This is a genomic window from Bacteroides sp. 1_1_14 (assembly GCF_000162515.1).
GTDB lineage: Bacteria > Bacteroidota > Bacteroidia > Bacteroidales > Bacteroidaceae > Bacteroides > Bacteroides thetaiotaomicron.
In genome coordinates, this window is record NZ_GG774703.1 from 255,372 (window position 1) to 311,714 (window position 56,343).

The 56,343-nt window shown below is 42.8% G+C and carries 36 protein-coding genes and 3 pseudogenes; 13 read left to right on the top strand and 26 right to left on the bottom strand.

The features are described 5' to 3' along the window. Window positions 1–209: 209 nt before the first annotated feature. The 4 genes and pseudogenes from recA to HMPREF9007_RS19835 form a co-directional block, all read right to left on the bottom strand. On the bottom strand, window positions 210–1,244 hold the full coding sequence (gene recA / locus HMPREF9007_RS19850; RefSeq protein WP_008760348.1) for a recombinase RecA: 1,035 nt from the start codon (window positions 1,242–1,244) through the stop codon (window positions 210–212). Window positions 1,245–1,268: 24 nt separating this feature from the next. Next, window positions 1,269–1,724 carry a thioredoxin-dependent thiol peroxidase gene (gene bcp / locus HMPREF9007_RS19845; RefSeq protein WP_008760349.1) on the bottom strand — a complete coding sequence of 152 codons (456 nt, stop codon included), beginning with the start codon at window positions 1,722–1,724 and terminating at the stop codon, window positions 1,269–1,271. A 14-nt stretch (window positions 1,725–1,738) separates the two neighbouring features. Further along, window positions 1,739–2,933: pseudogene (locus HMPREF9007_RS19840) on the bottom strand (saccharopine dehydrogenase family protein). 76 nt (window positions 2,934–3,009) lie between these two features. Further along, window positions 3,010–4,319, bottom strand: a pseudogene (locus tag HMPREF9007_RS19835) (hypothetical protein). A 145-nt stretch (window positions 4,320–4,464) separates the two neighbouring features. Between HMPREF9007_RS19835 and HMPREF9007_RS19830 the strand changes: the two are divergent. Together HMPREF9007_RS19830 and dnaK are read left to right on the top strand one after the other, a co-directional pair. Then, window positions 4,465–5,253, top strand: coding sequence for an META domain-containing protein (locus HMPREF9007_RS19830; protein ID WP_008760351.1), 789 nt, complete (start codon window positions 4,465–4,467; stop codon window positions 5,251–5,253). A gap of 336 nt (window positions 5,254–5,589) precedes the next feature. Beyond that, window positions 5,590–7,506 (top strand): molecular chaperone DnaK, encoded by a 1,917-nt coding sequence (gene dnaK, locus HMPREF9007_RS19825; protein ID WP_008760352.1) that lies wholly within the window; start codon window positions 5,590–5,592, stop codon window positions 7,504–7,506. A gap of 75 nt (window positions 7,507–7,581) precedes the next feature. On the opposite strand, the gene HMPREF9007_RS19820 is transcribed toward dnaK, so the two are convergent. The 5 genes from HMPREF9007_RS19820 to HMPREF9007_RS19800 all read right to left on the bottom strand — a co-directional run bounded on the left by HMPREF9007_RS19820 (window position 7,582) and on the right by HMPREF9007_RS19800 (window position 11,126). Beyond that, window positions 7,582–8,601 (bottom strand): inorganic phosphate transporter, encoded by a 1,020-nt coding sequence (locus tag HMPREF9007_RS19820; protein ID WP_008760353.1) that lies wholly within the window; start codon window positions 8,599–8,601, stop codon window positions 7,582–7,584. Window positions 8,602–8,617: 16 nt separating this feature from the next. Continuing rightward, window positions 8,618–9,265, bottom strand: coding sequence for a DUF47 family protein (locus tag HMPREF9007_RS19815; protein WP_008760354.1), 648 nt, complete (start codon window positions 9,263–9,265; stop codon window positions 8,618–8,620). A 79-nt stretch (window positions 9,266–9,344) separates the two neighbouring features. Then, a complete protein-coding gene (locus HMPREF9007_RS19810; RefSeq protein WP_008760355.1) occupies window positions 9,345–9,986 on the bottom strand; it encodes a DedA family protein in 642 nt (213 codons plus the stop codon). Between the two features lie 150 nt (window positions 9,987–10,136). Further along, window positions 10,137–10,577 carry a hypothetical protein gene (locus HMPREF9007_RS28045; RefSeq protein ID WP_008760356.1) on the bottom strand — a complete coding sequence of 147 codons (441 nt, stop codon included), beginning with the start codon at window positions 10,575–10,577 and terminating at the stop codon, window positions 10,137–10,139. 111 nt (window positions 10,578–10,688) lie between these two features. Next, window positions 10,689–11,126, bottom strand: coding sequence for a GNAT family N-acetyltransferase (locus HMPREF9007_RS19800; protein ID WP_008760357.1), 438 nt, complete (start codon window positions 11,124–11,126; stop codon window positions 10,689–10,691). 139 nt (window positions 11,127–11,265) lie between these two features. Between HMPREF9007_RS19800 and HMPREF9007_RS19795 the strand changes: the two genes are divergently transcribed. The 9 genes from HMPREF9007_RS19795 to HMPREF9007_RS19755 all read left to right on the top strand — a co-directional run bounded on the left by HMPREF9007_RS19795 (window position 11,266) and on the right by HMPREF9007_RS19755 (window position 19,365). Next, window positions 11,266–12,522 (top strand): carboxypeptidase-like regulatory domain-containing protein, encoded by a 1,257-nt coding sequence (locus HMPREF9007_RS19795; RefSeq protein WP_008760358.1) that lies wholly within the window; start codon window positions 11,266–11,268, stop codon window positions 12,520–12,522. 50 nt (window positions 12,523–12,572) lie between these two features. Beyond that, window positions 12,573–13,124: an RNA polymerase sigma-70 factor gene (locus tag HMPREF9007_RS19790; protein WP_008760359.1), complete on the top strand. Its 552-nt coding sequence runs from the start codon at window positions 12,573–12,575 to the stop codon at window positions 13,122–13,124. Then, complete coding sequence (locus tag HMPREF9007_RS19785; RefSeq protein WP_008760360.1) at window positions 13,121–13,963, top strand: FecR domain-containing protein; 843 nt, start codon at window positions 13,121–13,123, stop codon at window positions 13,961–13,963. Before HMPREF9007_RS19790 ends, HMPREF9007_RS19785 begins: the two co-directional genes overlap by 4 nt. 15 nt (window positions 13,964–13,978) lie before the next feature. After that, window positions 13,979–15,520: a carboxypeptidase-like regulatory domain-containing protein gene (locus HMPREF9007_RS19780; RefSeq protein WP_008760361.1), complete on the top strand. Its 1,542-nt coding sequence runs from the start codon at window positions 13,979–13,981 to the stop codon at window positions 15,518–15,520. Window positions 15,521–15,581: 61 nt separating this feature from the next. Then, window positions 15,582–15,758, top strand: a complete 177-nt coding sequence (locus HMPREF9007_RS19775) for a DUF4250 domain-containing protein (protein WP_008760362.1) — start codon at window positions 15,582–15,584, stop codon at window positions 15,756–15,758. A 198-nt stretch (window positions 15,759–15,956) separates the two neighbouring features. Continuing rightward, complete coding sequence (locus HMPREF9007_RS19770) at window positions 15,957–16,493, top strand: RNA polymerase sigma factor (RefSeq protein WP_008760363.1); 537 nt, start codon at window positions 15,957–15,959, stop codon at window positions 16,491–16,493. Window positions 16,494–16,497: 4 nt separating this feature from the next. After that, on the top strand, window positions 16,498–16,857 hold the full coding sequence (locus HMPREF9007_RS19765) for a hypothetical protein (protein WP_008760364.1): 360 nt from the start codon (window positions 16,498–16,500) through the stop codon (window positions 16,855–16,857). A gap of 32 nt (window positions 16,858–16,889) precedes the next feature. Then, window positions 16,890–17,474, top strand: coding sequence for a hypothetical protein (locus HMPREF9007_RS19760; protein WP_008760365.1), 585 nt, complete (start codon window positions 16,890–16,892; stop codon window positions 17,472–17,474). 316 nt (window positions 17,475–17,790) lie between these two features. Continuing rightward, window positions 17,791–19,365, top strand: coding sequence for a ClC family H(+)/Cl(-) exchange transporter (locus tag HMPREF9007_RS19755; RefSeq protein ID WP_008760366.1), 1,575 nt, complete (start codon window positions 17,791–17,793; stop codon window positions 19,363–19,365). A 16-nt stretch (window positions 19,366–19,381) separates the two neighbouring features. Here the strand turns inward: HMPREF9007_RS19755 and nfo are convergent, their stop codons facing one another. The 14 genes and pseudogenes from nfo to HMPREF9007_RS19685 all read right to left on the bottom strand — a co-directional run bounded on the left by nfo (window position 19,382) and on the right by HMPREF9007_RS19685 (window position 47,750). Continuing rightward, on the bottom strand, window positions 19,382–20,215 hold the full coding sequence (gene nfo, locus HMPREF9007_RS19750) for a deoxyribonuclease IV (RefSeq protein ID WP_008760367.1): 834 nt from the start codon (window positions 20,213–20,215) through the stop codon (window positions 19,382–19,384). Window positions 20,216–20,596: 381 nt separating this feature from the next. Next, entirely contained in the window at window positions 20,597–23,218 is a 2,622-nt protein-coding gene (locus HMPREF9007_RS19745; RefSeq protein ID WP_008760368.1) for a DUF4962 domain-containing protein, read from the bottom strand. A gap of 1 nt (window position 23,219) precedes the next feature. Beyond that, complete coding sequence (locus HMPREF9007_RS19740; protein WP_008760369.1) at window positions 23,220–24,485, bottom strand: sugar MFS transporter; 1,266 nt, start codon at window positions 24,483–24,485, stop codon at window positions 23,220–23,222. 37 nt (window positions 24,486–24,522) lie between these two features. Continuing rightward, the gene (locus HMPREF9007_RS19735; protein WP_008760370.1) at window positions 24,523–25,476 is read right to left on the bottom strand and encodes an ROK family protein; all 954 of its coding nucleotides are present in this window, start codon (window positions 25,474–25,476) and stop codon (window positions 24,523–24,525) included. A 160-nt stretch (window positions 25,477–25,636) separates the two neighbouring features. Next, on the bottom strand, window positions 25,637–27,265 hold the full coding sequence (locus HMPREF9007_RS19730) for a Tat pathway signal sequence (protein WP_008760371.1): 1,629 nt from the start codon (window positions 27,263–27,265) through the stop codon (window positions 25,637–25,639). Between the two features lie 21 nt (window positions 27,266–27,286). Further along, window positions 27,287–28,897, bottom strand: a complete 1,611-nt coding sequence (locus HMPREF9007_RS19725) for a sulfatase (RefSeq protein WP_008760372.1) — start codon at window positions 28,895–28,897, stop codon at window positions 27,287–27,289. 112 nt (window positions 28,898–29,009) lie between these two features. Then, window positions 29,010–31,011 (bottom strand): annotated as a pseudogene (gene hepC / locus HMPREF9007_RS19720) (heparin-sulfate lyase HepC). A 55-nt stretch (window positions 31,012–31,066) separates the two neighbouring features. After that, window positions 31,067–32,371 (bottom strand): DUF4995 domain-containing protein, encoded by a 1,305-nt coding sequence (locus HMPREF9007_RS19715; RefSeq protein ID WP_008760373.1) that lies wholly within the window; start codon window positions 32,369–32,371, stop codon window positions 31,067–31,069. A 184-nt stretch (window positions 32,372–32,555) separates the two neighbouring features. After that, window positions 32,556–34,229 (bottom strand): RagB/SusD family nutrient uptake outer membrane protein, encoded by a 1,674-nt coding sequence (locus HMPREF9007_RS19710; RefSeq protein WP_008760374.1) that lies wholly within the window; start codon window positions 34,227–34,229, stop codon window positions 32,556–32,558. A gap of 17 nt (window positions 34,230–34,246) precedes the next feature. Further along, window positions 34,247–37,390: a TonB-dependent receptor gene (locus HMPREF9007_RS19705; RefSeq protein ID WP_008760375.1), complete on the bottom strand. Its 3,144-nt coding sequence runs from the start codon at window positions 37,388–37,390 to the stop codon at window positions 34,247–34,249. 24 nt (window positions 37,391–37,414) lie between these two features. Further along, the gene (locus tag HMPREF9007_RS19700) at window positions 37,415–39,595 is read right to left on the bottom strand and encodes a surface glycan-binding family protein (protein WP_008760376.1); all 2,181 of its coding nucleotides are present in this window, start codon (window positions 39,593–39,595) and stop codon (window positions 37,415–37,417) included. Between the two features lie 18 nt (window positions 39,596–39,613). Beyond that, window positions 39,614–41,722 carry a heparin-sulfate lyase HepC gene (gene hepC / locus HMPREF9007_RS19695; RefSeq protein WP_008760377.1) on the bottom strand — a complete coding sequence of 703 codons (2,109 nt, stop codon included), beginning with the start codon at window positions 41,720–41,722 and terminating at the stop codon, window positions 39,614–39,616. Between the two features lie 425 nt (window positions 41,723–42,147). After that, window positions 42,148–46,209 (bottom strand): two-component regulator propeller domain-containing protein, encoded by a 4,062-nt coding sequence (locus tag HMPREF9007_RS19690; protein ID WP_008760378.1) that lies wholly within the window; start codon window positions 46,207–46,209, stop codon window positions 42,148–42,150. A gap of 170 nt (window positions 46,210–46,379) precedes the next feature. After that, window positions 46,380–47,750, bottom strand: coding sequence for a TrpB-like pyridoxal phosphate-dependent enzyme (locus tag HMPREF9007_RS19685; RefSeq protein ID WP_008760379.1), 1,371 nt, complete (start codon window positions 47,748–47,750; stop codon window positions 46,380–46,382). 146 nt (window positions 47,751–47,896) lie between these two features. Between HMPREF9007_RS19685 and HMPREF9007_RS19680 the strand changes: the two genes are divergently transcribed. After that, window positions 47,897–49,726 (top strand): potassium transporter TrkG, encoded by a 1,830-nt coding sequence (locus HMPREF9007_RS19680; RefSeq protein ID WP_008760380.1) that lies wholly within the window; start codon window positions 47,897–47,899, stop codon window positions 49,724–49,726. 4 nt (window positions 49,727–49,730) lie between these two features. Further along, on the top strand, window positions 49,731–50,417 hold the full coding sequence (locus HMPREF9007_RS19675) for a TrkA family potassium uptake protein (RefSeq protein WP_008760381.1): 687 nt from the start codon (window positions 49,731–49,733) through the stop codon (window positions 50,415–50,417). A 559-nt stretch (window positions 50,418–50,976) separates the two neighbouring features. On the opposite strand, the gene galB is transcribed toward HMPREF9007_RS19675, so the two are convergent. Genes galB through HMPREF9007_RS19660 form a run of 3 tightly spaced genes read right to left on the bottom strand, consistent with a single transcriptional unit; the run spans window position 50,977 to window position 56,219 of the window. After that, complete coding sequence (gene galB / locus HMPREF9007_RS19670; RefSeq protein WP_008760382.1) at window positions 50,977–53,424, bottom strand: beta-galactosidase GalB; 2,448 nt, start codon at window positions 53,422–53,424, stop codon at window positions 50,977–50,979. A 10-nt stretch (window positions 53,425–53,434) separates the two neighbouring features. Further along, complete coding sequence (locus HMPREF9007_RS19665; RefSeq protein ID WP_032850138.1) at window positions 53,435–54,496, bottom strand: glycosyl hydrolase 53 family protein; 1,062 nt, start codon at window positions 54,494–54,496, stop codon at window positions 53,435–53,437. A 10-nt stretch (window positions 54,497–54,506) separates the two neighbouring features. Then, a complete protein-coding gene (locus HMPREF9007_RS19660; RefSeq protein ID WP_008760384.1) occupies window positions 54,507–56,219 on the bottom strand; it encodes a DUF5114 domain-containing protein in 1,713 nt (570 codons plus the stop codon). Between the last annotated feature and the right edge of the window lie 124 nt (window positions 56,220–56,343).

The following is a 56,343-nucleotide window of genomic DNA, read 5'->3' on the forward strand; positions in this document are numbered from 1 at the left end:
AGGCGTTTTGTTATGGGTAGTTATTAGTTTAAGTACATTAGCCTATATCTATTTCATATAAAAAGTGAAAGAAATGTCCCCTATCTGAATTCTCACAGTACAAATTCAGATAGGGGACATTTTTATGTTTAAGCTAAAAATAAGCTGTCTCATCCGATGTTTTGAGACAGCTTATATTATTTATTCTTAGTTGAATCGGTTGAAACAACTTATTTTTTATTCAAGGCTTCGAAGATCAATCCTTCCAGTTCTTCAGCAAGTTCGGGATTATCTTTGATACATACCTTGGCTGCATCACGTCCTTGACCAAGTTTAGTGTCATTGTAGCTATACCATGAACCGCTCTTTTTGATGATTCCCAGTTCTGCGCCCAAATCGATGATTTCTCCGGAGTGAGAAATACCTTCACCAAACATGATATCAAATTCTGCTTTGCGGAAAGGAGGTGCTACTTTGTTCTTCACCACTTTCACCTTAGTCAGTTTACCAAGAACTTCTTCACCGTCTTTGATTGGCTGGCTACCACGGATATCTATACGTACAGAAGCATAGAACTTCAATGCGTTACCACCCGTCGTTGTTTCCGGATTACCGAACATGACGCCAATCTTTTCACGGAGCTGGTTGATAAAGATACAAGTCGTACGTGTTTTGCTGACTGTACCGGTCAATTTACGCAAAGCCTGTGACATCAGACGTGCCTGCAAACCTACCTTATTGTCACCCATGTCGCCTTCAATTTCTGCTTTCGGAGTTAATGCTGCTACGGAGTCAATAACAATAATATCAATAGCGGAAGAACGGATTAACTGTTCGGCTATTTCCAAGGCCTGCTCTCCATTGTCCGGTTGAGAAATCCAGAGATTGTCTACATCCACGCCTAATTTCGCTGCATAAAAACGGTCGAAGGCATGTTCGGCATCAATAAAAGCGGCGATACCACCGGCTTTTTGTGCTTCGGCAATGGCGTGAATAGCCAGAGTCGTTTTACCGGAAGATTCCGGACCATAGATTTCGATGATTCTTCCCCTAGGATATCCTCCTACGCCAAGTGCCACGTTTAAAGCAATGGAGCCGGTAGGAATCACTTCCACTTGTTCAACACTATCATCACCCATTTTCATGATAGAACCTTTACCGAAGTTCTTTTCTATCTTTTCCATGGTAGCCTGTAAGGCTTTCAGTTTTTCGCTTGATGCCATTTTATTATCTGTTTCAAAATTAAGTTCGTCTTTCTTTGCCATACCTTATTCTTGTAATTAATGGATTTATTGATTTAAAATCTGTGAGGCATGCTCTTTGGTTTTCACTTCTTTGGGAGTGATAATCCGTTCTATGATTCCTTCTTCATTGATCAGGAAAGTAGTGCGGAAGGTTCCCATATAGGCACGTCCATACAGCTTTTTCTCTCCCCATACACCAAATTCTTCTACCAACTTTTTGTCCGTATCGGCTATCAGCGTAAAAGGAAGATTATTCTTATCGATGAATTTTTGGTGCGACTTCTCGCTGTCTACGCTGACACCGATTACTTCGTAACCGGCTTTACGCAGTTCGGAATAGTTGTCGCGCAGACTGCATGCCTGTGCCGTGCACCCCGATGTACTGTCTTTCGGATAGAAATACAGTACTATCTTTTTTCCTTTATAAGCACTTAGGCGGATCTCTTCACCTTTTTCATTGATACCTAATACTTCCGGTGCTTTATCTCCTATATTCTTCATTCTGACTCGTTCTATTATAGTTCCAGATCTTTATCAAACACTTCATGCCAAGGCAGTCCCTGCTTATTGAGCTGTTCCATGAACGGATCCGGATTAAATTCTTCTACATTGTTTACACCCGGACGTTGCCATTCGCCTTTGAAGAACATCATGGCACCGATCATAGCCGGAACACCGGTGGTGTAGCTGACTCCCTGCATACCTGTTTCCTTGTAAGCTTCCTGATGGCTGCAGTTGTTGTAGACATAGTAAGTACGTTCTTTTCCGTCTTTGATGCCACGGATACGGCAACCAATAGAGGTTTCACCTTCATAGTTCTCACCTAAATCCTGTGGGTTAGGCAATACTGCTTTCAAGAATTGTAATGGTACGATTTTAGTTCCGTTATAATCAACTTCATCGATACGGGCCATGCCGATATTCTGAATCACGCGTAAGTGAGTCAGATATTCTTGTCCGAAAGTCATCCAGAAACGGGCACGCTTGATAGTCGGGAAATGCTTGACCAACGATTCCAGTTCTTCATGATAAAGAAGATAGGAATCACGTGGACCAATATTAGGATAAGTCAGATCTTTGTGGATTTCCAGCGGACCGGTTGTCACCCATTGACCATTCTCGTAATAACGTCCGTTCTGAGTAATTTCGCGGATATTGATTTCCGGATTAAAATTGGTGGCAAATGCTTTATGATGATTTCCTGCATTACAGTCTACGATATCCAGATATTGGATTTCGTCGAAATAAATGTTTGGCTGCATAGGCTGTGTAGATTCCACTGACTCCCGGATCGAAACCGCAACCAAGAATGGCAGTCAGACCTGCTTCCTTGAAACGGTCGTGGTAAGCCCATTGCCAGCTGTATTCAAAATGAGCTTCATCTTTCGGCTCATAGTTGGCTGTATCCAGGTAGTTGACACCCGCCTTCAGACAGGCTTCCATAATGGTAAGATCCTGATAAGGAAGAGCAACGTTGATTACCATTTCCGGCTTAAAGTCATTGAATAAAGCTACCAGTTCATCTACATTATCCGCATCCACTTTGGCGGTTTTTATATTGGGATTGCCTATAGCTTTGACGATATTATCGCATTTCTCCTTTGTACGGCTGGCAATCATGATGTCTGTGAATACATCGGCATTTTGTGCCACTTTGTGTGCTACGACAGTACCAACACCGCCTGCACCGATAATAAGAACTCTACCCATTTCTTTTAATTAATAAATTATAAATCAAAAATTAAGATTTTAGAATTGTTAGCTTGGCAAATATACGTGATTATTTTCAGATAATCACCGCGTCGCTACTCCTTTTATTGAAACGTTGCAAGATGCCACTCTCAAATTCCAGCGTTTTTCCGTTGTAGAACCAAGTTTCGAAACGACTGTCTTTTTTAACTGTATTTCTACAGGATCACCTATTGACAGATGACATTCGTCGGTGTTCATACCTTCTTCCAAATCACCCCGTGCGATGATTGCCCAACGTTTATCTGTGATAGCCGGATACTTCTGATGGATGTCTCCAAATCCGAAAAGGTCTTCAATATAATTCTCGTTTTTGACGATAACGTCATATTTTAGGTCAACCTCTGTTTCATAAAGTGATCCATGCCGATCCTCCAGTGAGAGGATAACCAGACTTCCCGGACCGGAGATTTTTACTTCTTTTATTTTCAAAACAGTGTAGCGAGGCAAATGTATGCGGTTTTCCATTTGCTTGTTTTCAAGGTTGAAGACTCTTTTTACAGCCAATGTCCGTTTCGGATAGACGGTCAGATCAATATATTTGTCTTTCAAGGTTTCCAGATTTCCGGACTTTTTGCTACTGAAACTGATGGCGTTGGAAAAATATCTCATTTTCTTTTCAGCTTGGAAATCGCTCACGTCCATACCGGAATTAGTGCGGGAAAGAGCTACTTCCAGATAATAGGTATGTCCCTGCGAATCCTGAAATATGATTTTCACGGGATATGCCTGACTGCCAACTCCTATGGCGGTAATGGTTGCTTCGGTGTTGACCGGAATAGACACTTCCCTATATCCGGAGTAACTATTGGCATCGTCCACCTGTGCCATATCGGACTGAACATATATCTTTCTACCTGTCAGTAAATCTTTTGCCGTGTCTACATCTTTCAGATTAACTAATCCGTTGATATAGGCACGGGGATTCTTTTCGCAAATTTCATCCGGACGTGTATTTTTAATCTCATAATAATATTTTTCTCCGTCACATTCGAAGATGAGTCGAGTGGAATAGCTCATGTCATTTGATAGTTTTTGAGATTTTTCTTCATATCCGGCGAAAGTAAGAATCTTGTGTTTCAAAACGCTGTTATCTGCCCCTTTTTCTGTCTCATACACCGAAAGGGTGGGGAGGAACATGTCACGTCCGGATGGAATAAACATGAATTTCATTCCGGGTGTCCATTTACATAAAAGTTGCAGTGGGAAGTTCTCTTTTATGAACTGTTCTTCTTCACTTAGAGGATCCTCCTGATTGGGAATAGTAGTGACAAGATAATCATTTTGCGCTGTGATATGAGAGGTACCACAACCAAGCAGGATTAGAAATAGGACGATTGTTCTCATATTTATTTACTTTAGATGAACTATGTAATCTTATTGTTTGTTTTATAGATAATGGCAAATGTATGTATTTTATATCGCATTAGATGGTATTTCCCAATCTTTTTGATATCTTTGCCCCCGATTTTAACTTAAACGTTATAACAAAATGAAGAAAGTATTCGTTTCAATTTGCATTGCCAGCACAGTACTTGCAATGTTTTCATGCCGTTCGGTTGAGAAGGCAGTCCCATTGGCTTCAATCAATGGTGAGTGGAATATTATAGAAGTTAACGGCTCGAAAGTAACTCCGGGCGAAAGCAGAACCCTTCCCTTTATTACTTTTGATACAGCGACCGGAAGAGTATCCGGTAACAGTGGATGCAACCGTATGATGGGTAGCTTTGACGTGAATGCCAAGCCGGGCAGCATGGAGCTTAAGGGAATGGCTAGCACCAGAATGATGTGTCCGGACATGACTACCGAGAGAAATGTGTTAGGTGCGCTTGCACAGGTGAAAGGGTATAAGAAAGCCGGTAAGGATAAAATGTTTCTTTGCAATGAGTCCAATCGTCCGGTTGTAGTTCTTGAAAAAAAGGAGGCTGACGTGAAACTATCAGTATTGAACGGAGAATGGAAAATAAAGGAAGTGAATGGTGAAGCAATTCCTTCGGGAATGGAAAAGCAACCTTTCATTGCTTTTGATGTGAAAAAGAAAACACTTCATGGCAATGCCGGATGTAACTTGATTAATGGTGGTTTTGAAACTAGCACTACTAATGCTAAATCAATCTCTTTCCCTGGTGTGGCTAGCACAATGATGGCTTGCCCTGATATGGAAGTGGAAGGTAAGATTCTGAAAGCAATGAATGAAGTGAAGTCGTTCGATAAACTTTCCGGTGGCGGAATCGGTTTGTATGACGCAAATAATGCATTGGTGATTGTACTTGAAAAGTAAGATATACGTATTATATTAAATAGGTATGCCTGTGTCGCACATAACGATACAGGCATATTTTTTATTCCTTTATGATCTATTCTTTAGCTTTATTGAACCAGAGCCGTTTCCATTTGTTTAATGAGTCGATAGCTGTCTAGCTTCTATGTGACTTGACAGCAGTCATTTCGATTTAAAACTGTCGTTTTGGCAGAAAATATGTCACGTATTCGTCCGATTTCTTTTTGGCACATGGTTTGTTTTTTAATCAGCGTCCGTTTGAAAGCCCTTACAAAGAGAAAGAAAACAACCGGACAAAAAGAAATTGAATAATAATAAATAAAAAGAATAACGATCATGGGAAAAATTATTGGTATTGACTTAGGAACAACAAACTCTTGTGTTGCCGTATTTGAGGGCAACGAACCTGTAGTAATTGCAAACAGTGAAGGTAAGCGTACAACTCCTTCTGTGGTTGCATTTGTAGATGGCGGCGAGCGTAAAGTAGGTGATCCTGCTAAACGTCAGGCTATTACTAACCCGACACGTACGATCTTCTCTATCAAACGTTTTATGGGTGAAAACTGGGACCAGGTGCAGAAAGAGGTTACACGTGTTCCTTATAAAGTAGTGAAAGGTGACAATAACACTCCGCGTGTAGATATTGACGGTCGTCTGTACACTCCGCAAGAAATCTCTGCAATGATTCTTCAGAAGATGAAGAAGACTGCTGAAGATTATCTGGGACAAGAAGTTACAGAAGCTGTTATCACCGTTCCTGCATATTTCTCCGACTCTCAACGTCAGGCTACTAAAGAAGCCGGACAGATTGCAGGTCTGGAAGTAAAACGTATTGTTAACGAACCGACAGCTGCAGCTCTTGCATACGGTCTGGACAAGGCTCACAAAGATATGAAGATTGCTGTATTCGACCTTGGTGGTGGTACTTTTGATATCTCTATCCTCGAATTTGGTGGTGGTGTATTCGAAGTCCTTTCTACTAACGGTGATACTCACTTGGGTGGTGATGACTTCGACCAGGTAATCATCAACTGGCTGGTACAGGAATTCAAAAATGACGAAGGTGCTGACTTGACTCAGGACCCGATGGCTTTGCAGCGTCTGAAAGAAGCTGCTGAAAAGGCTAAGATTGAACTTTCTTCTTCAACAAGCACAGAAATCAACTTGCCGTACATTATGCCGGTAAACGGTGTGCCCAAGCACTTGGTGAAGACTTTGACTCGTGCAAAATTCGAATCATTGGCTCACGGATTGATTCAGGCTTGTCTGGAACCATGTAAGAAAGCAATGAGCGATGCTGGTTTGAGCAACTCTGATATTGATGAAGTAATCCTTGTAGGTGGTTCTTCCCGTATTCCTGCCGTACAGAAACTGGTAGAAGATTTCTTCGGAAAGACTCCTTCTAAAGGTGTGAACCCGGATGAAGTAGTAGCTGTTGGTGCTGCTGTACAGGGTGCTGTTTTGACAGACGAAATCAAAGGTGTGGTGTTGTTGGATGTTACTCCGTTGTCAATGGGTATTGAAACACTGGGTGGTGTGATGACGAAATTGATTGATGCTAATACAACAATTCCGGCTCGTAAGAGTGAGACCTTCTCTACTGCTGCCGACAATCAGAGTGAAGTAACTATTCATGTATTGCAGGGAGAACGTCCGATGGCTGCTCAGAATAAGTCAATTGGTCAGTTCAACTTGTCAGGTATCGCTCCGGCTCGTCGTGGTGTTCCTCAGATTGAGGTTACATTCGATATCGATGCTAACGGTATCTTGAAAGTATCTGCTAAGGATAAGGCTACAGGTAAAGAACAGGCAATCCGTATCGAAGCTTCCAGCGGTTTGAGCAAGGAAGAAATCGAAAAGATGAAGGCTGAAGCTGAAGCTAATGCAGAAGCAGACAAGAAAGAACGTGAAAAGATTGATAAGCTGAACCAGGCCGACAGCGTAATTTTCCAGACAGAAAATCAGTTGAAGGAATTGGGTGATAAGTTGCCTGCTGATAAGAAAGCTCCAATTGAAGCTGCTTTGCAGAAACTGAAAGATGCTCATAAGTCTCAGGATTTAGCTGCTATTGATACGGCTATGGCAGAAATCAATACTGTTTTCCAGGCTGCAAGTGCTGAAATGTACGCTCAAGGCGGAGCTCAGGGTGGTGCACAGGCTGGTCCTGATATGAATGCAGGTCAGAATGCTGGTCAGGATAGTAGCAAGCATGGTGACAATGTTCAGGATGCAGACTTCGAGGAAGTGAAGTAAGATTAGCTGAATTAGTATATATAAAAAGGTGTGTCAGAAAAAGTTCTGATACACCTTTTTTATTTGAAACTGAATTTATTTCAGGAACAGAGAAACTACACAATAAATACATGCAGCTAGGAGTCCACTGACAGGAATAGTAAGTACCCATGCAGTCATGAGGCTTTTAGTTACTCCCCAGCGAACAGCAGATAAACGTTTGGTTGCTCCGACCCCGATAATTGCTCCGGTGATCGTATGAGTCGTACTTACAGGAATTTTCAGCATTTCGGTGATATAAAGTGTAAAAGCACCTGCGGTTTCGGCAACCATACCTTCCAATGGTGTGACTTTAGTGATTCTGGTTCCCATCGTTTTTACGATTTTCCATCCTCCGGACATCGTTCCCAGTGAGATAGCAGTAAAACAGGAGAACGCTACCCAGTCCGGTAGATCAGAAATACTGTTTATTCCCATTCCCAGACCCATAGAGTGGGCAGCTATCATTGCAGCGGCAATGATACCCATTACCTTCTGCGAGTCATTCAGACCATGTCCTACACTGAACATGGCGGAAGAAACCAACTGTAATCTCTTGAACCACATTTCAGCGGTATGCGGATTTGCACGTCGGCAGATGTAAAGCACAAGTAGAGTAAATCCGAAAGCGATAACCATACCGATAAATGGAGCCAGGAAGATAAAAGCGGCAATCTTAAGAATGATATTGAGCTGAATAGCTTCAAAGCCGTTTGCCATGATAGCAGCTCCTGCAAAACCACCTATAAGCGTATGGGAGGAAGAAGACGGAATACCCTTCCACCAGGTAATCAGATTCCATGAAATAGCAGCAATAATGCCCGCCAGGATAATAGGTAGCGTGATGTATTGTTCAACGACTGTCTTTGACACAGTGTTTGCTATGCCAAAGCCACCTATAATGTATTTGGCTATGAAGAACGCAACGAAGTTAAAGAATGCTGCCCACAATACCGCCTGAAAAGGAGTCAGTACTTTAGTCGATACGATGGTAGCGATCGAGTTTGCTGCGTCATGAAAGCCGTTGATATAATCGAATATCAGAGCTAGTATAATGATAGTCACTAATAATTCCATGTGTCTTGCTCTGCTTTTATGAATACTTTACGATCAGGTTTTTTAATATTTTCCCTACATGTTCTGCTGCATCGGTTGTCTTTTCCAGCTCATGCATGATCTCTTTAATTTTAATCAGTTCGATACAGTCTTTTTCTTCTTCAAAGAGTTTGGTGATAAAAAGCTCGTATACGTCATCTGCCTGATTTTCTATATCGTGTAATTGGGTACAATAGTTGCGCAATGGCTTTGGATTTTTGCGGAAAGTCTCCAGTTCATCCATGGCTTTACCTATATTGATAGCCTCCTCGTGAATCAGACGGCTCAATTCTTTTCCACTATCGGAAATAGGGCGGGGATTATAGATAACAATGCGCTTGGCGCTACTGTTGATTCCGTCGATAACATCATCCATGCAGGAAGCCAGATCGTGAATATCTTCACGGTCGAAGGGAGTGATGAATGTCGTACTTAACTCGTCAAAGATTAAATGAGTCAATCTGTCACCTTCACGTTCCATGTCTTTAATTTGTTTGTAGTAATCTGCTCTTTCTGTGGGCAGATCATGTTCCAGACTTTCAACAAGTAGAACGGATGAGGCAGATAAAACATCTGATAACTGCTTCAGTAGAGGAAAGAACTTTGGTTCTTTGGGCGTGAATTTACTAAAAAAAGAATTTTTCATAAATATGAGTACATTAAATTGTTTTTGAGATGTTTAATTTGATGGCTGTTGTTATTAATAAACAAATGAATAAAGTTTTTTATTGCTTCGATCCTAACTTCGCTCGTAATATTTCTATTATTGCAGGCAATATTGAAATAAATATAATAGCGATAATCAAGAGTTTAAGATTTTCCTGTACGAACGGCAGATCGCCAAAGAAGTAGCCTGCATAGCAAAATAAAACTACCCATATGGCTCCACCTATCAAATTGTAGATCATAAAATAATAGTAATGCATTTTTCCCATTCCGGCTACAAATGGAGCAAAAGTGCGGACGATAGGCACAAAGCGGGCGAGAATAATCGTTTTCCCACCATATTTTTTATAAAATTCATGCGTTTTATCAAGATAACTTTGTTTGAATATCCTGGAGTTGGGATTATGAAAAAGTTTGCGTCCGAAAAAATGTCCGATCATGTAGTTGCAGGAGTCACCTAATATGGCTGCTGCAAATAAGATTAAAACAAGAATATGGATATCGATCGGCATACCGGGTAATGCGGAAATGGCTCCTGCAACGAAAAGTAAAGAATCACCAGGAAGAAAGGGAGTGACTACAAGCCCAGTTTCGCAAAATATAATGATGAATAGGATAACATATGCCCAAGTATGGTAATCCTGCACTATACTAATCATGTATTGATCAATGTGGAGAATAAAGACTAATATAAATTCCATTATATATCAAGTTATTAATATGTAAAAGTGAAATCGTATGCATATTCCCGGCAATGGAAAAGACTCTTCTTGCTTTCTTGCCTTGAATATAAAGAGATAAAATGGGCATGAAGATACACTCATCTCATCCCATAGAAGGAAAAGAGATATTTAAATAAGTATTCGTCCTAGTGTATAGACGTAATATCTATATGAGAATTTGGTGAGATTTGTGTAGTAGGGGAGACCAGTCCATTTTTCTTTCGGAAATTGATATTTTAAGGAACTTAGTATCCGAATTGTAACGGAAGAAACGTTGAATCTTAGAATTTTGGAAAGAGAAGTGGTACGGGATAAAAGTGAGTTTCCTAAAATACCATCGGCAATGTTGCAATCATATTTTCCATCATATTTCCCTTCTTGGAAGGAGTTGTTTTCTTTACCGGATTGTTTGACTACAGCTTTGGATCGGTAACTCTGTGACTTATTATGGGATTGTATAGTGGTAGTACCGGCCTCTGTCCGGAACTCCTGTAATTCTTTATCGGGCACTAAATTGCATCCCCATATCAGAAATATACCAAATAATATACAGAAAATGTATTTCGCCATAACAGTCGCAAATGTAGAAACTATTTTTATAAGAAATACATATTCGAAAGTATAATTAACAATTAGATTTGGGCTCCGAGGAACTGGAATCTAATGGTAATATCTTCTTCTTTATTTGTTCGATATGAGTTTCATCGGAGTATAACTGATTCCGTTTGTTTGTTGCCTGTCGTTTGTTTTTTCAAATCCCAGAGATTCGTAAAACCTGATAGCGTATGTAGATGAGTTTACAGTTATTTCATTTGCCGGACAATCACATTGGGAATAGTCAAACAGTTGCTTGCCTATCCCTTTTCTATGGAATTCCTTTTTGATGAAAAACAAAGAAATGTGTTTGCCCTCATTCTTGGTTCCCATAATACCTATTAGTTTATTCTCTTCGAAAGCTCCATAAATGCAGAGTTCATTCACCAATTTATCGTTGAATATAAAACTTTTGAAACTCTCAAGACCTTCGTCTTCGAAATCATCCTGACCACATTGCAAGTATACTTCTAATGCTAAAGTTGTCGCCTGCTGAAATTCTGCTTTATCTAATTTGCGTATCATAATTAATCATTTGTTGAGAATATAATTTTTGTCTGTCGGGCAAGATACTGATTTTTTTTATTTCAGACAATAGGGTATTTGCAGATTGAACGATCTTATTTATAGAAGCAGGAATTATTTACTTTAAAACTTTATTAAGATGAAAAAGTCAGTTATACTTTTGGTTGGATGGTTATTAGCTTTTCTATGGATAGGGAGTGCTGATATATGGGCGCAGGATGCAGGAGATTATTTCACGATTGTCGGAATGGTGAAGGATAAGCAAAATAAGAGAACACTTGAAAACGTGAATGTATCTGTGCAAGGAAGTAATATCGGTACGGTGACAAATGCAGAGGGAGAGTTTGCTCTGAAAGTCAGGAAAGAAGAAGTGCCGCGAGAGTTGGAAATCTCTCACATAGGCTATATCAATAGTCATGTATCTTTAGATAAGAATAATTCTTCTAAATTGACGGTCTGGATGATACCTCATACTAACCAGTTGAATGAAGTGGTCGTTTATGCCAATAATCCGCGTACAATTATAGAAAAGGCGATTGAGAAGATTCCGGTAAATTATAGTGCCAACCGGAATATGCTTACCAGCTTCTATCGGGAGACTGTGCAGAAAGGGCGCCGTTATATCAGTGTATCGGAAGCTGTACTTGATGTGTCGAAAACAGCATACACCAATCGCACTACGGATTATGATAAACTACAGGTTCTGAAAGGACGCCGTCTGCTAAGTCAGAAAGTTAGTGATACATTGGCAGTAAAGGTTATGGGTGGTCCTAATATATCTGTAGTTTTGGATATCGTAAAGAATAAAGAAGCGCTGCTGGAACCAGAAGAATTGAACAACTATGAGTTCTGGATGGCTGAATCGGCATTGATCGATAACCGGATACAATATGTTATTAATTTCCGTCCGAGAGTTCTTTTACCATATGCGCTGTTTCATGGGAAATTGTATGTAGATTGTGATAAGCTGTCGTTTACACGTATCGAGATGAATCTGGATATGCAGAATAAATCGAAAGCAATTGCTGCTATTCTTCATCAGAAACCATTTGGACTGAGATTCAAACCGCAAGAGTTATCTTTTCTGATAACCTATAAAACGATAGATGGAAGGACTTATCTGAATTATATCCGCAATGATATTCGTTTTAAATGCGACTGGAAACGGAGGCTTTTCTCTACGAGCTATGCAGTAACCTCAGAAATGGTGGTGACAGACCGGAGGGAGAGCCCGTCCGAGATAATTCCGCGGAATAAAGTATTCACCTCCAATCAGATTTTCTATGATAAAGTCGGAAATTACTGGAGTGAAGACTTCTGGGGAAATTATAATATCATAGCACCTACGGAGTCTCTGGAACATGCTGTCGATAAATTGAAAAAGCAATCTAATTAAAATCAGAATTGTTTTCTTATATTTGGGAACAATCGTAAAATGATAGAAGTATGCTGAATGAACTGCTCATACTGACAAAAATAAAGGCAGGTGACATAAAAGCGTTTGAGGAACTATTTCGCTGTTACTATTCTCCCTTGTGTTGGTATGCGGCAAGCATTACCGGACGGATGGAGGTGGCTGAGGAAATTGTTGAGGAACTGTTTTATGTGCTTTGGAAGGATAGGGAACAGTTACAGATTTTCCAGTCTGTAAAAAACTACCTCTACAGGGCGACACGTAATCAGTCAATTCAATACTGTGAGCATGAAGAGGTCAAAGAGCGGTATAGAGAGTCTGTGCTGACTACATCCTCTTCGGAACAGGCGACAGATCCTCATCAGCAGATGGAATATGAAGAACTTCAGAAGCTGATAAATAATACCCTTGAGAAATTGCCGGAACGCAGAATGCAGATATTTAAAATGCACCGGACGGAGGGAAAGAAATATGCGGAAATTGCAGTTCAGCTTTCTCTCTCCGTCAAAACGGTGGAAGCGGAAATGACGAAGACTTTACGAACTTTGCGAAAAGAAATAGAAAATTATATTCAAATGAAATGATGAAAACGGATATTCATAAAATAAAGATGGAGCAGGCTTGGAATCGGTTGTACGACCGATTGGATAAAGATCATCTGCTTGTAGAAGACCATCGGATGCCTAAAATCCCGATGTGGGTACGCTATGGCACTGTAGCGGCGATGGTGGTCGGTTTGGTTTTTAGTACTTTGTATTGGGGATTCGGTCAAAAAGAGGAATTACCTGACTTTATAACACAGGAGAATCAAGATGTTCCTACATTGGTCACGACTCTGGAAGATGGTTCTGTCGTGTTCTTGGCAAAGGAGACTTCTATCCGATATCCGGAACATTTTGTTTCCGACAAACGGGAAGTCAGTTTGCAGGGAGATGCCTTTTTTGATGTGGCAAAGAAGCAGAAGCAACCTTTTTGGATTGATACAAAGGAAGTAAAGATTGAAGTATTGGGTACTGCTTTTAGTGTAAAGAGCGTCGAAGATGCTCCGTTCCGTCTTTCGGTGCAACGGGGAACCGTTAGGGTAACCCTTAAAAAGGGAAATAAAGAATGTTATGTCAAAGCTGGTGAGACAGTGGTATTGCAATCACAGCAACTTTTGCTCAGTTCGACTGAAAATGCCGGAGAGTTGAATCGCTATCTGAAGCATGTCTGTTTTAAAGATGAATCTTTGGGGCATATTCTGAAAGTAATGAATATGAATGCAGGCAGTTCGCAGATACGTGTAGCTTCTCCTGCGCTTGAAAAAAGAAAGCTGACAGTTGAATTTTCCAATGAATCTCCAGAGACTGTGGCTACATTGATAGCCTATGCGCTTAATTTGAAGTGCACACGGCAGGGGGATACATTCATGCTGACAGAATAAATAAAAAAAAGTGAGATGAGGCTGGTTTATCGCTATATGGTGATTCTGTGTTTGTTCTTTATCGTACCGGATACGTTGAGAGCTGACGGAGAAGATGTGCTGGAGCGTATGATCAGCCTGCCGAAGATGAAAGGAACGGTCTATTCACTGTTAGGCAATATTTCTCAGCAGTCAGGTTATCTGTTTATCTATGACAGTAAAGTAGTAGATAATGATGTAACGGTGAAGATACGGAAAGGAGAGCGAACCATTCGTCAGGCTATTTATGAGATAACAGGAGATACCAGCCTGGAATTTAAAGTAATAGGGACTCATATTCTGATAACTTCTTCTTCACCGACCAAACAGCAACAGGCGAAACCTTCATCCGTTCACCCTGTAAATCTGATGCTTACCGGAACTTTACTGGATAAGGAAACCGGAATGCCTGTTGCTTCTGCATCCGTTGGAGTCCGGAGGACATCTGTGGGGATTGTTACTAATCAGGAAGGAGAGTTCAGACTTTCCTTACCGGATTCTTTGCAAAACGATTCGGTTGTTTTTTCTCATATAGGATATGTATCACAAACTCTGGAAGTTTCTGTTTTGGCAGGTCGCCATCATATTCTGAGCTTGGAACCAAAGGTTGTTCCTTTACAGGAAGTAGTGGTTCAATGGGTCGATCCTTATAAGCTGCTGAAAGAAATGGGAAGGCAAAGAGAGCAGAACTATTCTCATTCTCCTGTCTACCTGACCACATTTTACCGTGAAGGAGTTTTATTGAAAAATAAGGTTCAGAATCTTACTGAAGCAGTTTTCAAAGTTTATAAGATCGCTTCGCATTCTCCCGTTTCCGATCAGGCGAAGCTGTTGAAGATGAGCCGGCTGAGTAATGTCGAAGCCAAAGACAGTCTGCTTGTAAAGGTGAAGTCCGGCATTCAGGCATGTTTTCAGATGGATATAATGAAGGATATGCCTTCATTCCTGATACCTGACGCAGGTGATAACGGTTATCTGTATACTTCGCAGGGAGTGACATTCATAGACGACCGCTGTGTGAAGGTCATACACTTTGCACAAAAGAAAGAAATCATCGAACCTCTCTATTGCGGAGATTTGTATATTGATGCTGAGACAAATGCCTTGTTACAAGCTCGTTTTGAGGTAGATCCCCAGCGTGTAAAGAAAGCGTCGGAAATGTTTGTAGAAAGGCGCACGCGTGGCATTCGGATAATACCGCAAAAGGTGGTTTATACTATTTCCTACAAACCATGGCAAGGTATCTATTATATTCATCATATCCGTGGAGACCTTTCTTTCAAGGTGAAACGGCGACGGTTGCTGTCTGCTAGTCCGCAGATGCAGATCTGGTTTGAAATGATCACTTGCAAAGTGGATACGGAACAAGTGACTGCATTCCCACGGGCAGAGAGATTACCGACGCGTACTATCTTCTCTGATCTGAATTTCAAATATGATGAAGACTTCTGGAGGGACTTTAATGTGATACCTCTGGAAGAGGAACTTGGTAAGCTGATTGAGAGAATCTCTTTGAAAATAGAAGAAATCGGCCCTTGATTTGTTTTGCCATTCGCCGGGATTGCTGTAACTTTGCGCCCGGTTTAAAAGATTGTAGAATATGGAATTGCCTAAAGATCCGATGATGCTGTTCAGTGTCATCAATATGAAGTTGCGTGACTGTTATTCTTCGCTGGATGAGCTTTGCGAAGATATGGATGTAAGCAGAGAAGATATTGTCAGTCAGTTGAAAGCTGCAGGTTTTGAATATAGTGCGGAACATAATAAGTTCTGGTAATTTTCAGTCAACTTCGGCTTGTATATAAAGAGTTAACAGCGCCTCCATGGTCTTGAAAAAGATTATGGAGGCGTTTTTTTATTCCTTGTATGCCAATGTCATATTTCCTCTTTTCTATTAATAAATGTAAAATCGGCTCTTGTGCATTTAACTTCGTTCCTTTTCGGCGTTCTAATAACCAAAGCTCAGAAATAATAGATGATAAACGAAGATAAAATCCGAAAAGCTTGCTCCTCAGATCGCGAGCGGGGATTCAGGTTGCTGGTGGACAGTTTTCAGGAACCGATATATAATTATATCCGGAGAATGGTAGTGTCTCACGAAGATGCGGAAGATGTGCTGCAAGAAGTCTTCATTCGTGTATTCCGCCATTTGGATCAGTTCCGGAATGAAAGTTCGCTGAGTACATGGATCTACAGAATTGCAACGAATGAGTGTCTTCGGTTATTGAATAGCCGTAAAGAAGAAGTAATATCAGCGGAAGATGTTCAGGAAGAACTGATGAGTAAACTGAAAGCTTCTGACTATGTCGACTACGAAGATGAACTGGCTGTAAAGTTTCAGGAAGCTATATTGACTTTGCCGGAAAAGCAGCGGATCGTTTTCAACTTGCGCTATTACGATGAACTGGAATATGAAGATATCGCCCGTGTTCTGGATAGTAAGGTTGAGACACTGAAAGTGAATTATCACTATGCGAAAGATAAGATAAAGGAATATATATTAAACAGGTAACATCATGGATAAGGATTTTGATTTTGACAATATTGGTAAGCGGACACCTTATCGCACTCCCGATAACTTTTTTGAGGAGACACAGCGTAAGATATTGGAACGTACGGTTGACGAGCAACGCAAGAAGCGTCGGCTGAAAAGGATTATTCCTACTGTGATTGCTGTAGCAGCAGTATTGGCCGGGATTTTGTTTACGCCGTCTCTCCGCTATATGAATACCGACACACCATCTACTTCAAATATATTGGCTGTCGATAAAAATAATGTAACTACAGATCCGGTAGATAAATGGATTAAGGAATTGTCAGATGAGGAGTTGGAAGAGCTCGTCAGCTTCTCTGAAAACGATATATTTTTAAACTGAATAACTCAATTAATTATTAAAACGTGAAGATTATGAAGACTAAGTTTATTTATGTAGTGTTGATGGCTTTATTTTTGGGAAGCCAGATGACCCTTTCTGCACAGAATAAAGAAAACAAAGAAAGAAAACAGCATCCTACACCGGAGCAGATGATGCAGATGCAGACCAATCAGATGGTGAGAGCGCTCATGCTGGATGATGCAACGGCAGCCAAGTTTACTCCGATATACGAGAAGTATCTGAAAGAACTTCGTGAGTGTCGTATGATGAACTTCAAACCCAGAGCGAGAAAAGATGCAGCTCAAGGTACGGAAGCCAATACTGCCAAAGAAACTCCAAAACCGGTTATGACAGATGCGGAAATCGCTAAAATGTTGAAAGATCAGTTTGCGCAGAGTCGTAAGATGCTGGACATCCGTGAGAAGTATTATAATGAGTTCAGCAAGATTCTGTCTCAAAAGCAGATCATGAAGATTTATCAGCAGGAAAAGAGCAATATGAATAAATTCAGAAAAGAGTTTGACCGTAGAAAAGGACAGAAACCGGGACAAGGTCACAAACCCGGACAAGACCGCCAGAGACAAAGACAGCATACCCCTCATCAAACTCAAAAGTAGATAATGGATTAGGTATTATTTATTATAGTGTTTTATTTTACTAAAGTCAACACAAATTGGGCATAGGCAGATATATCTATTCTTTTCAGTATCGTTTGATTATTCATTGTGTCTTGTTACTGATAAGTTTTGGCAGCCTATGCACAGTCCGGCAAAGAGAGCTTTGCCGGACGTGTAGTTGATGCTGACTCATGATACATGGTATTCTGCGTCTGAATCTGCTGGAAGGATAAAGCTGATTAAATATTTATCAGTCTGAAACCTCTGCGGGGTATTAATTGTTGTATCCATGCGAAAACAATGAAAACTTTGCTGAATGGAGTTTCGACTGATTAAAAAATTAAAGGACAGAGGACGTTGGCGTATCTTCAAACTCAAATTGATTGATGCGCGGCTTTACTTTGTCAGTATCTTTGTCGGGTTACTGACGGGGCTTATTGCTGTGCCTTATCATTACCTGCTTCAGTTCTTCTTCAATCTTCGCCATGACTTCTTTGATTCTCATCCTAAATGGTATTGGTACCTTCCTCTTTTTCTGTTAATGTGGGGGATTCTTATATTTGTCTCCTGGCTGGTGAAAAAGATGCCGTTGATCACAGGAGGAGGTATTCCACAAACACGTGGAGTTATCAATGGAAGAGTTGCGTATAAACATCCTTTCATTGAGGTGATTGCCAAGTTTGTGGGAGGAATACTTGCGCTAAGCACCGGTTTGTCTTTGGGACGTGAAGGACCTTCAGTGCAGATCGGTTCGTATGTAGGATGTCTGGTTTCTAAATGGGGGAGAGTGCTTGCCGGCGAGCGGAAACAATTGTTGGCGGCGGGTGCCGGTGCCGGGTTGGCGGCTGCTTTTGCTGCTCCGTTGGCTTCCTCATTGCTGGTTATAGAATCTATTGAACGGTTTGATGCGCCAAAGACGGCGATTACTACCTTGCTGGCAGGAGTCGTTGCCGGAGGAGTCGCCAGTTGGCTTTTTCCTATCAATCCGTATTTTCAGATTGATGCGATTGTACCGGGAATGACTTTCTGGTCACAGGTAAAGTTGTTTCTTCTTTTGGCGGCTGTGGTTTCTGTTTTCGGAAAGTTCTTTTCTGTCACTACGCTTCAGGTCAAACGTATCTATCCGGCCATCAAGCATCCGGAATACGTAAAAATGCTATATCTGCTCTTTATTGCTTATCTCATCTCTATGGCAGAAGTCAATCTGACAGGAGGTGGGGAACAGTTTCTGTTGGCACAGGCCATGCATCCCGATACCCATATTCTTTGGATTGTCGGTATGATGTTGTTGCATTTTGTATTCAGTACCTTTTCTTTTTCGTCAGGACTGCCGGGAGGAAGTTTCATTCCTACATTAGTGACAGGAGGGCTTTTAGGGCAAATAGTTGCATTGATTCTGGTTCAGCAAGGAGTGATTGCTTATGAAAATATCAGTTATATCATGTTGATCTGTATGTCTGCTTTTCTGGTTGCGGTCATACGTACACCTCTCACCGCTATTGTGCTGATTACTGAGATTACGGGACATCTGGAAGTCTTTTATCCTTCTATTGTAGTGGGAGGACTGACTTACTATTTCACGGAAATGCTTCAGATAAAACCTTTCAATGTGATTTTATATGATGATATGATTAATTCTCCTGCGTTTAAAGAAGAGGCCCGCTACACTTTATCGGTAGAGGTCATGAGCGGTTCTTACCTGGATGGTAAAATCGTGGATGAACTTCGCCTGCCGGAACGTTGTATTATTATTAATGTTCATCGTGACCGGAAAAACTGGCCTCCCAAAGGGCAGAAACTGATGCCGGGGGATCAGGTGCAGATAGAAATGGACTCGCAGGATATCGAGAAACTCTATGAGCCGTTAGTCAGTATGGCGAATATTTATTAAAAAAGAAGTGAAGCGTTTATTCAACGCTTCTCAACCATGCAATTTCTTCTGCCCACTTGCTTTCATCGGGTGTTTCAAGAATAAGTGGCATATTATCGAATCTTGAATCTTTCATTAATCTTTCAAAGAATGCACTCCCGATCAGTCCCTGGCCTATGTTATCGTGACGGTCAACATGACTGCCTAATTCTTTTTTAGAATCATTCAGGTGCATACCACGCAGATACTCGAAACCTACTTCTTTTTCAAATTCGTCAAAGACTTTATCGTAATCATTCACTATGTCATATCCCGCTGTATATGTATGGCAAGTATCCAGGCAAATACCTACACGGCTTTTATCATTCACCTGGTCGATGATATATCTTAATTGCCAGAATTCACTTCCTAAATTACTGCCTTGTCCCGCAGTATTTTCAATAACGGCCGTTACTCCTTTAGTCTTCTCCAAAGTCAGGTTGATACTTTCTGCAATGAGTGCGAGACAATCCTCTACGGAGATTTTATTCAGATGGCTGCCGGGATGGAAATTGAGAAGTTTCAGTCCTAATTGTTCGCAGCGTTGCATCTCATCTAAAAAGGCAGCTCGACTTTTCTCCAATCCTTCTTCTTCGGGGTGTCCCAAATTAATAAGGTAACTGTCATGCGGTAAAATATAGTCTGTTTGGAAATTGTACTTAGTGCAATTTTCTTTGAAAAGACGGATGTTTTCTTCTGTCAATGGTTTACTCACCCATTGACGTTGATTTTTAGTAAACAGGGCAAAGGCATTTGCTCCAATCTCATGCGCATTGACAGGGGCGAATTCTACGCCGCCGGATGCGCTTACATGTGCTCCAATGTATTTCATCTTTTATTCTATTTAAATTTTATCTGTTGATATAACATTTATGCAGGTTTCAATGTTTGCGTAGAGTACCAACATAGGCAAAGATACAATTTTTTAGTAGTAAACTCAATGCTCATTATGATAAAGGTACAGTGATCTACTGTCTTTTTATATCCCACATCTCAGGTATTAATGGTTGAGTTGTCAGATGTTAATATCTGAGATGTCAACTGTTAATACCTGAAAAGTCAGATATTAATACCTGTCATGGACATTATTAATGCTTGAAATGTGGCATAATAAGCATTGTCACCTTCAATAAAAGACAATAAAAGAAAGGAGCTATTCGTAAGTTTATAATAACCATTGAATAGCTCCATATTGTGTGCCAGAATTGAGAAATTATATCTCAAAATCCGGTAAATAGTCAGTCAGAACCTTATTGACCTGTTTCCCTTGTACTTGATCTGTGATGATAGTCGCACCTTCCTTCTTGCCGGCATCGTATTTCAAAGAAACCTTTTCCGCTTGATGGGTGACGCTGATTGCCGCTTTCCCTTTCTCCGTCAGATTGCAGGTAATAATCCAGTCGCCTACTTGTACGGTATTGCCTTGGCGAACCACTTTCATATCCGCACGGTTATTTCCATGTGTATCCATAACGGTGAGGAAACGGGCAGTTTTACATGGAATGGTAGTAGACGAAAAATGCCAGTGATTGGGATACTTCACAGCTTTTCCCTGGGCATTGGTTACATTCTTCCAATTGGTTGGAGCGCAGAAGAAGGTATCTACGATGGCCTGTTCCGTCTTTGCCGAACTGAAAAGATGAGCAACAGAGATGCCTCCATCCTTATTCTTTCCCGTAACTTTCACTTCATAAGGAAGTTCCTGCATTTCCATCGGAAGTTCTACCGTATGCAGCAGATAGCTCCATGTGACCGCTTCTTTTCCTTCCAGTTCATCATAAATCACATACACTCCCGTATTGCCTAATTGAATGATGTGCCGACGGAACATCTTCAGTTTGTTCTCATCCCATCCCTTTTCGGGAGTGTACTGCGTGCCGGAAAGTTCACCACGTTTCAACCAGATAGGAGCTGTGATCTTTCCGTAAGCATTGGAAGCGTCTCCCACCATATACGAAATCTTTTCTCCTTCATACCAACGGGGAATCCATCCGTAACCTTCCGTTCCTATAGTCTGAGTCATTCCGTTGACCAGAATACTATTGTGCGCACGGGTGTTTCGATAGGAATACATACAATGGTCATCGGTAAAACCGGTACGATGTCCGCTGCTATAGAAGATCGCCTTGCCTCCATAGAAGGTATTAAATGCATTCTGATTGGCCAATGCGTGCGAAGTTGAACCGTATGGACTGGAACGGAATGACAACATTGTGTTCTTTTCTATATCCCCCAACGAAGTATGCATCGTAGCAATTCCCGTTTCATTAAATACTTTCGTCATCGGCAACTCTGCCAATGAGTGTTCTTCTTTCGGGAGTGCCTTGTCAGTAATGCAGCGATACCAGGTCAGATCACCTGCTTTTCCAAGAAAAGACTTTTTCATGATATCCGGTTCTTTCTCCAGAATGGTACGTGCGTAGGCGGCTGCCCACGGATTATTGCATTCACGTGCTAAAGCATCCGCATAGCCGACCCGTGTCCCGTTCGGTTTCATTTTCGTTTCATGGGAGTTGCCGTGTCCCGCAGATTTGGAGAACGGAGGCTGATGATAGATTACATAGAGCGCATTGTTGTTATACCAGGGATCGGCAAAGAAATCGAAACCGCTGATACGTGAATAGAAAGCGGGAACTTCGATCAATGTACGAAGGTTGACATGGAAATAAGAGTCACCGTTGTGCCATCCTCCGTCGGTGTTGAGTCCCGGCAGACGGGATACCCATTCGTTATAGCAATAATCTACCCAAGTGGAAGCCATCGGCAATTCACCGTATGTAGCAAAAGCTGCCATATTCAGAATACGGAAAGTCATCTGCCATACATGATTGTCGGCAATACGGTTTTCCAGATGATTCACATATTCATGATAAAACTTATGGGCGTTTTCGCTGATCGTTTCGAGAAGCAACTGTTTCTCGGCAGGCGTTAACAGATTGTACCATGCATCATAAGCGGAAGTACTCATGGACAGAATCGTGGAGCGGTTGAAATCTCCTGCAAAGTACTTACTGTCTTTCCACGAAAGAATTTCGGAAAGACGTTTGATACCTTCTTTGTAGTACACTTCGTCTTTCGTCAGCAGATAAGCGCGTACCATAGCTTCTATGTTCGCTTCTTCGCGGTCTACTATCTTGCGGCTTTCCCGAATCAATGCCGAGCGATATTGTACGATGTTCGTCAATTTGACTACTTGGGTGGTATCGATTTCCTCTTCCAGATGTTTCAATGGATGATTGAGGCATTTCCTTGCTTTCTGAATATAGAGCTGCGCTTCCGGATTATTCTTGTTCCGCTCGATGATCTGATCCCAGTCTTTGGCATCGAGCAGGATACGGGGATGGCTTTGAGAGAACTTCGCCAGCACTTCTTGCAAGGAGGGAGGATTGAACGTACGTGTCTGCTCGTCCACATAGAAATGATAGACGGGCGACCATTCTTCTTTGCCGTCCTTATCAAGGTAGGCGTGCTGCCAATACCATTTCCCTTTTTCAAAGAGTTTGAAAGGATTGAAGAAAGCCCAGTTTCTTTCGGCGGTCATTACTTCCGATTTAAACTCAGGATCACGTGCGATACGGATGCGGTATGTCACTTCCGGTTTGTGATTTTCTTCTTCCACTCCGTCAAGCACAGGTCCGAGGTGGGGGAACTTATCCGGCCACATGAAACGCGGCGGATTGACTGCTATGTGCTGACCGTCCAGTGGAGAAGGTGTTTCGCGGACTTCATGCATCAGCGTCTGCTGACTCAGACGCAGGATGCTTTTCTGCGCATATCCACTATAGGAAAGCATAGCTACAAATAACAGGAAAATATAATATCGTTGTTTCATCATCTTATTTTTTTAAGAGTTCTTTCAGACTGATTGTCTTGTTGTTGATCAGCGGATGTGCCCAGAAACCGATGAAGGTGATATATCCCACAAAGAGCAGGATAGACAGCATACCTGTACGCAGGGACGTAGCATCTGCCAATGTACTCACAATCATCGGCCCGCCTGCTCCACCCACGATAGCCGAACATAAAATTCCGGCAAATGAGCCGTGATGCTGTGAAGCCGAGTTCAGCGCCAATGAGAAGACGATAGAGTACATCATGGAAATACTGAATCCGATAGCAGGAAAGGCGATTAGCGAAACATCCTTGCTTCCGAATAAAGCGGCTAGTAACAGCACTATCGTCAATACCCCCGAAACCTGTAGCAGGCGTTTGCTGTCAATCAGTTTCAGAAGAATCATTCCGACCAGACAGCCTGCCGTCATCAGTCCCCAGAAGTAGCTGACTGCCTGTGCACCTTCCGTCTGCGGGTTTACACCGTGATATTGTTCGAGGAAGGTACTCATGAAGATAGAGGTTCCTTGTTCCGTACTGACATAGCAGAAGATTCCCAGAAAGAACAACCATACATATTTCTGCTTGAACAGGGCGAGGTAGGAATCTTTCGATCCGCTTTTCTCATCTTCTTTCAGTTCAATCTTCGGGAAATGCGAAACGCCGACGGCAATCAGCATCACCAGCAACAATAAGGTAAATACCCAGTAGAGAGATACCCAAGGCATATCTTGTGGCGTCATATCCGCCAGCAAGTCAAGGATAAGGCTTTTTCCTGCTGTATAAGTGGCAGGATCAAGTTTCCGAATCAGATAAGTATATGCCAGCGGGCTTAGGAAGGAGGCGATACCGAACATAAATTGTGCCAGTTCAGCGATGAAAGCATAGTTTTCTTCTCCTCCTACAGTACGTTGGAGCGGATTCAGCACGGTTTGCAGCATTGCCATTCCCAGACCGATGATGAAAGATGAAGCTAGCAACATCGGATAAGTATGCATACAGGCGAACAGGATGGTTCCGATAAACGGCATCAGGAATCCACAGAACAAGACAGGCTTTTCACCGAAACGGTCGATCAGTAGTCCGGCAGGGATGGACATAATGGCGTAAGCCAGAAAGAAGGAAGTCGGGATAAACCCCGCCATCGCAAGATCGCTCAGATTGAAATTGTGGATAATGTCCGGAATAAGCGGTCCCAGAATATTGGTAATAAACGAGATAGTGAACCAGAACGCCATAATCAGCGCCAGCATTCCTAGATTTTTCTTCATAATCTTAAATAAGTTGAGAAGGTTTTCTGCTCTTCATTTAATTCGGTTTTCTATTTAAAAAGAGGGAGGCGGCACCGATACTTCCGGCTTTGTTGCCTAAAGAGGCTGCCATGATTTCCGTGTTCACGGCACAGTCGGGGATGGCATAGCGAAGGGCTTTCTCACTTACTTTCTGAATATAAAAGTCTCCGGCTTCGGACAGTCCTCCGCCGATAACGACTCTTTGAGGGCTGAAGATATTAATAAATCCGGCAATGCCGTGACCGAGGAAATCACAATGTTCGTTCAGCGACTCAGCCGCAATCTTATCTCCTTGTTTATAGAGACGGATGATCAATTCTCCGTTTATTTCTTCATTCGGATAAGAGATGCCGGCTTCGGCTATCCGTTTGCTGAAACGACGGACCAGTGCGGCAGTGGAAGCATAATGTTCAAGGCATCCTATTGAACCGCAGGCGCAAGGTTCACCATTAGCTATCAAGGGGACATGTCCCAATTCAGTACCTCTATTGGCGTATCCGTTAAACAGTTTGCCGTCAATTATGACTGCGCCACCGATACCGGTTCCTACAGTCAGAAAGACCACATGAGTGGCTCCGTTTCCGGCTCCGTACATCGTTTCGCCGAGTCCCATCAGATTAGCGTCATTTCCCAGTTGGGTAGGAAGTCCGGTCTCTTTTTCCATCCGGTCTGCCAGTTTCAGATTTTCCCAGCCTTGAATATTCTCCGCACCTCCCAATACGATACGATTCGTACAATCGACAATTCCCGGTGTCCCTATCCCGATACCGGCTATCGTATATTCCTTTGCTTCGGCAAAGGTTTTCACTTCATTGACTGCCTTGACTAATTGCCCGATGACAGCTTCGGCTGATACGTCGGCATTCGACGGTAGCTTCCCTTGAAAGTGAAATACGCCATTATTATCAATAAGAGCGTATTTCACAGAAGTCCCGCCAAGATCAATTCCTATAGCGTATTCTTTTTCCATATAACTAGGTATGTTTTAAATTCGTTTATACTGTGCCATGCTTGTGCCACCGTATTGGCACGCTTGTGCCAAAGGCTTGGCATAGCAGTGCCAACAGCTTGACACAACTGTGCCAACGGCTTGGCACAAGCAAAGCAACTGTTTTCTTTCATATACCAGTTTATACTCTTTCTGCCCAGATAGGTGAACTCCATGCCCATTGCCCGTCACGCTGGCGAACACGCACGTAGTAGTAATCTGTATCACGCTGAGGCTCTTTATCTTCCATATAGTGTTCCACAGTGAAACAGCTTTCGGGCATAGCACGATTGAAGAGAATCGCTTCGCTCAGCCAGCCGATCATGAAGTGCGAACGTGAGCCTTCGAGCAATTCGCCCAATGTGTGTTCAAACTTCTTGCCGTTGAAATCAGCAATCACTTTTCCGTCTTTCGGCATCTCTACTTCGAGGATGACAGCTTGCATGGCAGCGGTAGTCGTATTCGGATTCTTGCTGCTGTACATATCCAGTTCGGTTTCTTTTTCGTCTGCGGATACAATGCGGTTTACGTGAGTATGGAATTCTGTTTCCCCTTCTTGCGGAGAAGTGAAGGCTGCACCGCGGAAACATGGAGTGACGCTCAGAATGCGTCCTTTGTCTACAGACAATTTACCTTGCCAGTGTACATACTGCTCTTCACGGTTCCATCCGAAATCTACTTTCACTTTGCAGCGGACAGTATCACCTTCGGGGGCAACCGGAGTCAACGGACCATTCATGCGGGCCAGAATCTGACCGTTCTTGACGATATCCACATAGTCGATGCAACTTTCCCCGATAACGTTCAGATAAATGCGACGGCTGTTGCCACGCACTACGTCACCCATGAAAGCGTCGTTGAGGCGGAAGTCAATCAAAATCTTATCGCCGGTTGCGGCGCATACGTGGCGGGTGCGAAGTGCTTCCCATATAGCGTCGCGGGTCAATGACGGAGCCAGTACACCGATACGGCCGTCGCCATAACTGCCCGGATAACCCGAATGTTGGTCGGTAGAAGCCATAATACCGAATTTATTACCCAGTTCCAGACCATATTGAATGGTTCCTTCCCATTGGCGGGGGCCCATATCGTGCAAGTATGGATAGTCACCCTGATCGCTTTCGGCCAGACCGTGACGGGAATACATTTCTACGAACGGGGTCTGGTCTCCTTCGGTAAAGCATTTCCAGTTATAGCCGCGATAACCACCCTGATAGCCCATATGGTGAGGAGTGATAAATACTTTGTGTCCTTTGGCTTTCTGTTTCCAGTCTTCGATGGAGGTACACTCTACAAGCGGTGCATCGAGATCGTAGTTCAAGGCAACATGGTCGCCATGTTCCATGCTGTGTGCTTCATATCCAACGAAAGTGAGGAATTCTCCTTCTTTATTATATTCGTTTGTCATGGCTACGTACTTCTCATATCCGCCTTCGCGCAAACGTTTGAAAGCACCGGTATGGTAGTCGATTACCCATTTCAGGCGTGGATCGTCTGCTCCGGGGATATCCGGCCACATGGCGTGGGGTGTTACACTTACAAAATCCAACTGTCCTTTCGCTGCTTCAAAAGCATCGCGCATATCGCCGTGTCCGTATGTGATGTTACAATGGTTGTGCAGGTCTCCCCAGTACATTTTGAGGTCACTTGCCGATGGCATTTTCTTTTTGGCTTCTTTACTTCCTGCCGCACAAGAGCCGAGCAGGCTGCCGGATGCTGCCAGTCCTAAAAAAGACCAGCCAGTATTCTTTATAAAATTTCTTCTGTCCATGATATTATTGTTTTGGGTTATTTATCGATTTTCCATCAGTCTTCTGTCTCCTTTGAAAAGCACTGTCTCTTTTTCATCGGGATCATTGTCTTTATATTGTTTCTGAGTTTCTTCAAGTAGTTGCATCAACTCTTTTTGTTTCTTAGCATATTCCGCTTTTCCGAAGATATTGTTCATTTCTCTCGGATCGGCTTTCATGTCATACATTTCCCATTCGTCAATGTCGTTGTAGAAATGAATCAGTTTGAAGTCCTGCGTGCGAATGCCGTAATGACGTTTTACGGAGTGTTCTGCCGGATATTCATAATAATGATAGTAGGCTGCTTTACGCCAGTCGGCAGGAGTCTTGCCTTCGTTTTCCAATACTGGTTTCAGTGATGCTCCCTGAATATCAGATGGCACTTCTACACCGGCAAAGTCAAGGAAAGTGGGGGCGAAGTCTACGTTCATGCTAATGGCGTTGCTGGTGCTTCCGGCTTTAATGGCCTTCGGATAACGGATGATAAGCGGCATACGCTGACATTCTTCGTACATGAATCGTTTGTCAAACCAACCGTGTTCACCCAGAAAGAATCCTTGGTCGGAAGTATAGACAATAATGGTATTGTCCAGTTCGCCGATCTTTTCGAGATAATTCAGCAGACGACCGATATTCTCGTCTACAGCCAGAACGGTAGCCAGATAATCGCGCATATATTGCTGGTATTTCCAGCTGATTAATGCCTTGCCTTTCAGGTCGCCTTTGCGGTATTCGGCAATGCGCTGTGCATAGGCGGAATCCCATTTGTCCTGTACTTCTACAGGCATGCGCTTATAAACGCTATACAGGCGGTTTGTCGTATCTTTCAGCATTTCTTCGCGAGTGAGCAGTTTTAAGTCCCAGTCATTCGTCAGCGTATGCTCGATCGACATATCTTGTTCCCGTGCCGCTTTCCCGCGTCCTTCGTAGTCATCGAACAGGTTTGCGGGTTCGGGGAAAATAGTATTGTTGAATATACCCAGATGGCGGGGGGCGGGCATCCAGTTACGGTGGGGAGCTTTCTGATGATACATCATGCAGAAAGGTTTGTTCTTGTCGCGGTTTTCGAGGAAATCGATTGCCTTGTCAGTGATAATATCCGTTGCATATCCTTTTTCTACGATGTGCTTTCCGTCTTCCCAGAAGTCAGGGTCGTAGTAGTCGCCCTGCTCATGCTGGCCGCTGAGTATGCTCCAGTGGTCAAATCCCTGCGGTTCGCTGATAAGATGCCATTTACCGATCATGGCAGTCTGATAACCGGCTTGTTGAAGTAGTTTCGGGAATGTCTGCTGATCACCGTTGAAGGTGCTTGCATTATCGGTAAAGCCGTTCTCATGGCTGAATTTTCCGGTGAGGATGCAGGCACGTGAAGGACCGGAAAGGGCATTGACTGCATAACAATTGTCAAAACGGATACCCTCATTGGCTATACGATCCATATTGGGAGTCTGGATGAGGTTGCCACCATAGCAGGACATAGCTTGGGTGGTATGGTCGTCGGTCATCATGAAGATGATGTTCGGACGTTTGGTTTCTTCTTTTTTCTGGTTGGCACAGGAAGCGAGGCTTAGTGCAGCCAATGGAAGCAGTAAGGTAGAGGGATTGCTTTTCATGATAGAAATAACATCTGATGATAAAAAATGACCAGTGAGGAGCCGAGGTCTTTTCCGTAGCGGGCATATATCCGCATGGAAATCTGGCCTCAGTGCCTCGCTGGTCACTGGATTATAATTTATATTTTAATGACTGTTTCTTGCCGTTTACTTTCACTTCTATTTCCAGTCCGTTTTCATCGAACGTTTTGTTCTTGAACTTAGCGTCAAATTTAGGGGCATCTGCGCTCTTCTTGACTGGGTAAATAACTGTGATGTAACGTACCGCATTCTCATTGTCTTTCTTTACGTTGAATGAAACATTCATACGTTTGTAGCGCTTGCGATATGCAGTAGAACACCATCCCGGCTCTTTTTTCATGCTCATGCCTTCAGGGCCGAAGCATTGAAGTTTCATGTTGCTTCCATCCTCGAATTGAGTCAGGAATGTCATGTCTTCGCGGCTGTTGGCTATCTCACCTTTCGGCATCTGATAGTGCAGGTTGACAGAACCTTTGGCGCTGCCTGATACTTCATCTACAATGACAAAGTAGGTATTGTCTACGAAGAAGACCGAACGGCGGTGCTTGAAGTTCTTGTAGCTTGGGTTTTCTGTAACCAATGTCTGGATATTGCCTTCCGGCTGCCACAGTTTAGTAACAGATTCGGTTGTTTCCAGATTTTTATTGTCCAGAGTCACGGTGTTGTGTACGGAAGTCTGACGGTGCCAGTTGCGTTGTTCCATCACTTCGCCTTCACCTGCATATACATACGAACCGGAGTCGGGGAACAGGTTCTTGCCGTTAAACCACATTTCGAAAGTACCGTTATCCGGCTGACAATGCCAGAAACCTTTCGGACCGGCTTTTACTACCATTTGTGTAGCATCCATTCCCCCAGGAATTGCGGAATACAAAGAAACCTGACTTCAGGAAACCTTTCGACATATAATCAGGTAATGCACCCTCTTTGCCGTCTGTTGCCAAATACTTGATAGTTTCGTTTTTGGGGAACAGTTTGCTCCATTCACGATAGTTCTTCAGCATTTCTTTTTTTTCTGTGATTTTAGCATCACTGAAACATGGATTTGTGTAATCCGGGAAAGAAATATTAGTATAGAACATGATCATCTTTTCGATGGTATCCAGATATTCCTGTGGAAATTCATTACGGAATCCGTTAACATCTGCAATACCCAGTGCCTTGCAGAAGATATTGATAGCAGCAAGGTGGTAATGCGGGTCAAGTTCAAACTGACCGCCATCGTTGTAAACCTGTACGTTTATTTCACGGTTCAGAATGTCGATACCGCTTTTTCTCCAGGCCGGAGCTTCTTTAAATTCCGGGAAGAATGCACCTGCATAAATCATACGCTGAGCTTCGAACAACAAGTGATTACCCTGATCAGAGTAATTAGCCAGAATATGTACGGCATGTTTATGATAGTTCACCAGAAATTCAGTCAGGAAATCCGGAGTGAAAGAAGGAGAGGGGAGGAACAACTGGAACTGGGTAGTCTGATCCTGCAGACGATTACTTACTTCCAGCGGACGCCATGCGAAACGTACATTTTCCACTTCGCCTTTAATCTTACCGTCACTTACCAGTTCGTATTCTTTCTTGTCCATCTTCACCAACGGATTCTTTTTGATCCAGTCGATGTATTGGTATGCCCATTCTTTGGCATATTTCTCGTCACCCGATACACGGTATGCCTTACCCATCGGAGTAAACCATTTATGACGGTGCAACTGCCAGCGGAGTTCATTGTCTTTCACCGGCCAGTATTGCCAGTTGATATCTTCTCCGTAGTTGTAAGAAGGCTGGTAACCTTTGTGAACAAAGAATGTATGTTTCAATCCGTCGTCCGCCCATTGCTGTTCTTCTTTGCCGATAGTGATCTTTTTCAGATTAATATCCGGAGTCTTCACATTCGTACGTGCACGGTAGTAGTCGAGCAGTGCTTTTGCGGCATCCTCATCTTTGCCTTCCTGATGTAAGGCTTTTACTTTCTCCAATCCGGGGTAGTCCAGGTTGAGAAGCGAGAATACCTCGCTTTTCAACTCTTGGGCATAGCCTTTGCCTACGAAACAAGCAAATGTCAGCAGGACGATATATTTCAGAGTTTTATTCATGATATCATTTATTATTCTGCAAATTACAATTTAGATTTGAATTTTCTCAGCTATGTTACTCAATAACTTTCACCTCTCCATTCTCCAATCTCAACTTCTTCAAGTCCATGAATCTCTTCAATGCTTCCAAATAGTAGTAGTCAGCATAATTCAGCGGAGTATCGATTTCAGAACCGTTAGGCAATGATCCGACAGAGTGCATTAAGATGAATCCCTGGTTTTCGCCGACTTTGGCAAGGTATGCGTCGCTTGAAAGGCTTTTCAGAATTTTTTCTGCATAATCCAGATATTTCTTTCCGTTGGGTACCATTGTGCTAAGTTCAATGAATCCTGCGGCTGTTACAGCAGCAGCCGAAGCATCGCGTGGAGTCTCTTCGGTGACAGGAGCATCGTAGTCCCAGTAAGGAATTGCATCGTCTGTTTTCACGCGCTCCATGATCATGTCGGCTATGTTTACGGCAAAGTTCAGGAAGGTAGTGTCATTTGTTTCGCGGTAGCAGGAAGTGTATCCGTATACAGCCCAAGCCTGTCCGCGCGACCATGAAGAATCGTCGTTTTTACCCTGGTGAGTCTGTTTGCGTTCTACTGTGCCGTCGTTGTTATAGCTTACTACATGCCAGCAAGTATAGTCAGGACGGAAATGATTTTTCATCGTAGTGATAGCATGCTTGATAGCGACATCCTTGTATTTGTTGTCGCCTGTCCATTTGCTTACAGTGAACAGAAGGTCCAGATTCATCATGTTATCGATGATTACCGGGAAGTTCCAGCTGCCAAAGTCCCATGAACGGATGGCTCCGATTGAATCGTTGAAACGTCCGCTCAGGTTATCGGCAGTTTCTTTCATGACAGCTTTGATGGTATCGTTAGGAGCCAGACGCTCAGCGTTTCCGTAGCTGCAGTTGATCATAAATCCCAAATCATGTGTACCTTTATAATAGCGTACCGGATTCAGCAGGTTTGTATATTGAATGGCATCCGCTTTCAGTGTATCATTTCCGGTCAGTTCGTATGCGTACCACAGTGATCCGGGGAAGAAACCGCTTGTCCAGTCGTATACTACACATAAACGACGTTTGCCCATTTGTTCGGCAGTAGGTTGCGGACGAAGTGAATCCTGAAAAGTGGAAGGATCTCTTTCTAATTGGCGGCAGAGGAAATCCATGTCATATCCGGTGCGGATTGAACGTGGAAGCTTACCGGTTCCGTCAATTTCTTCTGCTGTAAGTTGTAACTGGGCAGAAGCTACATCCAGCCCTTTCTTAATCCAACTGTAGTCTTCCTTTGGAGTTGTCTGGCACGATGCAAGTGCAATGGCAACCGAAGCAAAGAGAACAAGTTTCTTTTTCATGTTATTCATTTTAAGTGATTGTTTTTAGAAGTTTTGTAACTGATGCAAAAGTAGATGAATGGGTTTAAATTATGTGATAGGATTGTTTAAAAGGCATTCAATACCTGCTTTTCTAGTTTTGAATTTGTCGAAAATGATTTTAATATTCTCCAATATGCCGTGTCACGGGCATATTGGAGAGAGTTTTATTCAGTTACCATTTGGGATTTTGATTAAATTGGATGCACAAGTCCATGTCCCGTTGTGGAATAGGGAACAGCTCATGTTTGCCTTCTTCTGTATAAGTGGCTACTGAATAATTTGGTGATCCTGTACCTTCCCACCAATAACCTAATTCTTTAGCGGTCGCTTGCACTGTTTTATAATAAATACCCCAACGGATTAGGTCTTGACGACGGTGTCCTTCAAATGATAATTCATAACTGCGTTCTTTGCGGACTGCTTCACGAAAACTTGTTTCATCGAGTCCTTGTGGCAGATCGCATGCGCTTGTGTTACTTGGATTGCCATAACCGCGGCGACGTACGGCATTGATTGCATTATATGCCTCAGTATCGGGACCATGTTTCCATTCGTTTAATGCTTCTGCATAAAGCAATAATACGTCTGCATAGCGTAAGAAATACCAGTTCACATTAGATTTATCATTGTTGATGAAACTATTTGTTGTTACATACTTCTGAATATCCCATTTTGCAGGAGTATAGTTTTGCTTATTTTTCTGAGCTTTAGTAGGATCAGCATCTTTCTCTGCTGCACTTTCATCTGTATCACTGGCGCCGGCTACCCAAAGAGATTTTTTTGTGTCAGTATATTGGTAGTTGGCTATAGATAAATCACGACGGATATCCGATACATCTTCTCTCCAGTCAAGCACAAATGTATGAACTACTTTTACGTTAGCTGCACAACTTCCGCGTACACCTGCAATAGCGGTTGTTTTAACTCCGTTCCACTTACCGATACGTCCTACCGGATCACTGTTGCCTGATACTGTCGGTGAGTAAAATGATATTTCAATCAAACTTTCAGTCGGGTCCCAAGTGCCATTACAGGTATTCTTCCATAGTTGTTCGTAATCTTTCAACAGTCCATGTTTGCCGGATTCTACCAAAATGCGTGCGGTTTTTGCAGCAGCTTCCCATTTGGATTCATCCTTTACCGGATAGCCAGCCCAGGTAGCATAAACTTTGGTCAATAAGCCTAATGCTGCTCCTTTTGAGAAACGATAGTCGTTGCTTTCGCGATATTGGTCATCTGTCGCGTATGGTAAAATGTCACAAGCGTACAACAAGTCGTCTTCTATGTATTCGTATACCTTTTCTGGAGCTGATTGTACATATGTAGCCGGATTCTGATTTGACATCTGAGTACTTGTCATTAAGACAACATTTCCAAATCGGCGTACTAATTCAAAGTAGAACATACCTCTTAAAGCTCTCGCTTCCGCAATGTATAAGGTGGCGAGTTTTTTGTCAGTTGTAGTATATGATCCTATTTTATTTGAGATACGTTCCAGAAAATCATTTGCTCTGTAAATACCGGTATAAAGTGCTGCCCATGTTTGCTGTACTTCAGACTGAGTGGTTGGGAATGAGTTTGTCGGAATGATACGGAAATTTTCATTACCGCTACCTTCCACTTGTGAAATATCCGTTCCCAGGTTAAAGAGTATGGATAAGTAATATCCATACATGGCATCTAAAGTGTTTGTACGATAAACTCCAAGCAATACGTCTTTTGCTTCCTCCGCATTGTTCATGTAGTTTTTCTTTTCTACTTCAGTTCTGGTTTCTTCCTCAAGTGAACAAGAAAAAGGAAGCAAACACATTACCGACATTGCTATATAGTATATTATTTTTTTCATGTGATATGTTTTATGAATTAGAATTGAAGATCGATACCAAATGTAAATACTCTACTTTTTGGATAAGCACCCCAGTCCAGTCCCGGAGTCATCGGGGTATTGCTTGCGCTGTTTACTTCCGGGTCATAGCCGCTATATCCGCTTACGCAGAACAGATTCTGACCGGTTGCATACAAACGGAGTCTGGATACATGAAATTTACGAGTCCATTTGTGCGGCAAAGTGTATCCTAAAGTTACATTCTTCAGACGTAAGAATGATCCGTCTTCTATAAAGCGGGAATATACATCATTTACAATATATCCATCCTGTGAAGGAACCAGGTTGGAAGTATTTGTCGGGCTCCAACGGTCAGCTACTTCAGCCAGCATATTTCTACGTCCGTTTCTGGATTGTGTAGAATATAGACGAGTTGCATTATATATGTCATTGCCATAGTTGAACTGAAGCATGAAGCTGAAGTCGATACCTTTATAGTCAAATGTATTTGTAATACCACCAAACCATTTGGGCATAGCGTTACCAATTACCGTGCGGTCATTGGTCGTGATTATGCCGTCGCCATCTTGGTCTTTATATTTAACTACTCCTGGTTTCACAGTGCCATATCGTGCATTGTTTGTAACACCTTCTTTCAATATCAGTTGATTGTCTGGCGTAGTATAGAAGTCAGAACTTTGATAAACTCCGTCGAATTCATATCCATAAATCAAGCCGAGTGATTGGCCTACAGTAGCAATATAATCATAAGCAGTAAAGTTGCTGTCGAATCCGGAGCGGGCGTACATCGATTCAACGCCTGAAGCTAATCCTTTTAATGTGTTTTTGATAAATGAAATATTGAAGTTGGTTTGCCAACTGAAATCACGTGTCTGAATATTAGTCGAATTTAAGCTTAGTTCAATACCCTTGTTCTGAATCTTACCGATGTTTTGCATCTGTGAATCAAATCCGGTAACATGGGCAAGTGACTGTGCTAATAATAAGTCTTTAGTGTTTTTGACAAAGAAGTCGGCAGTAACATTTAATCTGTTGTCAAGAAAACCTAAGTCAACACCCAAGTTGATAGTGCTTGAACCTTCCCACTTCAAATTAGCGTTTTTCAGTTGTTTAGGAGTCAATACAGTTACCGTATTATTGCCTACGCCATATTTACTAGCTTCGTAAAGATCCATAGAAAGGTAGTTGGAGATACGGTCATTGCCTACAATACCCCAACCCAAGCGAACTTTGAAGTTAGATACCCAATCAACATCTTTCATGAATGCTTCCTCGGAAACACGCCATGCGGCAGAAAATGAAGGGAAGAATCCCCATTTATTTTTGTTAGAGAAAACAGTAGAGCCATCTGCACGAACTGTTGCCGTCAGTAAATAACGGTTATCGTAGTTATAATTTCCACGTGCAAAGAATGATAGCAACATTTTTTCGCTATAGCTGCTTTCTACTTTACTAGGTGTTGCACCCAGACCAAGGTAATCATTTCCTAAGTTATCGAATGGGAAATCCATTGCTTCGCCTAGTAAATATTCAGTGCTTCTGAAAGAAACTTCATGCCCTAACATAACATCGTAGTTGTGTTTCTTAACCTTCTGTTTCCAAGTCAGATTATTGAAGTTCGTCCAACGTACGTCGCGTCCCATTTGTGTACGTCCATAAGGCTTCTGACCGTTACGATAAGCCTCCTTGGAACCATCTTTGTAGAAAATATTTGTACGGTTATTAGTGGTGTTATAGGTTCCGGCAGTTTTAAATGTCAATCCTTTAATAATCTGCCAGCTTATCGAACCATTACCAGACCACATTTCGGCGCGTTTGGTATTTGTTACTGATTCAGTTTGTTTCACTGGATTCACTTGTGCCAAGCTTTCGCCAGATTCGAGCATTTCAGGGTCAATAGCTGAATCAAGAAGCTCATCATCAGTCAGCTTTAATCCCCCAGTAGGACGGGCACTTAAAATCTGCGCTAACATATTGAAACGACCGGAGTCTGCGGATGTACCTACACCTTTACGGTTAGTCAGTGCATAATTGACGGTGATATTGAAAGACAAACTTTTACTTAACTTTTGGTCAAGGCGAAACTTTCCTGTGGTTTTATCGAAACCACTGTTCTTGAAAATACCGTTTTCAATATAGCGTGAGAATGATGCGTTGTATTTAGAATCATCTGTACCTCCCATGATTGACAAACTATGGTCTTGTGACCAGGTAGGATTGAATGTTTCATCCTGCCAGTTAACACCTTTAACACCCATATAGTCATCAAGTGACTGATAACGGTAGGGAATATCATTATCGTCATTTCCCGGCTTGAAGTAGGAGTCTGAATATTTTGAATTAACTTCTCCTTGTAACTTAACAAATTCGTATGGGGAAAGAACGTCTAGCTTTTTAGATATTTTACGATAACTGGCTGAACCATTGTAGGTAATTGTCGGTCTTCCAGTTTTACCGGATTTGGTCGTGATTAATACCACGCCATTAGCGGCACGCGCACCATAGATAGCGGAAGAAGAAGCATCTTTTAAAACTTCAATAGATTCGATATCAGAGTTTGACAAATAGTCGATATCGTCTACTTCAAAACCATCGACAATATAAAGTGGAGAAGAATCTCCTGTCAATGTGCCGACACCACGAATATTGATGCTGAAGCCAGCGCCTGGAGTACCGTCAGTTGATGTGATTTGCACACCGGCAATCTGACCTCCTAATGCGCCTGCTACAGAACTTGTCTTGAAGCCTTCTACATCTTTGGCGGCGATAGAAGCTACAGAACCTGTCAGGTCACTACGTTTCATAGTACCATAACCTACTACGACCACTTCATCTAGTGTCTGATTGTCAGGAATCATCTTTACGTTAAGCGGCGATTGGCCTGTGAATTTAATTTCCTGTGTCTTATATCCAATATATGAGAATGTAATAACCGCACCTTTATTAGCTTTGATTGTGTAATTTCCATCAAAGTCGGTTATACTTCCCGTTGCGGTTCCCTTAACCTGAACAGTTGCTCCGATGAGAGGAGTATCTGTTTCATCTACAATAACACCTTTTACAGTAGCGTTCTGGGCATGTAAGCTGATCGACATGATCAGTGCCAAGAGGGTGAACAACCCTCTTGCGCTAATTGATTTTATTATATTTGTATAGTACATAACGTGTATTTTTGCATGTATTTATTAGAACTTAGTATCAAACCAAATAAATATCGGAGAAACCCGTGCCCCGCTTGTTGCAGCTTGTGGATCTTTTCCGGTGACGTCATAGGTTATCTGACCAATCATGGCCCCGTTAGCGTAGCCGTCTTTGTTGCGCCACAGATTTGGGTTAATGTGTACTTTGAAGTCTGTTTGGTCAATGTAACCTAACGCTTTGCTTAAATTAGTAGTGTTTTCAAAGTAAGACATCGGTTTTCTGGATGTACCGGCTGTCGCATCATAAGAATTCCACATTTCCGATAAGAAGTTATCTACTTTTTGTGCCAATGCCCCACTTATATGTGAATCTGGACCAGCTATATTATAGTAGAAGAAGTCACGGCGATAGTCTAATCTGAATGTAGATTTATCTATACCTGCTCCTAAACTTGGAGCTATTGACTCACCACCTCTTGCCGGATTTACCTGGAAGACAAACGGAGTATACTCTAATTGTACATTACTGTCTGAAATCATTGAGAAATGGAAAAATACAGGTTGTTTTACAGAAACTGCCGTTTTTCCTTCTCCGGCTGTTGCGGTAACCATTACCATGCCACATTGTCCTTGTTTTAATCCGGTTATTGTAATCTGTCCGGTAGATTCATTAATAGTCGCTTTTGTATTATTGGGATTATGTTTCAATTCTACTTCCCACTTTAGTGAAGACAAACCATCTTTGGCATCTGTTGCTGTTGGAACCGGTTTTACAGAGTTAAGTTTACCGCCTGCCTCAATTCTGAATTGATCGGCATAGTTTTCAATAGGAGTTAATCCGAGGTTATTTCCGTAGCGGAAATAAGTAAAATAGTTCGGATTTGCTGTGATTGTTAATGTAAATGTAGCAGTCTCTGAACCTTTGGTATTGGTAGCCATAACCTGAACTGTATATTGCCCGACAGGAATCTTGTTTCCCTTCTTAATGGCGATGTTTCCATCCAGATCAAGAGCTAATTCACCTTGAAGGTCAGTTGGCAGATTTACAAATTCATATTTCACTTCATCACCTTTGAAATTCTCATTTTTGTTAATGTCGATTTCTACAGCTTGTACATCGTTTACATCAGCGTATCCGAAGTTAGCTATCGGTTCTATAAATTCAACTGTATTTAGTGTGAATACATTCTCGAATACTACGCCTTCTGGAGAAAATTCATTGATAGCCTTCACACTGATTTGATATTTTTCTCCATCCTTGAATCCATGATGAGCCGCTACAGACAATACGCCCGTTGTCGGATCAATTGTGATTTTATCCGTATTCGGACTAACTGAACTGATACTGTATACAAGCCCTTCCGCAGAACCTTTTAATGCGGGAATATTACTTTGGAAAGTGGTCTCAGGACTACGCTCTCCTTCTTCCTCTATTTTTCCTTCATCAGGAGTGTATATTAATGAAAGTGGGCGGGAAGTTACATTGATTTCCAACGCATTCTCGAAAATTCCTTTTTCAGGATCCTCTCCAGTTGCGGCAGTTGTCAGTTTGAATGATAGGATGTACTTACCAGGCTGAATGTTTTGATTTCCTTTGATGATGGAAATTTCACCTTTATCTGATACAGCAAAGTAGTCTTCGGGACTTTCTACTGCAACTCCATTCCACATTGCAGAAGCAATGGTGTAGTTTGAAATAGAAATATGATTTCCTTCAGTTCTAATTTGAGAGGTGGGCAGTTCATTGCTGCTTTCTGTGTCGATAATATCTGCATATTCTACCTGTAGTTTCTCCGGATCTGTTTTGATTCCATCAGGCACAGGTTTCATCATGTTGATTTCCACAATGTCGGTATATTCATATCTGTTATTGTTGGAATAACATGCGACAGATAGTTTGTATAGTCCGACAGGAGTATTGCTTGTACTATTTAAAGTAATTTTTCCTGTTTCCGAATCAATGGCGAAGATGCTATCGGAAAACGGTTCTCCATCAAGAGTGATTCTGGTAATGGCAAAATCGTATGGAGTGCCGCCTTTGTAAGTCGGGCTACTGATAACTCCTGTCATAGATGGACCGATATCAGTCATTCCTGTATAATAAATAGTAAACTTCGTAGAGTCAGTAGTTTCTGTATCCGAACAGGAACTATTGACTATTGTCACTGCAATTACTATGAGGACTCCTAGTAATCTTGAAGTAATGTTTAGTAATTTAGATCTCATATTTTAAGAGTTATTAGTTTATAAGGTATAAGATAATGTATGTGTCTCTCCATTCACACTTACTTCTACAGAAGCGCTGTTTTCGGAATATCCGCTATCTATGAATTTGGCTGAGATACTGGACGTATCAGTACTTCCATTGACTGGAAGAATAACTGTAATGTAACGTGCGGTTTCATCAGCACTCTTATTCATATCGATGGTATAAGATTGACGTGTGTTGTAAGCCCCGTCTACGAGATAGGCTATACGCCCCGTGAATGGAGAACAGGTTACTGCTTTATTGGCAAAAGTGCGGACTATAATGTTATTATTATTGCTGAATGCTGTATGGACTCCATTTTTATCTGTATCCATAACAACTTCGCTGGCAGTGCCTTCGCAAAGATTGAAACTTAGATTAATAGTACCTTCTGCATTTCCAATACCTTCATCTACTAATACAAAGAATTTTTTGTTTACGTAAAAGACTGCACGACGGTGCTTTAAGTTATCATATCCTTGATTCTCAAATACAACTAATTCAGTCGCTCCTTCCTCTGATTTCAACAGTTTGCCTGCTGCCTTTTTGATATTCTGTTTTCCGATTGATAAAGTATTGTGTTTATCGATACCACGGAACCAGTAACGTAAGTCATTGTCTCCACCGCTGGTATAATAAGTACACACACCTGAATCAGGGAAAAAATTTCGTCCGTTATGGTAAAGTTCGAAAGTTCCATTATCTGGCTGGTTATGACTATAAGCACTAAGTGAATTAGAAGCATCATTACTCTTGTTATTGCTTAAAATCATGACTGTAGAAGCCGGTGTCCAACCATTTCGTAATACATAATATCCTGCCTGGTCGAATAGCTTCATATCATTATTGGGGGTACGTCCCTGTGCTGTTCCACCATTTCCGGCAGTTTGCATATATTTCAATTCTTCACTATCCGGGAACATTTCCACATATTGCTTAAAGTTCGTATTTTTAAGGACATTACGTGTCCGGCTCCATGAGTCGTTGAACATTGGGACCACATTATCGGAACCCTTGATAAAGTAATTAGGATATGTGAAGTACATCACTACTTCTGCTGCTTTACGCAGTGGTTCTGTAAAATCTGACGGCAATTTACTGGAGAGTTGGTTTGCCTCTGCTAATTTCATTGCCTCGTAGAAATCCGCAACGATACCGATATGATAGTGGAGCGACATTTCCTTGTGCCATCCGTCACTCATAATTTGATTTTGTACTTCTTCGCTAAGTATCTGATATCCTGTATTCATCCATTTCTCCGCATTCTTAAATTCCGGCATTAACGTTCCGGCAGTAGCCAATGCATTCGCTTGTGATATAAGTATGTTACCTCCTGATTCATACGGATAATCTACGAGAAAGTCTGCTTGTTCTGCAAATTCTACCAAGAATGTAGAAAGCCATTCCGGAGTAAAATTAACAGAGTTCTTGAAGTATTCAAGCAATTGTACTTGGTCACCGATACGGGTAGATACCTGTAACTGCCACCATGAGGTAGTATTAGGTCCTGTTGTAGGCTTCGGATTGTTTTCTATCCAATTCTTATATACCTCAATCCATGATTGAATGTATTTCTCATCTCCACTTACACGGTAAGCTTTGGCTTGGGGGATGAACCACTGATGGCGATGAAGTTGTTTCTGATATTCATCAGATGCATCTTTCGGTGAATACTCCCAGTTTATACCTCCGTCTTGTTTTACTGAATAGGGTTTCAGGGTTTCCTTATCTTCATAGAAGTTGTTAACATGAAAGCGATAATCTACCAGTGCATAATCAGCTTTTGCCTGCTCTGCTTCTGAGATCGTCACATTAATTAAAGATAAGTTCGGATTTGTAACATTGGTTCTCGTTCTATAGTATTCCAATAAAGCATTGGCTGCATAATAATGTTCGCCTGCCTCGTAGAATTCTTTAACTTTTTCCAGACCGGGGTAGTTGAGGTTGATAGCCTCGAATACTTGAGGATCAACAACATCGTTTGGTTTGGCATCAGGAAGCAGATCTATATCTACATTCCCTCCGGTTAATAGATCATCATCATCGTCTGCGCATCCACTAAATGCGAATAGCGCACAAAAGCAAATAAAGAAGATGTTCTTCATACTTTATTAGGTTTTATAATTATTAAAAGTGTTATTTTACTGTTGCAAATGTAACCTCATTAATTAGATTCTTTAATTTAGGTTGTTCATACTTTGTTCAAAAATGATTTTTTTGATATCAAATTTGTTGAGACATATGTTGTTTTTGTTTAAAAAAGCTGTTTATCTCCTGTATCCTAGTTTTTTATGTGTCATAATGTTATGACATTGTAATATGATATGGAATAGGTTCTGTACAATTTAGGTTGTTTGGATGGATGATTTTAAAATCCGTCATCATTCAATAAAAGAAGAAAAAAACGTGTTTTGAGGTATAATAGTGCGATACCAAATGTGGTATATGGTACAAGGCAGGTGCATTTTTCTTTCGGAAAAAGACAAAAAACACGATTGCTATAAAAGACTCTATACTGTATGTCTCACTACTATCCTTTTGATTTCTTGATATACTCCGTAGGTAAGCATCCGAAGTACTTCTTGAAACTGGTGGCAAAATATGACGGTGTATTGAATCCTACCATAGTACTGACTTCCGCTACCGTATATCGTCCGTCTTTCAGTAGCTTGGCTGCTTCATTGAAACGAATCTTACGGATAAAGTCAATGGTTGATTCCCCGGTAATTGCTTTTAGTTTCAGATGCAGATTAGAACGGCTCATGTTCATTTCTCTGGCGAATTCGTCGGTAGAGAATTCGATGTTATCCATATTCTTTTCCACAATCGCCATGGCACGTTTCAGCAAGGCTTCATCCATTGCATTGAATGTGATTTTCTCAGGTTCTACTTCCAATGATTTGGCGTACTTATCGAGCATCCGTCTGCGTGTACGCATCATGTTCTGTATCTTGGTTGTCAGGATGGCAAGAGAGAATGGTTTGGGGATATAGTCATCCGCACCCATTTGCAGACCTTCCATCTGATCTTTGATATCGGTCTTTGCGGAGAGAATAATAACCGGGATATGGCAAGTCCGGATATTTTGTTTCACGTTCTTGCATAGCTTGATACCATCCATAACCGGCATCATGACGTCGGTGACAATCACATCCACTTCGTTGTCTTTCAGTTTTTCCAGTGCTTCTTCACCGTTCCCGGCTTCCAGTGTGTTGAACAAATCCGCCAGTCCGTTACTCAGGTAACGGCGGATTTCATTATTATCTTCTACGATCAGAATTGTTCCGCGCTTCTTATCACCGGATTCCACAGATTCGTTTTCCACTTTCTCCGTGTCGATGAAATACATTGCTTTCGAATTGGTAGAATACACTTGCTCTTCTTCATTCTGTTCGTTATTGGAAGCTAACTCGGAAGGTTTGTAAACCGACAGATCCTGTGGCAGATAGACAGAGAATGTACTGCCTTTGTTTTCTTCGCTGTCCAGTTCGATACGCCCATGATGAAGTTCTATCAGACGTTGTACTAACGAAAGTCCGATACCACTTCCTACGTGTTCACTTTCTATCTGATAGAAACGTTCGAATATCTTTCCCTGTTTGTTGATAGGGATACCTATGCCTGTATCGCTGACTTGTAACAATAGCCAGCCGTTCTCCTCTTTCAGAGTTACGGTAATGCTTTGCCCGCTTTCCGTATATTTAAAGGCATTGGAAAGGAGGTTGTTTACTATCAGTTCCAGATAGTTGGCATCAAAAAGAACTTCTTTGTCTTCCAGTTCAGAGTGTAGAGTATAAGTAATCTTTTTGTGGCGTGCCAGTTTATCGTAGAAAAGGAAGTTGTCCTGTATCAGTTGATGAGCGTTTCCTTTTTTCGCTTTTAGTTCGAACACTCCGAGTTCAGCACGGCGGTAGTCCATCAATTGGTTGACCAGATGCAGCAGGCGGTTTGCATTCCGTTGGATATATTCCAGTTGGTTACGTGTCCATCGGTCGCTGATTTTGTTAATGATCTCTTGCAGGGGAGTCAGAATCAGCGTCAAAGGTGTACGAAGTTCATGCGAGATGTTGATGAAGAAACGCATCTTCATCTGATTGATTTCTTCCTGATGCTCTTTGTCTCTGCGTTCTATTTCAAGCTGGGCTTCCATACTTTTGCGCATCCAGAAGAAGCGGAAAACAAAAGTGATGAAACCTGCGAAGGTTGCGAAGAAGATGAGTAGTGCCCACCAGGTCTTATACCAGATTGGCAGAACGATAATCTCCAATGCTGTAGGGATAGGATTCCATTTGCCATCGCTGTTGGCTGCTTTGACAAGGAACTGATAGGTTCCCTGTGGCAGGTTAGAGTAGGAGACGGTGCGGCTGTCCGTCAGATAATACCATTCCTTATCATAACCTTCCAGCTTATAGGCGAAAGTATTATGTTGTCCTGAGATATAATTGGATACCACGAACTCAATGGAAAAAGCAGTTTGCCAGGATTTCAGTGTGATACTTTTCGTTTCACTGATGTTCTTGGTCAGAATACCGGTCTCATCATCCGGGCGGACTACCTTATTGAACAGTTGCAGTTTGGTGATAACCACCGGAGGCGTATAAGGATTGTCGAGCAATAATTCCGGACGGAAAGTCGTGATTCCGTTGATACCGCCAAAATACATTTGTCCCACAGACGTACGACAATAAGAAGCGGTATTGAACTGATTGCTTTGCAACCCGTCCGATTCTGTAAAGTTACGGAATTTTTCCGTTTCCGGATTAAAGCAGGAAATCCCCCGGTTGGTACTTAACCAGAGTCTTCCGAAGGAATCTTCCAAAATACCGTATACTACGTTATTCGGCAGACCGTTGGTCGTGTTATACCGTTTGATCTGCTTGTCTTTTTCATTGAAACAATAAAATCCTTCGCGTGTACCTACCCAGATGATTCCGTTGGAAGCCTCGTAAATACAGTTCGTAAAGAGCTTCGTGACGTTGGAAACCGGAAGTATGGATGCTTTTTGTATATCCAGACCTTCTTGTTTAAAGACTGATAGTCCCTCTTCTCCACCGATCCATAAGCGTTTATGGGAGTCGCGGAATAGTGTCGTGATTTGTTTGGAGACGACCGGAGTGCCATCTTTCTCTTTTTCAATCGTAGTAAAACTTCGTTGTTCCGGATTAAAACGAACCAGTGCACTGAGTGTTCCCAACCAGAGATTCCCTTCTCCGTCGGGAAGGATGGCATAGACATTTTCATTCACCAGCTGGCTGTTGCGTTGGTTAAAGTTTTCTACCTGACCGCTGTTGCGGTGAAGGATACTCAGTCCGCCGGCATGAGTACCTATATATACCAAAGATTTCTTTTCGTCTACATATACCGCCTTGATATTGTTGGAACCGATGCCTCTTGCACTTTCATCCTCTTGCAGTGTATAAGATGTAAATCGCTGTGTAATCGGATTATAAAGATTCAATCCTCCGTCATTCGTTCCTATCCACAGGTTTTTGTCTTTATCTTCGACAATACAGCTTACTACATTGTCGCTTAACGAGTTTTTATAAGGAATATTGCGGATATTCTTGAAGCGGTTCCGGATAGGGTGATAATAGTTCAGACCACCGAAATAAGTTCCCAGCCACATACCGCCCTGAGAATCCATAAAGATACTGCGCACCGAACGTTGTGACAGACTGCCGTTTTCTACGGGGTTACTGCTGTACGAGGCAAAAGAATCAGTACCTTCATGATAAATATTCAAGTCGTTGAAAGTTCCGATCCATAAACGATTTTGTGAATCCATTGCCAGTGAGCGGATGTAATTGGAACTGATACTCTTCGGGTTGGAAGGAGAATGCAGATAATTCTTTATTTCCTTCGTTTTCGGATTAATCAGGAACAGTCCGGCTCCTTCGGTTGCCACCCAGATGCGGGTAGGGGATTGCTGAAGAATAGCCTGAATCTGTTTAGTCCCTAAAATGGGGATTACTTTTTCAAAAGTTTTCTGAGTAATAGAGTAAGTATAGAGTCCGTCGGTCGAAGTTCCGATATAAATTTGGTCACCCTGTCTGTAAAGAGTGGAGGCGATTGTCTTATGCATCGCTGTGCTGAAAGAATCATCTATAAATTTGGATTCTTTGATATCGAACATAATCAGCCCTTCCGGAGTACTGATAAGTAACTGTTCCGGTGAAATCTCTTCGATACCGTTAACTTGCAAATGTTTCCCATTCTTTTCATAGAAGAAGTTCTGGAATATGTCTTTTTCCTCATCATAACGGGACAAACCATCACGTGTACCAATCCATACCCGTCCCTGACTGTCTGTTTTTACAATACGGGAGATGTCGTTGGCGATACTGTTCGGGTCATCCTCATTATGCTGATAAACCGTAAATGCATATCCGTCGTATTTGTTAACTCCGTCATAAGTGGCAAACCACATATTGCCCCTTTTATCCTGATCGATGGAGAACACCGTACTTTGTGATAGTCCCTCATTGATGGAAATATAGGAAAATGTGATTTGTTCCGGAGTTTCAGAAAAGGCGGAATGCATTCCTAAGCATAGGAAAAACAAGTAGATTACTATCTTCTTAAGCTTGCTCATTATTAGTTCACGAGATTAATAATGACGCCAAAGATAATAATTTCCTTTAAATACCCCATGAATAAAGTACAAAAGACTGTATTCTTTTGGATAGTTTCGTAGAGATAATAAATAAGCCCGGCATCATACCGGGCTTTTATGCTTACAGAATTCGGTTCAGAAACCGGGGCTTACTTGGATAAGTCTCCTATTTCATCCAGATTCTTCTGAATATCTTCGTCAGTCAGTGCGTAGTTCACTAAATCGCCTGCCAGATATTTGTCATAAGATGCCATATCGATCAGACCGTGTCCGGACAGGTTGAACAGAATCACTTTCTCTTCTCCTGTTTCCTTGCACGCCTTTGCTTCGCGTATAGCGGCAGCAATCGCGTGGCTGGATTCCGGTGCCGGAATAATACCTTCCGCCTGTGCGAACAGACAGCCGGCTTCGAAAGATTCCAGTTGCTGGATATCTACCGCTTCCATCAGATTGTCTTTCAGCAATTGGGAGACGATGACGCCTGCACCGTGATAGCGAAGACCGCCTGCATGGATATGGGCAGGAGCGAAGTTGTGTCCTAATGTAAACATCGGGAGCAGCGGAGTATATCCGGCTTCATCACCGAAGTCATATTGGAATTTACCGCGGGTCAGCTTCGGGCACGAAGCAGGTTCGGCAGCAACGAAACGCGTTTTCTTTCCTTCCAGGATGTTGTGACGCATGAATGGGAAAGAGATACCTCCGAAGTTGGAACCGCCTCCGAAACAACCGATTACTACGTCCGGATATTCGCCCGCCATTTCCATTTGCTTTTCAGCTTCCAGACCGATGATGGTCTGGTGGAGAGTAACGTGGCTGAGTACCGAACCAAGAGTGTATTTACAGTTGGGAGTCATTTGTGCAAGTTCGATAGCTTCCGAGATGGCTGTACCCAGAGAACCCTGATAGGTGGGGTGAGCCGTCAGGATATCTTTTCCCGCACGGGTAGACATAGACGGAGAAGGAGTGACCTGCGCGCCGAAAGTCTGCATAATGCTGCGGCGGTAAGGTTTTTGTTCGTAGCTGATCTTTACCTGATAAACTGCGGCTTCGAGACCAAAAACTTTGGCAGCATAAGAAAGGGCGGCTCCCCATTGGCCCGCACCGGTTTCGGTAGTAACGTTCGTGACGCCTTCTTCTTTGCAATAATATGCCTGAGCCAGCGCAGAGTTCAGTTTATGAGAACCGATCGGGCTGACACTTTCGTTCTTGAAATAGATATGTGCCGGAGTTCCGAGTGCTTTTTCCAGTCCGTAAGCGCGTACAAGCGGCGTACTGCGATAATATTTATACATTTCGCGTACATCTTCCGGTATTTCGATCCATGCGTCAGTCTGGTTAAGCTCCTGATGACACAGTTCTTTGGCAAAGATTGGATACAGATCTTCCGCTTTCAGCGGCTGTTTTGTTCCCGGGTGCAACGGCGGCATTGGCTTGTTCACCATATCAGCCTGAATGTTGTACCAGTAATGTGGAATTTCTTCTTCCGGTAGGATATACCGTTTTCTTTTGTCACTCATGTTATTGTGGTTTATTAGTTTTCTGCTGCCAAAAGTAGGCAAAATTTTTAATATTCGTGTAATTTTGTCAACAAAGAATCGAATTCGATTGTTATTTTAGTTAAGTTTGCACGGCATAGCAAATACGACAATAAAAAAAATGTGATATGAAGATTTATCATAAATTTCTGTTATATCAGAATAAGCTTCTCAAGCCCTATGTACGTATCTTGCTGGGGTTGGTAGAAGCACTCACTTATCTGGCATCTCTGTTGTTGATTGTCGGAGTGGTTTACGAACATGGTTTTCCATTGTCCCCGGTCGAGGTACAGCAGATACAGATCTTGTATAAAGCCGTATGGATTATCTTTTTAATTGATGTCACCCTGCATATTTCGCTGGAATACCGGAATACGAAAAAGCAATATCGAAGGCTGGCATGGATATTGAGCGTATTGCTTTACCTAACTTTGGTTCCCGTCATCTTCCATCGTCCGGAAGAAGAGGGAGCGATTCTGCAAGTCTGGGAATTCCTTCACGGGAAGTTTTATCATTTAATATTATTGTTGGTTTTTTCTCTGCTGAACCTGTCCAATGGCTTGGTGCGTCTTTTAGGACGCCGTACGAATCCGTCTTTGATACTGGCTGTCAGCTTTATGGCTATTATTCTGATCGGGACGGGATTGCTGATGCTTCCACGATGTACGGTCAATGGCATCACTTGGGTCGATTCTCTGTTTACAGCCACCAGTGCCGTCTGTGTGACGGGCTTGGTGCCGGTAGACGTATCCACCACTTTCACCACCAGCGGACTTGTAGTCATTATCCTGCTCATTCAGATCGGCGGACTGGGAGTGATGACATTAACCAGTTTCTTCGCCATGTTCTTTATGGGAAATACTTCCATTTACAATCAGCTCGTTGTCCGTGATATGGTCAGTTCCAATTCGTTGGGGTCGTTACTGTCCACACTACTATATATCCTTGGATTTACATTGGTCATCGAAGGCATTGGCATGGTGTCCATCTGGTTCAGCATTCACGATACGCTTGGGATGAATCTGGAAGAGGAACTGGCTTTTGCCGCCTTCCATTCCATTTCGGCTTTCTGTAATGCGGGTTTCTCCACACTTTCAGGCAATTTAGGAAATTCGATGGTGATGACCAACCACAACTGGCTGTTCATCTCCGTCTCTTTACTGATTATCTTGGGCGGTATCGGCTTTCCGATTCTGGTTAATTTCAAAGATATCGTATTATACCATTTGCGCCATTTTTGGACGTTTGTGCGTACCCGCAAACTGGAAAGACATAAGATGCAGCACCTCTACAATCTGAATACGAAAATCGTATTGATCATGACTTTCCTGCTTTTGCTGATCGGTACACTGGCCATTGCTGCTTTTGAGTGGAATGCCTCTTTTGCCGGTATGTCTGTGGCCGATAAATGGACGCAAGCATTCTTTAATGCGACCTGTCCGCGAACGGCTGGGTTTAGCAGTGTCGATCTGGCATCATTGAGCGTGCAGACGCTGTTGGTTTATCTCTTCCTGATGTGGGTCGGCGGCGGTTCGCAGTCTACGGCAGGCGGTGTCAAAGTGAATGCTTTTGCAGTGGTAGTGTTGAACCTTGTAGCCGTATTGCGGGGAAGTGAGCGGGTGGAGGTCTTCGGCAGGGAATTGTCTCATGACTCTATCCGGCGTTCCAATGCGACGGTCGTCATGTCGCTGGGCGTATTGTTTCTCTTCATCTTCATATTGAGCATACTCGAACCGAAAGCCTCTTTGCTGGCACTGACCTTTGAATGTGTTTCCGCCCTTAGTACGGTAGGATCGAGCCTGAATCTGACGCCTCAATTGTGCGATGCCAGTAAATTGCTGGTATCGTTGCTGATGTTTATCGGACGTGTCGGTCTGATTACGTTGATGCTGGGCATCGTCAAGCAGAAAAAGAATACAAAATACCGTTATCCGAGTGATAACATCATCATAAACTAACATCATGAAGTATATTATTATTGGTCTAGGAAATTACGGGCATGTACTTGCCGAGGAATTATCGGCATTGGGGCATGAGATCATTGGAGCGGACATCAGCGAAAGCCGTGTCGACTCAATCAAAGATAAGGTTGCCACTGCTTTTGTCATAGACGCTACGGACGAACAGTCGTTGTCGGTGCTGCCTTTGAATAGCGTAGATATTGTTGTTGTGGCGATTGGCGAGAATTTTGGAGCATCGGTACGTGTTGTCGCGTTGTTGAAGCAGAAAAAGGTGCCTCGTATTTTTGCCCGTGCCATTGATGCGGTGCACAAGGCAGTGCTTGAAGCGTTTAGTCTGGAGAAGATTCTGACACCGGAAGAGGATGCTGCCCGTAGCCTGGTGCAGTTGCTCGACTTTGGGGCGACGATGGAAGCGTTCCGTATTGATCAGGATTATTATGTCGTGAAGTTTACTGTTCCGAAGAAGTTTGTAGGATACTTTGTGAATGAGCTGAATATGGATGAAGAGTTTCATCTGAAACTGATCGCACTGAAGCGTGCGAACAAAGTCACTAATTGCCTGGGCATTTCTTTGATGGAGCGTCATGTCAAGAATGAGTTGCCCGGAGATGAGAAGGTGGAAGAAGGAGATGAACTGGTATGCTATGGTAAATACCGTGATTTCCAGTCATTCTGGAAAGCTATTTAATGAAATATAACACTGAATAATGCGAATCAGTAGCATCTATATTTTCTTCATCCTATATAAATAAAAACAAATATTATCTGTCACCTGTCACTGTTTTAGAGTTAACAGATTGATTTTGAGATATAAATGTGGTGACAGCAACGAGTGACAGCAGTGTGATGGCAGAATTTGCCGTCACGCTACTGCCACTCGTTGTAGCTTAATTAGTTTCCACTGCTTGAAACTGTAGTTTCATCAGTAAGAAACCATAGTTCCAAAGGCTTGAAACCAAAAGTTTCGAGCGTATGAAACCAAAGTTTCAAGCAATAGAAACTAGAGTTTCAAGCAATGGGAACTATAGTTTCAAATAGGGAAACGAACTTGGCTTGATATCAGTAGAAGTGCAGGAGGGAGCTAAGATGAAACAGCAACGTGAAACAGCAGTGTGACGGCAATACTTGCCATCACACTGCTGTCACACGTTGCTGTCACGGTCTTATGATTTAATTATCAGACTATTATCACTCGTTTGGTGACAGGTGACAGCAGTTTTTCAAATATATTTCTTTATGTAGACCGATTATTTCGTCAGAAGACGGATACTTCCTGCTTTCACTCCGCCGGCTTTGGCAGTCAGAATAATTTCTCCGGCTGTTTCATTTGTTTGTACGATAGCTGTAAGCATTCCGTTGAAAGCGTGCATCTTCGGAAGATGGAACAGGTCGAGACTCGTGGGGTCACCGTTGGCTCCGGCACGGTATTTTCCGGCACCTTTGACGGAGAAGTTGATCAGACGACTGTCGGCAGGGCAGAGGTTGCCGTCTTTGTCCACCACTTTCACTGTCACATAAGCGAGGTCTTTGCCGTCTGCCGTCAGTTCGTTCCGGTTGCTGACCAGTTCGATGTGATGAGGCTTGCCTGCGGTGCGTACACTCTTTTCTGCTACTGCTTTTCCGTCTTTATCGTAGGCTACTACTTTCACTTCACCCGGTTCATATATGGCATCCATCCACATCAGACGGTAGCGGCTTTTCAGTGAACTGTTGTTCTTGCTTTGTTTACCGTAGCTTTTTCCGTTGATAAACAGTTCGGCAGCAGGGTAGTTGGTGTAAACAAATACCGGAGTTACTTCACCTTCGCGTCCCGGCCATGTCCAATGCGGCAGGATATGCAGTGTTTCCGCTTCCTTATTCCATATGCTGCGATACAAGTAATAGCGGTCTTTGGGGAGACTGGCAAGGTCGATAATACCGAACATGGAACTATGATTGGGCCAGGCATCAGTATCATAAGGGGAAGGCTCACCCAGATAATCGAAGCCGGTCCATACAAACTGTCCGATGGTCCAGTGATGATCGTCCGCCAAAGCGAAGTCCTCATCGGGGATGTTGGACCATGAACATGCCTCTACGTCATAAGAAGAACATTGATGATCATCGTACTGGGCACTTTTCTTATCTTTTACGGGAAACTTGTAGACACCGCGTGAGCTGACGGTGGACGCAGTTTCACTACCCAGAATAAGATTTTGCGGAAGTTTGTCATACGCCTCCTGATAGCGATTGGCGCGGTAGTTCAGACCGGGGATATCGATCATGGCAGCAAATCCGTTGGCTAGAACACAAGTCACCTGGTCCATGCCGCAGGTAACGGGGCGGGTAGGGTCTTCACGGTGGCAGATATCTTGCAGGAACTTGGCTACTTTATATCCTACAGGGCTGCATTGCGTGGGGACTTCATTACCGATACTCCACATCACTACACAGGGATTGTTACGATAGTTGTGCAGCATATTCACCATATCGCGTTCTGCCCATTCGTTGAAGTAACGGTGATATCCGTTTTCACACTTGGCGATGTCCCATTCGTCGAACGGTTCGATCATCATCATGAATCCCATTTCGTCGCACAATTCCACGAGTTCGGGAGCCGGCATATTATGGGAAGTACGAATGGCGTCGCATCCCATATCCTTTAAGAGTGTGAGCTGGTGGCGAAGTGCCGCTACGTTGATGGCCGCACCCAGTGGACCTAAGTCATGGTGGTTGCATACACCTTGGAATTTGCGGTGTTTTCCGTTCAGGTAGAAACCTTTGTCGGCAATGTATTCAATGCTGCGGATACCGAAGCGGGTAGAGTATGTATCTACCAGTTGGTTGTCTGCGTACACTTTCGATACAGCCTTGTAAAGAGCGGGGCTTTCCGGCGACCAGAGTTGAGGCGCGTTGACGATGAAGTTTTGTTCAAACGGCTGCCCGTGATTGATGCGGCCTTTGTTTTCTTTGCGGGTCACTACCTTTCCATCCGGTGACAGGATTTCTGTCTCTATACGGATTTCTGTCTTTTCGCCGGCATTCTCTATCTTGGTTTGCAGGCGTACGGCGGCAAATTCATCACTGACATGCGGGGTAGTAATCTGCGTGCCCCATACCGGAATGTGTACTTTTTCCGTCACGATCAAGTGGACGTTGCGGTACAGACCTGCTCCCGGATACCAGCGTGAAGACTGGGGGCGGTTTTCGAGGCGTACCGCCAGTGTATTGTTCTTTCCGTCTTTATTCAGGAAAGGGGTGACGTTGCAATGGAAAGAGTTGTAGCCGAAGGGCCAGAAGCAAGCCTCCTGTCCGTTGACGTATACACGCGCTTCACTCATTGCTCCGTCGAACAGGAGAGTGACTTCTTTATCGGCGGGAACGTCGAAGCTGGTGCGATACCATCCGGTTCCGACATAAGGCAGTCCTCCGGTACGTCCGGTTTTCAGTGATGCCTTCTTCTCAAAGTTCTGTGTGACTGCTACGTTTTGCAGGTCGTTGTTCATGTCGAAAGGTCCGAAGATGGCCCAGTCATGCGGGATAACGACCGATTCCCATTTAGTATCATTGTAGTCAGTCTGCGCAGCTTCCGGAAAATCTCCTTTACTGAATTTCCAGTTCTTTTCGAGCAGCGTCTCGCTGCGCTGTGCCTGTAGCATACAGGCTGCGCTCATCAAAAGTACAGTAAACAACTGTTTCTGGTGTTTCATGTTCATTCTCACTTTTTTATTGGATTTTAAAAGCATCTAGTGCAATTGTAGGCGCATTATTATCGAAACAGCCTAGGTTATAACCGTCATTATAGCCATTCGGGGCTTGTGGCTCCCAATAGAAGATACCTTCCACATCGGCTTGCATCATTTTTGCAATGAGTTGTTTGCAGGCCTCTGCCTGATCATAAGGCATACCTATCTCGCAAATCATGACAGGTTTGTTGTATTTCTGCTTGACATGCTTGATATTGGCAATACAGTCATCGGCTACTTTCAGCCAACCACCGGTTTTGCCTTCCTGCTCTGCCCAATATGGATAGAGCGACATGCCTATCATGTCGTATTTACCTCCATTGGCTTGAAGAATGTCGAACATGCGGTTGTATACCCATTGGTCGTTTCCCGCGTCCAGGTGGACAATGACTTTGGCGTCGGGACATATAGCTTTCACGGCATCATATCCCGCATTGTTGAGTGCAGTCAGTTGTTCGGGATTATCAACAGACCCCACAGGAAGCATCATGCCGGGAGTTGTTTCATTACCTACCTGTACCCATTCCGGTGTAACCCCAACCGCTTTTAACGCGGTAAGAACTGATTTCACATGTTCGCCGAGAGCAATTTTGAGATCATCAAATGAAAGCTCTTTCCACGCCTCCGGCATTTCCTGATGTCCGGGGTCGGCCCAGGTATCAGAAAAATGGAAGTCGATCATCGTACGTAATCCCAGACGCTCGGCACGTTTTGCTTTCACTATTACGTCATTCATGTTGTTCCAGCCGTCTTTCGGGTTAACCCATACACGAAGACGGATAGAGTTGACTCCGCAATAATCACGCAAGAGTTCCATACACTCCATCTCTTGGCGATTCTCGTCCGGCGTGTAGAACTTGAGTCCTTCCGCTTCCATTTGAGTCAGCCAACTTACGTCTGCACCACGTGCAAAGCCTTCTTCTTTTACAACCTTTTGCGGTTCTTCTTGACGAGGATTTGTAACCGGGCCATCTTCACTACACCCGTTTGTAGCCATTGAAGCAATGAGTGCTACTATTGATAATATGCTTGCTATTTTCATTGAAACTGATTTATTTAAGTGAGTAAAAATAAGTTTGGTGTCCCAAATCAACGGTAAGGACATAGGTTTTGCCTATTTCGAGTTCATCGTCTCCGTCAAATCCTGCTGAGGATTCAGAATGCTTCAGGTGCAGAATGCCGGAACCACCGCCGAAGAAAAGGTTCCAGCTGTTATTTATCAGCACTTTTACTCCCCAAGGACTTTTCTTTTCTTTAATGAACTCGGCTGTAAATATCTCTGGATTTTCTGCAGACTGTGTCATGGGGGATTCAGACCAATTATCGTTAAGTCCGGTAAATGTCACAGTCTGCACTTGAGTCAGTTCATAGGTCAATGACTTCATGTTGAAATCCATAACATACAGCCCTTGTGCCGGTGCGGGAATGTTGTCTTTAGACTCTGCAAGGATCAATGTGCCGGACAAGTCGGTAGAGCCATCGGCTGCATTATAGGCGGGCTCCCATGCTTGTTCAGTATATGCACGATATCCCCATTCAGAATCTATCCAATGTGCACCACCATAGCAAAGTCCGGCTTCATCGTATAAAGTGAGGTAATCGTCAAAACCTTCCCAATTGGTTATGCCGGAGAAGTACAGATACTGAGAGACTTCCGGCTGCGGAACGTCTTCTCCGATGCCGATGGTAAATTGAAGAGGATTGGATAAATCAAGAACCAGGAGATTTTCTCCGGCGGGCATAGTTACAGAAATATTATCTGCACTCTCACCGAACAAGAGGTTTTGCGAATTGCCGCCAAATGCGACAGTTTGCTCAATAGCAGGTCCTATATCGGTTGTTTCCCGGTTGTACAGGCTACCCTTTCCTGATACGGAAATGGTCAGGGTAGATTGTGTTGCCAGATTTACCGGCAGTGTCCATTGATTGCTCTGCTTGTTGTAAGCCATTTCGCCCGTTACATCTCCACTAACTGACAGACTGGCAACATGCAGTGCACTCCACCATCCTTCAACCGTGTTTACGGTAGTGTAATAGCATCCTGACGGATTCGGGAACCAAAAGTTCCAGTGACTGTCTTCCGATGAAGCATAAAATGTCTTTCCTTCTTCACCAAGATTACCCCATATTACATTATTGGCTTCGCGAAGCCACCAGTTTTCCCATCCGTTGACGCCCATAAAACCTTTATAAATGCCATCTTCAGCAGGAGAGGCAAGCATCATAGATGTGTTCTTCCAGTCCTTGTCAAGCACTTGAGCCAAGACAAGCTCAATGCGATAAGACTGGACCAGAACCTCCATGACATTAGAGTATTCGGGAGCGATGTTGGCTGCCAATGCCGAACGCATCCGAATCCATAACGGAGCCTTCTCATTGGCCTCATAACCTAAACGATCAAGCAGAGAATTAAGCTCCTCGCAAAGAAATTGACGGGAATGGATATTCTTATCCACCGCAATATTTAACGGAGCAGTAAAGTGTTCATCTTTTGAGAACTGAATCGTTATTTCCGCAACATTCACCGGAGCTTGCAAAAGTGTATCACTAAGCGCCAAACGTCCGTCGCCACTCCAATAAACTGTCAATGCCAAAGCCTGCGGATTGTCTGGCGTAAGAATAACTTCATTCGGGCCCCCCATCAATTCCATAGAGTCTCCGGACAAGACGTAAACCGGATCAATATCGCTATCACAGGAGGTGGTAGCTACTGTCATAACAGCTGACAATAATATCAATTTAACTATTGTACTAAAAACTTTCATATCGTATCTTTTTAATAGAGTGGATTATGTAGATTAGGATTGGCTGTAAGATCTGTATCAGGAATGGGATAAATATTATATTTTTTGTTCACGGCACGGCCGTCAAGAACGCCCCCTTTCCATT

Bases quoted from the DNA above. Each gene is read 5' to 3' on its own strand.
- HMPREF9007_RS19725 (WP_008760372.1), bottom strand. From the start codon at position 28,897: ATGAAAAGCAATCCCTCTACCTTACTGCTTCCATTGGCTGCACTAAGC.
- HMPREF9007_RS19760 (WP_008760365.1), top strand. From the start codon at position 16,890: ATGAAGACTAAGTTTATTTATGTAGTGTTGATGGCTTTATTTTTGGGA.
- HMPREF9007_RS19790 (WP_008760359.1), top strand. From the start codon at position 12,573: ATGCTGAATGAACTGCTCATACTGACAAAAATAAAGGCAGGTGACATA.
- HMPREF9007_RS19660 (WP_008760384.1), bottom strand. From the start codon at position 56,219: ATGAAAGTTTTTAGTACAATAGTTAAATTGATATTATTGTCAGCTGTT.
- HMPREF9007_RS19745 (WP_008760368.1), bottom strand. From the start codon at position 23,218: ATGATGAAACAACGATATTATATTTTCCTGTTATTTGTAGCTATGCTT.
- bcp (WP_008760349.1), bottom strand. From the start codon at position 1,724: ATGAAGAATATAGGAGATAAAGCACCGGAAGTATTAGGTATCAATGAA.
- HMPREF9007_RS19815 (WP_008760354.1), bottom strand. From the start codon at position 9,265: ATGAAAAATTCTTTTTTTAGTAAATTCACGCCCAAAGAACCAAAGTTC.
- HMPREF9007_RS19690 (WP_008760378.1), bottom strand. From the start codon at position 46,209: ATGAGCAAGCTTAAGAAGATAGTAATCTACTTGTTTTTCCTATGCTTA.
- hepC (WP_008760377.1), bottom strand. From the start codon at position 41,722: ATGAAGAACATCTTCTTTATTTGCTTTTGTGCGCTATTCGCATTTAGT.
- nfo (WP_008760367.1), bottom strand. From the start codon at position 20,215: ATGAAATACATTGGAGCACATGTAAGCGCATCCGGCGGCGTAGAATTC.
- galB (WP_008760382.1), bottom strand. From the start codon at position 53,424: ATGAACATGAAACACCAGAAACAGTTGTTTACTGTACTTTTGATGAGC.
- HMPREF9007_RS19780 (WP_008760361.1), top strand. From the start codon at position 13,979: ATGAGGCTGGTTTATCGCTATATGGTGATTCTGTGTTTGTTCTTTATC.
- HMPREF9007_RS19705 (WP_008760375.1), bottom strand. From the start codon at position 37,390: ATGTACTATACAAATATAATAAAATCAATTAGCGCAAGAGGGTTGTTC.
- HMPREF9007_RS19755 (WP_008760366.1), top strand. From the start codon at position 17,791: ATGGAGTTTCGACTGATTAAAAAATTAAAGGACAGAGGACGTTGGCGT.
- HMPREF9007_RS19715 (WP_008760373.1), bottom strand. From the start codon at position 32,371: ATGAATAACATGAAAAAGAAACTTGTTCTCTTTGCTTCGGTTGCCATT.
- HMPREF9007_RS19820 (WP_008760353.1), bottom strand. From the start codon at position 8,601: ATGGAATTATTAGTGACTATCATTATACTAGCTCTGATATTCGATTAT.
- HMPREF9007_RS19710 (WP_008760374.1), bottom strand. From the start codon at position 34,229: ATGAAAAAAATAATATACTATATAGCAATGTCGGTAATGTGTTTGCTT.
- HMPREF9007_RS19740 (WP_008760369.1), bottom strand. From the start codon at position 24,485: ATGAAGAAAAATCTAGGAATGCTGGCGCTGATTATGGCGTTCTGGTTC.
- dnaK (WP_008760352.1), top strand. From the start codon at position 5,590: ATGGGAAAAATTATTGGTATTGACTTAGGAACAACAAACTCTTGTGTT.
- HMPREF9007_RS19810 (WP_008760355.1), bottom strand. From the start codon at position 9,986: ATGGAATTTATATTAGTCTTTATTCTCCACATTGATCAATACATGATT.
- recA (WP_008760348.1), bottom strand. From the start codon at position 1,244: ATGGCAAAGAAAGACGAACTTAATTTTGAAACAGATAATAAAATGGCA.
- HMPREF9007_RS19730 (WP_008760371.1), bottom strand. From the start codon at position 27,265: ATGGACAGAAGAAATTTTATAAAGAATACTGGCTGGTCTTTTTTAGGA.
- HMPREF9007_RS19785 (WP_008760360.1), top strand. From the start codon at position 13,121: ATGATGAAAACGGATATTCATAAAATAAAGATGGAGCAGGCTTGGAAT.
- HMPREF9007_RS28045 (WP_008760356.1), bottom strand. From the start codon at position 10,577: ATGGCGAAATACATTTTCTGTATATTATTTGGTATATTTCTGATATGG.
- HMPREF9007_RS19685 (WP_008760379.1), bottom strand. From the start codon at position 47,750: ATGAGTGACAAAAGAAAACGGTATATCCTACCGGAAGAAGAAATTCCA.
- HMPREF9007_RS19770 (WP_008760363.1), top strand. From the start codon at position 15,957: ATGATAAACGAAGATAAAATCCGAAAAGCTTGCTCCTCAGATCGCGAG.
- HMPREF9007_RS19830 (WP_008760351.1), top strand. From the start codon at position 4,465: ATGAAGAAAGTATTCGTTTCAATTTGCATTGCCAGCACAGTACTTGCA.
- HMPREF9007_RS19800 (WP_008760357.1), bottom strand. From the start codon at position 11,126: ATGATACGCAAATTAGATAAAGCAGAATTTCAGCAGGCGACAACTTTA.
- HMPREF9007_RS19680 (WP_008760380.1), top strand. From the start codon at position 47,897: ATGAAGATTTATCATAAATTTCTGTTATATCAGAATAAGCTTCTCAAG.
- HMPREF9007_RS19665 (WP_032850138.1), bottom strand. From the start codon at position 54,496: ATGAAAATAGCAAGCATATTATCAATAGTAGCACTCATTGCTTCAATG.
- HMPREF9007_RS19775 (WP_008760362.1), top strand. From the start codon at position 15,582: ATGGAATTGCCTAAAGATCCGATGATGCTGTTCAGTGTCATCAATATG.
- HMPREF9007_RS19795 (WP_008760358.1), top strand. From the start codon at position 11,266: ATGAAAAAGTCAGTTATACTTTTGGTTGGATGGTTATTAGCTTTTCTA.
- HMPREF9007_RS19735 (WP_008760370.1), bottom strand. From the start codon at position 25,476: ATGGAAAAAGAATACGCTATAGGAATTGATCTTGGCGGGACTTCTGTG.
- HMPREF9007_RS19765 (WP_008760364.1), top strand. From the start codon at position 16,498: ATGGATAAGGATTTTGATTTTGACAATATTGGTAAGCGGACACCTTAT.
- HMPREF9007_RS19700 (WP_008760376.1), bottom strand. From the start codon at position 39,595: ATGAGATCTAAATTACTAAACATTACTTCAAGATTACTAGGAGTCCTC.
- HMPREF9007_RS19675 (WP_008760381.1), top strand. From the start codon at position 49,731: ATGAAGTATATTATTATTGGTCTAGGAAATTACGGGCATGTACTTGCC.